The sequence below is a fragment of the Actinomycetota bacterium genome (genome assembly GCA_035759705.1).
Taxonomy (GTDB): Bacteria; Actinomycetota; CADDZG01; order JAHWKV01; family JAHWKV01; genus JAJCYE01.
On record DASTUJ010000014.1, the window covers coordinates 1 to 41,696 of the forward strand.

A 41,696-nucleotide genomic window follows, 5' to 3' on the forward strand; every position below is an offset into this window, starting at 1 on the left:
TCACCGACATCCCCGGTCCGGGATCCCGCAAACTTGGCTCCCAGGCTGCGCTGTCAGTCGCCGGGCCCGTTTCTCCCTTCGGGGAGGTTTTTATCGCCTCCGGCAGGGGAGCGGTGGTCGAAGACGTCGACGGCAACCACCTGCTCGATCTGGTCTGCGGTCTCGGATGCCTTGCGGTTGGGCATAGTCACCCGCACGTGGTCGATGCGGTAAAGGCCCAGGCCGAGCGGTTCCTTCACACCGACTACAACGTCGTTGCTTACGAGGTCTACCAGCAGCTGGCCGAGCGGGTGGCCGCGGCCTCCGGGGGCAACCGCCGGGTCGCGTTCTTCAACTCGGGCGCGGAGGCGGTGGAGAACTCGGTGAAGGTCGCCCGGGCGGTCACCGGCCGGCCCGGCATCATGTGTTTCGAGGGGGCCTTCCACGGCCGGACCCACATGGCGATGAGCCTGACCCACCGGGAACATCCCTACAAAGCGGGTTTCGGGCCGTTCTCGCCCGATGTCCACCGGGTTCCCTACCCGGGCCTGGACGCCTCCACCATGGACGAGTTCCGGGCCGAAGCCTCCGCTGGGATGGAGGGCGGGAGCATTGCGGCCGCGATCGTAGAGCCGATCCTCGGGGAGGGCGGGGTCATCGTCCCGCCCGATGGCTTCCTGGAGGCACTCGCAGAGCTTTGCCATCGCCATGGGGCACTGCTGATCGTCGACGAGATCCAGACCGGCTACGGCAGAACCGGCAGGTTCCTGGCGTCCCAGCACTCCGAAGCAGACCCGGATCTCATCCTGCTCGGCAAGTCGATAGCGTCGGGGCTTCCGCTTTCTGCGGTGGCCGGCAAGGCTCAAATCCTGGACAAGCTGGATCTGCACGCCCTCGGCGGGACCTACGTCGGCAACCCGGTGGCGTGTGCCGCGGGGTTGGCGGTGCTGGACGTGATGGAGGCGGAGAAGCTGATCGAAAGAGCGGAGCCGATCGGCAGCCGCCTTAAGGAAGCATGGCAGGAGATCGGGGATAACGACCGTCGGATCAAGGGCGTCCGGGGCAGGGGAGCGATGGTGGGAGTGTCCTTCCGGACCGCCGACGAGGCGAACAAGGTGGCGGCGGCCGCGGCGTCCCGAGGCGTGCTGGTGACCACCGCCGGCCTGCGAGGCAACGTGGTGCGGCACCTTCCGCCCCTGGTCCTGACCGACGACGAGCTGGAGGAGGCCATCGGAGCCCTGAAGCTTGCGGTCAGGGAGTGCTGACGCTCCGGTAGACCGCGACGGTCTTCTCCGCGGCGGCGGTCCAGCTGAAGTGCTCGATCGCCCGGACCCGTCCGGCGCGGCCCATGTTCAGTGCCAGCTCCGGGTCGTCGAGGAGGCGGTTGATCCTCTCGGCCAGCTCGGCTGCGAAGCCTGAAGGGTCGTCGGGCTCGCCGGTCACGGGGTCGGTCTCGCCCAGCGGCACGAGGTACCCGGTCTCGCCGTCGACCACGATCTCCGGAATCCCGCCGGTCCGGCTGGCCACCACCGCCGTCTCGCAAGCCATCGCCTCGACGTTCACCAGCCCGAACGGCTCGTAGACGGAGGGGCAAACGAACGCAGTCGCTGCACTGAATATCTCCATCAGCTCGGGGCGGGGCAACATCTGCTCGATCCAGAAGACGTTGCCCCGGCTGCTCTTCAGCTCCGAGGTCAGGTTCTGGAACTCCCGGGCGATCTCCACGGTGTCGGGGGCGGCAGCGCACAGCACGATCTGGGCTTGAGGCGGGATGTGATCGGCGGCTTTCAACAGGTGGATGATGCCCTTCTGCCGGGTGATCCTCCCCACGAACAGCACTATCGGGTACTCCGGGTCGATCCCGTGGTTCACCAGGGTGCCGGTGCCGCTGACCGGGCGGTAGGCGTCGGTGTCGATGCCGTTGTGGACCACCACCACCTTCTCCGGGTCGATCGACGGGTAACACCGCAGCACGTCCCGCCGCATCTGCTCGGAGACCCCGATCACCGCATCGGCCGCCTCGAGGGCGGTTTTTTCGCAGAAGCTCGAAACTGCGTACCCCCCGCCCAGCTGTTCGGCCTTCCACGCCCGGAGCGGCTCCAGGCTGTGGGCCGTGGCGACGTGGGGAACCCCGTACAGAAGTTTCGCCAGGTGGCCGGCCATGTTGGTGTACCAGGTGTTGCTGTGCACCAGGTCGGTTCCCTCCAGCGCCGCCGCCATCGACAAGTCGACCGACATGGACTGAAGAGCGCCCAGGTGCGGGGCGCTGCCGTCGAGTGCTTCCCAGGGCTGGTAGTTCGCGACCGGCACGTCGGCGGTCCGGAGGCCGCCGAAGCAGTGGACCTTCAGGTCGACCAGCCGGGCCAGCTCGCCGGTCAGGTGCTCGGCGTAGACGCCCGCCCCGCCGTACACCTCGGGCGGAAACTCCCGCGTCAGGAAAGAAATCTTCAAGGGGTGCGCCTAAACGAGCTTCTGACCCTTGCCGATGACCACCACACCGTTGCTGGAGACGGTGAAGCGTTCGGCATCGGCCACCGGGTCGCAGCCGATCCGGTAGCCGGGTGGGATGCAGACATTCTTGTCGATGATCGCGTTGCGGACCACGGCGCCCTGCCCCACGTCGACCCGATCCATCAGGACGCAGCCGTCCACCTCCGCTCCGGTGTGCACAAAGACCCGGGCGGAGAGGATCGACCTGCGCACCGTAGCGCCCGAAACAATGGCGCCCTCGCTGACCAGGGAGTCCAGCGCCATGCCCCGCCGGCCCTCCTCGTCGAACACGAACTTGGCCGGGGGGAGCGGCTGGTGCCAGGAGTAGATCGGCCAGTGCTCGTTGTACAGGTTGAAAACCGGGTGGACCGACACCAGGTCCATGTGCCCGTCGTAGTACGAGTCCAGGGTCCCGACGTCCCGCCAGTAGCCCCGCTCCCGGTCGGTGGTTCCGGGTACGTCGTTGGCGTCGAAGTCGTACACGGCCGCAACCCCGTCGTTGGCCAGCATCGGGATGATGTCCCCGCCGACGTCGTGCTTGCTGCGGGGGTCCTCGGCGTCTCGCACGAGGGCGTCGACCAGCGCCTCGGTCGAAAAGATGTAGTTGCCCATGGAGGCCAGAACCTTGCCCGGTGAGTACTCGAGACCGGTCGTGTCACTCGGCTTTTCGACAAACCGGCGAATGCGGTGGTCGGGCCCGGCGTCGATGATGCCGAGGGCGTGGGCTTCGGAGGAAGGGACCGGTATGCCGGCCACCGTGACGTCGGCGCCGGAGGAGATGTGCTCCGCCAGCATCTGGCTCGGGTCCATCCGGTAGATGTGGTCGGCGCCGAAGACGTAGATGTAATCGGGGTTCTCGTCGCGGATCAGGTTGAAGTTCTGGAAGATGGCGTCGGCGGATCCGGAGAACCAGTGGGGGCCCCGCCGCATCTGAGCTGGCACGCAGGTGACGTAGCCGCCCAGCAGGGACGACATGCGCCAGGTCTGGGCGATGTGCCGGTCCAGGCTGTGGCTCTTGTACTGGGTCAGCACTGCGATCCGACGGTTGCCGCCGTTGACCAGGTTGGACAGCGCGAAGTCGATCAGCCGGTAGTTGCCGGCAAACGGGACCGCCGGCTTGGCGCGGTCGGCGGTAAGGGGAGCGAGCCGCTTCCCCTCACCCCCGGCCAGGACGATGGCGAAGACGCGCTCGCGCGCCTGCGCCTCTCTAATTGCCAGGGGAGTCCTCGACCATTCTCATATCGTACGATCCGCCTTGTTTTCTGGGGATGAACATGAGGTGAACTCTAAGCCCTCGGACCGCGGGTGCGGGGTAACGGGTGCGCGAGGGCCTGCGTCACAGCGCCACGTCTCGCCCCGGCCTTGGCATTGAGCAGCCGGGCGCGATAATCAGCAGGGCGGCCGCGCACCGTAGCGCCGGTCGCCGAGTCTTCGACTCAGAAGGGAGATCCATGGCTGTTTCAGGCCGAACACTCACCGAGGTCTTTGAGAACCGCGTTGCTCGCAGCGCCGATCGGGTCGCTATGAGGGCCAAAGAGGCCGATGGTTGGAAGAAGATCACCTTCCGGGAGTACGACCTGCAGGCTCGAGAGATCGCCAGTGGTTTGATCAGCCTGGGGGTCGACAAAGGCGACGCGGTCGCGCTGCTTTCGACCAACCGCCCCGAGTGGCACATCGCCGACATCGGCATCCTTCTCACCGGGGCGGTCACGGTACCGGTCTACGTCACGAACTCCCCCAGCCAGGTCGCCCATGTCGTCGGCCACTCCGGCGCCCAGGTCATCTTCGTCGAGAACCAGCTGCAGCTGGACAAGGTCCAGGAAGCGGTCAAAGAGCTGCCGAACCTGCGCAAGGTGATCGTCATGGACGAAGGCTCCGGCTCCTCCGACCTGCTGATGAGCTTCAGCCAGCTGCGCCAGCGCGGGCGGGACTACGCCAAGACCGAGCCGGCCGCCGTCAAGGAGCGCACCGCCGCCATCAGCCCGGAGGACACCGCAACGATCATCTACACCTCCGGCACCACCGGACTGCCCAAGGGGTCGATCCTCTCGCACGGCGGTTTTGCCTGGACCTTGATGACGCTGGGGGACGTACTGCCGTTCACCGACATGGAGGAGCGGGTTATCTCCTACCTCCCCCTGTCGCACGTATTCGAGCGGCTGGCCTCCGAGTGGGGCGGCATCTACTACGGGTTCGAGGTGTGGTTCGCCGAGTCCACCGACAAGCTGAGGGAGAACCTCAAGGAGTGCAAGCCGACCTTCTTCATCGGCGTGCCCCGGGTCTACGAGAAGTTCGCATCCGCAATCCAGGCCCGGTACTCCGAGCACGAGAAGGCGGAAACCATTGCCAAGGCTCTGGCCGCTGCGATGGAGCGGGTGGAGCTGGAGCAGGCGGGCAAGTCCATCCCTCTGCCGCTCAAGGTCAAGGGGGCCCTGTTCGACAAGCTGATCTTCTCCAAGACCCGCGAGGAGCTGGGCATGGAGCACTGCCGGTTTGCCATCACCGGCTCGGCGCCGGTGGCGCCGGAGGTCATCAAGTTCATCCACGCCATCGGCATCGACCTGATCGAGGCTTATGGGCAGACCGAAACCAACGCTCCCACCACCGTGACCCCGCCCAAAAAGGCCCGGATCGGCACCGTCGGCCCTCCGATTCCAGGCATGGAGCTGAAGTTCGACGAGGACGGCGAGATCCTGGTCAAAGGCCCGAACGTCTTCAAGGGCTACCTCAACGACCCGGCTGCCACCGCCGAGGCGATGACCGAGGACGGGTGGCTGAGGACCGGGGACGTCGGCGTGCTGGACGCCGCGGGCTACCTGAACATCACCGACCGCAAGAAGGACATCATCATCACCGCCGGCGGCAAGAACATCTCCCCGCAGGAGATCGAGGGAAAGCTCACCCTCTCGCCGCTCATCTCGCAGGCGGTGGTCATCGGTGACCGCCGGCCTTTCCTCACAGCGCTGATCACACTCGACGCCGACGCCGCCGTGAGGTGGGGCAAGGCCCTGGGCGTCACGGTCGACCACCCGGCTGCCCTGGCCCGGGATCCCAAGGTCCTGGACGAGATCGGGGCGCTGGTCGACAAGGTGAACGAGGGCCTTTCGCAGGTGGAGAAGATCAAGAAGTGGACGCTCCTGGAGAACGACTTCACCCAGGAGGCCGAGGAGATCACTCCGACCTTCAAGGTCAAGCGCAAGACGATCAACAACAAGTACGCGCCCCAGATCGAGGCGATGTACGAAAAAAAGGCTAGCTGACCAGAGTCGCCACCCCGAAACCAACGCTGAATCGGGCGCACCAGACGACTGCGTTGCGGTACTTCGCCAGGTCGGTTCCGGCCGGGATCTCGTAGTTCTGGTTGCCCAGGTTCCCTTTGAGCCTGCCCAGCTCCACGAAGTCCTCGCCGTACTCCTTGCCGAAGCCGGCGTCGCTGCTGCCCGCCGACAGGTAGACCCGCAGGTCGGGCCCGTTGCTGGTCTCGAAGTCTTCGAACCTCAGGAATCGCCGGCCGTCGGGGAACTCGGTGACTATGGCCTGGCCGGTGGTGGTGTGCTCCAGCGACCGGAACGCCGCCCGGGCGGACTCCTTCGGAGGCTCCGGCGCTGCCGGGATGGCGCTCCCCGGGTCGACGAGACCGGCGCCGGCTCCACGGCTCGACTGGCCGGGCACAACAGGGTCGGTGGTGACGCCTTCACCGGATCCGGGCGCCGAGTCCGAAGGAGTGATGGTGGAGGCCGGCTTGTCGGCGGCCGGAGCGGGTTCGTCTACCCGGTCGTCCAGGAACAGCTTCTGCGGCTGGAAGAACAACAGCACGAAGATCGTCAGTGCCACCGCTATCGGGATGCCGGCCCAGAGGAGGCGCTTCTTGGTGATCATCCCGCGTGGAGGGGGTGTTCGGTCTCCGGGTCGAAGGTGTTGCCCTCGGCCGGGATGGGGTTGGCCTTCAGGATTCGGGCCATATGCACCACGTTGTGGGCCATCCACCGGGTGGTGCGCTGGGTGTAGGCGTGGTTCTCGCCGCCGGCCTCGATGTAGGAGGGGCCGGGACCGGCGTCGCCCACCCAGTAGGTGTCGGCGTTGGGGGGCACGGTGCATCCCAGGTGGGTCAAGTTGAACAGGGTGGTTTCGGCGGCGGAGTGGGCGCCGTCCTCGTTTCCGGTCACGACCACGCCGGCGACCTTGTTGTAGAGCGGGTACTGGCCTTTGTCGTTGGTCTCGTTGTAGGTGCCGTCGAGCCTTTCGATCAACAGCTGGCAGACGCTGCTCCGGACCCCGAACCAGATGGAGGTGCAGACGATGATGATGTCGGCGGCCTTGATCTTCTCGAGAATGACCGGCCACTCGTCGCCCTCTCCCTCGTAGGAGCTCACCCCGAAGGGGACGTTGTAGTCGACGATGCGGATCATCTCGCTCTCGACGTCCATCCGGTCGAACCACTCGATGACCTTGCGAGCCAGCGCCTCGGTGTTGGAGACCTCGGGCGACTTCTTGAGCGTGCAGTTCAGGAAAACAGCTTTGAGTTCGGCCATTACGGTCCTCCATTGGATCAGGGCTAACGGCGGTTAGTGTCGGGCGGGACCCCGGCGTTACGTCGACGGGACGGATTATTCGGCCGGGCCCCTCCAGCCGCGGAAGGCAACCAGCAGGTGGCCCGCCAGCTCTTCGGAGAGGTCGTCGGTGCGGAGGCGCCCCGACTCCCGGATCGTCGTGCGGAACTGCTCGAGGTAGCGGGAGCAGTGGGGGCATACCGCCAGATGGGCCTCGAACCGTGCGCGGTCGGCCGTGGAAAGGGTGCCTTCGAGGTAGTCGGTGATCACCTCCACCAACTCCTGGCACATCATCGCCTTGGGGCGGCGCGGGCCCAATCGAACCTTCATCGGCCTTCCTCGTTTCCCAGATAGCTCTCCAACTCGAGCCGTACCCTCGATCGGGCTCGGTGAAGCAGGACCCGTTGGTTGGTCTCGGTCAGGCCCAGGGCATTACAGACCTCGGCCGGCGTCCACCCCTCCACGTCCCGAAGTGAGATGACCTCACGCTGCACGGGGGGCAGGCGATCGATGGCGGCGCCGATGGCCCTCTGGGCTTCATGTGTGGTTAGCGCCTGTTCCGGGTTTTCGTCCCAGGGCGCCGGCGGCGTCAGCCAGCCGCCCGGGTTGGGGGCTCCCTCCTGCTGGAACCGGTCGGCGGGGACGCTGGGGCCTTCGAGCTCGCTGGACCAGGAGGAGAACGGGATGGTCCGGATCTCCTTGTTGAACTGGGCGGTGCCCACGTGCGACACGATGCTGAAGATCCAGGTTCTAAGCGAGGAGCGGCCCTCGAACCTGTCGATCCCCTGCAGGACGGCAAGCCACGCCTCCTGGACTATCTCCTCGGCGACGGCTTCCGAGGGCGCCCGGCGCCGGGCGAGACGGAGCATCCAGGGACCGTGCTCGGCGACCAGCGCCTTGAAGGCCGCCTCGTCCCGTGAGCGGAGCGCCTCGATGAGCGCCCGGTCCGTCGACCGTCCAGCCGGAGCTCCGACTGGAGCCGGTTGGCGGGATACGAAGCGTTCTCTGAGGAATGCCATGGGGCCAAGGAGGAGCCTATACCCGCCATGTGGCGGATTCGAGAGTGGATGTAACGCGCGGCTTCGCCGGCCCACTAAGGCTTGCGAACTGGAGCGAGGGGGAGTCATGAGAAGAGGGATCGTGCTGGCGGCGGCGATGGTGTTCTTGACCGGGGTGGCGGCGCCGGCCCAGGCGGTGCGGGTCGACCGGAGGGACCGGTCGGACGCCGCGCTGATCTATTCCGAGGACGTCTCGGTGATCGTCGGCAGCACGCTGCGGGAGCCGGACGAGAGCACCGACCCCTCCAAACCCCTGTTCAACGATGCCGGAGTCGGCCTCGACCTGAGCTGGGGACAGTGGCAAACGGCAACCGGGCTGGCGATCGCCCGCTACCGGAGCGATTCCCGATCCACCATGGTCGAGCTGAAGTTGTCGGGGCTGGTGCCGGGCGGCGTCTACTCGGTGTTCTGGGGCACTCTCGATCCCGACAGCGAACACCCCGACTGCCCGGGCGTGGAAAGAAGCCTTCCTTTGACCAGCTTGCAGCCAAACCGTCAGGTCCCGGACCCGTCCTCGTTCATAGCCGCTTCAACCGGCAAGTCGGTCTACGAGGGCAGGGCGCCCGGGAACATCCTCACCGCCCGCCAGACCTTCTTCTGGGTGATCTACCAGAGCGACGGCGAGGCAGACCACCCGTTCCCGAACCGCGGCGAGAAGCTGACCGCCGGAGGGGAGTCTGGCTGCCGGAGCAGCTTCGGCGAGGACGCGATGAGGCAGCTGATCATCGTCATGCGTTCCTAGGAGCAGCTGGCCTCAGCCGGGATGACTATCGACTTGCCCACCTGCAGCTTGCTCGGGTCCGTGATCACAGACGCGTTCGCATCCTGGATGCACTTGGTCAGGTTAGCGGTGCCGTAGAACCGGGTCGAGATCCTGCCCAGGGTGTCGCCGGACTTGATGACGTAGTTCGAAGCTTCCGTGTTGCCTCCGGCCGACGGGCTTGCGGTGGTGGTAGTGGTGGGAGTGGGCGAGGTGGTGGTGGTGGGCGTCGTTGTCGTGCCCGGGGTAGCTCCGGTCCCGGTGCCCGTTTCGGTCCCGGCGCCGGCGTCGGGACTGGGCGACGCTTCTGCCGCCTCACGGTTGGCCGCCTCCAGCTGGTCGATCTCGGCTTCACGATCCGAAAGCCGGTCCTGGAGGTCCTTTAGCTCTGCGCTGTTACCGCCCGTGGCGCGGCCCAGCAGGAAGACCAAAAGGAGGACGACGCCGAGGACGACGACCCTGCCCCACAAGACGTTCATAGGCTTTTCGCTTCCGAAGGATTGCTGTTCCGGCTCGTAGATGGCCTATCTCCCGTCTATCTCCGCCACACATGAGCGGGCGGCGCAGACTCCTGATCCTAGCGTCGAGCAGCGGGGCGCCACAACTTTTCCCGACCCGTCCAGTTTACCGTCGCACCGGAAGCGGGACGCGGCATTGCCGGACAGCCGCCCGATTCCCCTACACTGGCTACCCCCGCAGCCGGCGGGCGCCCCGGTGAGTCGGACATTAGGAGGCATGGATGCAGGATTGGTTGAGCGAATATTCAGCGGCACTAGCGGTTGAGCTGCCCGGGCTTGCGGTCGACCTCCCCCCTTCCCTGGAGCTCGCCGACGAGCTTTTGAACCTCGCCCGAATCATCGCCGAGGGCACCGGCGAGAAGACCAACGCCCCCCTCAGCACCTTCATGGTCGGCCGGTTTGTCGGCTTGACCGCCGAAAGCGGCATATCGACGGAGGACGCAGTCAAGCTGGCCACGGAGATCGCCGAACGCACTATCCAATCCCGGGGCTGAAGCGCCTGCCGTGAACACCGACCGCCCGTCCCGGAGCCAGTTCCGGGTTCAGGGCATAGTCCAGGGGGTCGGTTTCCGGCCGTTCGTCTTCAACCTCGCCAACCGCCTGGGACTGGTGGGGTTCGTCCTCAACGACTCGTCCGGCGTGCTCATCGAGGTCGAGGGCAACCGTGTAGCGGTGGGGGAGTTCGGGTCGACCCTCGCGTCCAGCCCGCCACCGCTTGCGGTGATCGACAAGCTGGAGGAGCTCGAGCTGGCGCCGACCGGAGCCGACGCCGTCTTTACGATCCTGCACAGCGAGCACACGGGCGCCGCCACCGCGCTGATCTCCCCGGACTTCGCCACCTGCGACGACTGCCTCCGTGAGATGGACGACCCGGACGACCGCCGCTACCGCTACGCCTTCACGAACTGCACGAACTGCGGCCCCCGGTTCACGATTTCCAAGGGCATCCCGTACGACCGGCCGAACACCACGATGGCCCCCTTCGAGATGTGCGGGCCGTGCCGGCAGGAGTACGAGAACCCGGCCGACCGCCGCTTCCACGCCCAGCCGATTGCCTGCCCCGCATGCGGACCGCACCTCACTCTGCTGGACCGCTCACTCAACCAGATCCCCGGCGACCCGGTGTCCGAGGCCGCCCGGCTGCTTCGCAGCGGGTCGATCCTGGCGGTCAAGGGCCTCGGCGGCTACCACCTGGCCTGCCTCGCCTCCGATCAGACTGCGGTGGCCAACCTGCGCACCCGCAAGGCCAGGGAGGAGAAGCCATTTGCCGTCATGGCGGCCGGGCTCGACGAGGTCGCCGCCCTTGCCTCCTGCGGACCGGAGCAGCGGGATCTGCTGCTCTCGCCCCGGCGCCCGATCGTCCTGCTGGACCGCCTGCCGGGAGCGCCGGTGGCCGAAGCGGTCGCTCCACACAACCGCTACCTCGGGGTGATGCTGCCCTACACGCCGCTTCACCACCTGCTCCTCAGGGAGGTGGGTGAGCCGATCGTCTGCACCTCGGGCAACATCTCCGACGAGCCGATCGCATACCGGGACGGCGACGCCCTTTCCGGCCTCGACCACATCGCCGACGCCTTCTTGACCCACAACCGTGAGATCCACATGAGGTGCGACGACTCGGTGATGCGGGTCGTCTCCGGCAGGGATGGCCCGCAGGTGCAGGCGATGCGCCGAGCCCGCGGGTACGCCCCCGAGCCGATCCCGGTCAGCCCGGTCTTCCGTGCGCCGATCCTGGCGGCCGGCCCGGAGCTGAAGCACACCTTCTGCATCGGATCCGGGGGCCGGGCGATCGTCTCCCACCACCTCGGGGACCTCGAGAACTTCGAGACCATGACCTCGTTCCTCGAGGGGGTCGAGCACTACCAGCGGGTCTTCGAGGTGCGGCCGAAGATAGTCGCCCACGACCTTCACCCCGAATATCTGGTCACCAAGTGGGCCAAGGCCCTGGAGGGAGTGCGCCTGGTGGGGGTCCAGCATCACCACGCCCACATAGCCTCCTGCCTGGCCGACAACCTGCGGTCGGACCGGGTGGTCGGCCTGGCGCTGGACGGCACCGGCTACGGCGAGGACGGCAACCTGTGGGGGTGCGAGGTGCTGGTCGGGGACCTCGCCGGGTACGAACGTTTCGCCCACCTCGCCTACCTGCCGCTGCCCGGCGGCGGAGCGGCCATCCGGGAGCCCTGGCGAATGGGGGCCGTGTACCTGAACGCAGCATTCGGCGATGCTGCGGCCGAGTTGGATATCGACTTCGTCCACCGGACCGGCGCAAAGTGGAAGCCGATCCTGAGGATGGCCGCGACCGGCCTGAACTCCCCGCTGACCTCGAGCGCCGGCCGGCTGTTCGACGCCGCCTCGGCCCTGGTCGGGCTCGCGGACCGGGTGCGTTACGAGGGCCAGGCGGCCATCGAGCTGGAGCAGATCGCCGACCCGGCCACCACTCGGAGCTACCCCTGCGGGTTAGATGGCGACCGGATCAACGGCGTCGACCTGATGGCGGCCCTCGCCGAGGATCTCGTGGCCGGCGTCCCGGTCCCCGAGATCGCAGCCGCTTTCCACAACGGGCTGGCCGCCGTCCTGATCGAGGTCGCCCGGATGGCGGCGGAAGCCAAAGGGCTGACCACGGTCGCCCTCTCGGGCGGAACATTCCAGAACCGTCTGCTGGCCGGCCGGGTCGAACGGGGGCTGCAGGAGGCGGGCCTGGAGGTGCTCACCCACCATCGCGTCCCCCCGAACGACGGCGGGATCTCACTCGGGCAGGCGGTTATCGCCAACGCGAGGCTGTTCTACTGAAGCGGCTTATGGCTTAGTTGAATGCCGAAACCTCTGTTTCCACGGTAAAAATCGGTGGTTTTGGCCGCAAACTGTTCGACTTTGTTTGACCACAACGCGGTGGTAAGCTAACCCACCTTGGTATTCGAACGGGCAGCGCGCCGGTGCTGCTCAATCACCTAAGACAGGGAGTCGGCCCATGTGTCTTGCAATCCCAGGTCAAATCCTTGAGTTCATCGACCCCGTAAACCAAATTGCGAAGGTCGATGTCGGAGGAGTTCGACGCAACGTGAATGTGGGCCTTCTGGCCAAAGAAGAGGGTGGAATCCATCTTGGCGACTGGGTTCTCATCCACGTCGGTTTTGCCCTATCCAAAGTCGACGAAGAGGAAGCTGCCGCCACTCTCAAGCTGTTGAGAGGCCTGGGCGAGGCTTTCGAGGACGAGATCGAACAGCTCAAGACCTCAGACATCACATGATCCAGAAGGGTCAACCCTTAGAGGTTCTTGACCCCGGGTCCTACGCCGTGGCCTGCTCGGTGGTCGACGGGTGCCTTACCTGTGGAGATGTCGCAGTCGAGGTCAAAGTTTTGGAGGTCGACGGCTTCGATGCCGTCTGTGAGGACCCCCACGGACAGGTGGGACGGGTCGGGATAGACCTGGTGCTGCCGGTCGAGGTGGGGAGCCGTCTATTGGTGCATGCCGGAGTGGCGATCACTCGCCTAAAGGAGTCCTGAATGAAGTACGTCGACGAATTTCGAGACGCGGAGCTGGCCCGGGCGCTGGGAGTGCAGATCGCAGCACTGACCGAGCCCGGCCGTCACTACAAGATCATGGAGGTCTGCGGGGGCCACACCCACACGATCTACAAGCACGGCATCGAGGCCCACCTGCCGGACAACGTCGAGCTCGTCCACGGCCCCGGCTGCCCGGTCTGTGTGATCCCGATGGGCCGCGTCGACGACGGCATCGCCATCGCCCGCAACCCCGAGGTGATCTTCACCTGCTTCGGCGACATGATGCGCGTGCCCGGCGGCAACGGCAGCTTCCTGGACGCCAAGGCCGACGGCGCGGACATCCGCTTTGTCTACTCGCCCCTCGACGCCCTGAAGATGGCGGTCGCGAACCCGGATCGTGAGGTCGTGTTCTACGCCATCGGCTTCGAGACCACCGCCCCCTCCACCGCCTTGACCCTCATGCGGGCCAAGGCCGAAGGGATCAAGAACTTCTCGGTTATGTGCAACCACGTCACGATCGTTCCGCCGCTCAAGGCGCTTCTGGACTCACCCGACCTTCGGCTGGACGCGTTCATCGGCCCGGGGCACGTCTCGACTGTCGTCGGCGCCCGCCCCTACGAGTTCATCTGCGAGGACTACAACACCCCGATCGTCGTCGCCGGCTTCGAGCCGCTGGACCTTCTGCAGTCGATCCTGATGATCATGCAGCAGCTTCACGACGGCAGGGCCGAGGTCGAGAACCAGTACGGCCGGGTCGTTCCGTTCGAAGGAAACCTTCGGGCGCTCGAGGTGCTGCAGGAGGTCTTCGAGCTGCGTCCGTACTTCGAGTGGAGGGGCCTGGGCTTCATCTCCCAGAGCGCTCTGAAGCTGTCCGATGCGTACGCCGAGTACGACGCCGAGCTCAAGTACTCCACCCCGGGCGTCCGGGTGGCCGACCCCAAGGCCTGCCAGTGCGGCGAGGTCCTGAAGGGCGTCATCAAGCCCTACGAGTGCAAAGTGTTCGGCACGGCGTGCACGCCTGAGACCCCCATCGGCACCTGCATGGTGTCCTCTGAGGGCGCCTGTGCGGCGTACTACAACTTCGGCCGGTTTGCGAAGTCCGCAGCCAGGGCCGACGCTTAACCACCCCCTAGGGAAGGACTAACAGCAGTGCCTGATCTCGAAGAAGAGGTACTCGCGCGCATCGAGCGCCAGCGAAAGCTGAAGGCCCGGTTCCGCGACACGCACATCACCATGGCTCACGGAGCCGGCGGCAAGACCACGCACACGCTGATCGAGGGCCTGTTTGCACCGGCTTTCGCCAACGACGCGCTGGGCGAGCTGGCGGACTCGGCGAAGCTCGATGTGAACGGCACGCTGTTGAACTTCACCACCGACGGTTACGTCGTCAAGCCGCTGAGCTTCCCGGGTGGGTGCATCGGGGAGCTGGCGGTGAACGGGACCATCAACGACCTCGCCGTCTCCGGCGCCCGGCCGCTGTGCCTGTCGACCGCGTTTGTGGTCGAGGAGGGGCTGGACGCAGACATCCTGCGGGAGCAGGTGGCGGCCATGGCCGAGGCGTCGAAGAAGGCCGGCGTCCCGATCGTCACCGGGGACACCAAGGTCGTCGAGCGGGGCAAGTGCGACGGGATGTACATCATCTCGTCGGGCGTGGGCGTAAGGGACCCCAGGGTCGAGCTGTCGTCGACCAGCGTCCGGCCGGGGGACCACATCCTGGTGTCCGGCACCATCGCCGACCACGGGACGGCGATCATGCTGGCCCGCGGCGAGCTGGAGCTGGACGCCGACGTCGAGTCGGACACGATGTCGGTGTGGCCGATCGTCGAGTCGCTGATCGACGCCTGCGGAGCGGATCTTCGCGTGATGAGGGACCCGACCCGCGGGGGAGTGGCGACCGTGCTGAACGAGATCGCCAAGGACTCCAGCGTCGGCGTGGTCCTGGACGAGGAGGCGGTCCCGGTGAATGGCCCGGTTCGGGGCGCGTGCGAGATCCTGGGCATCGACCCGATGTACGTGGCCAACGAAGGCAAGCTGATCGTCTTCGTTGCGCCGGAGAGCGGCCCCGCCGCCCTTGCCGCCATGCAGGCCACTCCCGGAGGTGAGCAGGCTGCGCTGATCGGCAAGGTCCAGGAGCAGCCGGAGGGCATGGTCCTGGTGAAGACGGCCTTCGGCGGCACCCGGATCATGGACATGCTGATAGGGGACCCGCTGCCCCGAATTTGCTGAGAGTTCCCGGCGTAAGAGCGCTAGTCTGGGTTAATGACTAATGACCTGGTGGCGCGCGTCGAGACTGCTTACGCCGACCGCGAACGGCTTTGCCGGGCCTTCTTCCAGGCCGAGAACACCCGGATCGCCGACCTCTGCCTGCTCATGGCCCGACGGTTCATCCGGGGCGGCCGGCTCATCGCCTTCGGTACCGGTCCGGCAGGCACCGACGCCCAGCACGTCTCGGTGGAGTTCGTCCACCCGGTAATCGTCGGGAAGCGGGCACTGCCCGCCATGGCGCTGTCGAACGACGCCGCCTCCTCTGTCGGCCTGGCCGTCACCGACCGGGTCGGGTTCATCTCCCAGCAGCTCACCACCATCGCCCTGCCGGAGGACATCGCCCTCGGCATGATCCACGGGCCCAACGACTTCGGATCCGACGCGGTCTCGGCCGCCCTCAAGCAGGCGCAGGCCCTCGGCATGCTTTCGATCTTCCTCGGCGGCCCGGGAGCGGCGGCCGACTGCGAGCACGTTTTCCAGGTCCCCTCGGACGACCCGTACATCGTCCAGGAGATCCACGAGACGCTCTACCACGTCCTCTGGGAGCTGGTTCACGTGTTTTTCGACCACAAAGGCCTTCTGGAGGACCGCCCGAAGGGCCCGTCGCACGACACCGGAAAGTCGAGCTTTCTCTACCCCTGGCTGGCGGAAGCCGAGACCGACTCCAAGTCGGTGCTGAAGGAGGTCTCCAACTCGGTCCTGCAGAAGTCGGAGGACGTCATCGCCATGCGCAACGGGTCGATGGACCCGGCGGGCATGGTTGAAACCGCCCAGCTGATCGCCGACCGTATCAAAGCGGGCGGCAAGATCCTGATCTTCGGCAACGGGGGGTCGGCCACCGACGCCCAGGACTTCTGCGTCGACCTGGTGGCGCCGAGCAGCGTGGGCATCCAGCGGAGGCCTGTGCCGGCGCTCTCTTTGACCAACGACGCCGCCGTGGTGACCGCAGTCGGCAACGACGTGGGCTTCGAGAACATCTTCGCCCGGCAGGTGATTGCCTACGGCAACCGGGGCGACGTCGCGGTTGCCATCTCCACCAGCGGCGGGTCCCGCAACGTCCTGGCGGCAATCGAGGAAGCCCGCAGGCGGGGGCTGATGACGGTCGGCCTCGCCGGCTACGGCGGGGGCAGGCTGGCCGAGCTCTGCGACCGTTCGCTGATCATCTCGGCGGACTACATCCCCCGCATCCAGGAGGCCCAGGCGCCGCAGTACCACGTGCTTTGCGACCTTTTGGGCGCTCTTCTGGAATAGATTCCGTACATGGAGTCTGCAAGAGACCTTTTCGAGCACGAGCTGTGCATCCTCTACGACGCCGAGACCAAAGCCATCCGGTCGCTGGGGCGCATGGCGATGCGGTGCTCCGACGCGGAGCTCGTTCAGGTCTACAAGGACTACCAGCTGGTGGCCGAGAAACGCCTGGACCGGTTGGACGAGATCTTCGGGATGATCGGCCTGAAACCGGAACGAATCCCGTGCGCGGGGATGAACGGGCTTATCGAAGAGTTCTCCGATTTCCTCGAAACAAAGCCTTCCGACGGTGTTTTGGATGCTTTTGCGGTCGAATCGGCCCGAAGGGTCGAAAGATACGAAGTTTGCGCCTACCAGGCTCTGATCACCCTGGCGGTCGCCCTGAGGCTGGACGACGTTACCGAGCTGCTCCTGCAAAGCCTCGGCGACCACAACCTTGCCGGCGGTGGGTTCAAGGCCCTGACGATCAACCTGACCGAAAAGCTGGTCCCGGAACCGGTGAGCGAATCCGTCCCCGAATAACAAAACCGGCTGCCCCCGAAGGGACAGCCGGTCCGGTTCTGGTGGAGGAAGCTACTTGCCGCCGGTAGCCAGCGTCTCCATGAACTTCTGCATCGAGGACTTGCCGATTCCGTCCAGGCCGTAGTTACCGGCTGCGCTCTTGGCAACCCGGATCACCGAGTCCCGCCGCTTGCCGCCCTCGTCCGGATCAAAGAAGTACTTGTAACCAGCAAAGGCGCCGCCCAGGGCCGCAAGGCCCGCAGCTCCTACTGCTCCTACTATCGCCAGCTTGGTCGCCATTCCCATCCGACTGCCTCCCTTTGTCCGAGAAACCTGCCCCCTACTCTGGCCCAAAAGAAACCCGAAATCAAAGGAAAATCCGCTTCAGGGCGCAGTTTTTTGCGACTTACGTCGCGAACACTAGTCTTTTTTCGATCATTTGGAAAAACCTTTGGGAATTAGGGGGTTTCCATTTGCCCAAATAAGTGAGACAGGCGTAGTGTGTTTCATTGCTGAAGGTCGTGAATCCCAGTCAGACCCTGAAAGCAGCATGAAGCTCCCAGAAAAAGGGCTCCTAACTGGCTTCACCGCCGAAGGTTTTGCTTTGTCGGTAGTTGGTCAAGGAGAGGAGCATTCATGGCGACGGTTGAGTTTGTCCCCGGACAGCGTGCGACCGAACAAGTTGTAGCTCATGCCTTGTGGATGACCACGGGTTTGAGTTGTGACGGTGACTCGGTGGGCATGACTTCGGCAACGAATCCAAGCCTCGAGGACATCGTTCGGGGAATCATTCCCGGCATGCCCAAGCTGATCATCCATCACCCCGTTATCGCTTACGAGAACGGGGACGATTTTATGCAGGCTTGGTTTGACGCCGATGAGGGCAAGCTGGCCCCCTTCGTCCTGCTCGTTGAGGGATCCATCCCCAACGAGAACCTGAGCGGCGAAGGTCACTTCGCAGCCATGGGCCAGGACCCGGTAACCGGACAGCCGATCACCACCAACGAGTGGGTCGACCGCCTGTCTCCCAAGGCAGCCGCAGTTGTCGCAGTCGGAACTTGCGCCACCTACGGCGGTATTCCTGCAATGAAGAACAACCCAACCGGCGCCATGGGCCTCCCGGACTACCTGGGCTGGAACTGGAAGTCGGCCGCCGGTATCCCGATCGTCTGCATCCCGGGTTGCCCGGCGCAGCCGGACAACATCACCGAGACCATCCTCTACCTGGCGCTGATGCTCGCCGGCCTCGCCCCGCTCATCGAGCTGGACGACTGCCTGCGTCCCAAGTGGCTGTTCAACCGCAGCGTCCACGAGAGCTGCAACCGTGCTGCCTTCTACGAGCATGGTGACTTCGCAACCGAGTACGGAAGCGACCACCGTTGCCTCGTCAAGCTCGGCTGCAAGGGCCCCGTTGTGAAGTGCAACGTTCCCGTTCGTGGATGGGTCAACGGAATCGGTGGATGCCCGAACGTCGGCGGCATCTGCATGGCCTGCACGATGCCTGGTTTCCCAGACAAGTACATGCCGTTCATGGACGAGGCAGCAAACGCAAAGCTGTCCTCGAACACAGCCAAGTACACCTACGGTCCGGTGCTGCGGTTCTTCCGCAAGCAGTCGATCGACCTGGTTTACGACAAAGAGCCGGAATGGCGCAAGCCTGGAAACGTCAACCTGTCGGGTTACCAGCAGCGCTGGTAGGACCAGTAGGAATCTCAACCCTTAGTCGGTAGTAGGAAAGTCGAGAGGAGAGTTCATGGCTGTTACAGAGAGGCCAACCACCCAGCAGAACGTGGTTGTCAAGGAGATGTCGTGGGACCCGATTACCCGCATCGTGGGAAGCCTCGGTATTCACGCTGAGATTGACTTCACCAACAAGGAAGTCCTCAAGTGCTACTCGAGCTCCATGATCTTCCGTGGTTTCGACATCTTCATGAAGGGCATCGACCCTCGTGACGCTCACTTCATCACTTCCCGCATCTGCGGAATCTGTGGTGACAACCACTGCACCTGTTCGTGCCTCAACCAGAACATGGCCTACGGCGTAAAGCCCCCGAAGTTGGGCGACTACGCCTTCAACCTGGCTGAGACAGCAGACTTCATCTTCGACCACGCAATCTTCAACGACTGCATGGCCAACGTTGACTTCTGTGAGCAGATGGTCAAGGAGACCAACCCCAAGGTTCTTGCCAAGGCCGAGCAGACGCTCGCCCCGGGCAGCAACTTCCACGGGTACCGCACCATTGCAGACATCATGCGGGCGCTGAACCCGTTCACCGGTGACTTCTACCTGGAGACCCTGCACGTCGCCCGGTACACCCGTGAGATGTACTGCCTGCTTGGTGGACGTCACTGCCACCCCTCGACGATCATGCCGGGCGGTTGCAGCGCAGACATCACCCACCAGACCCTGACGGACTACTACGTCCGCCTGATGAAGTACATGGACTACGTAAAGCGCTCGGTCCCCATGCACGACGACCTTTACGACTTCTTCTACGAGGCACTTCCCGGTTACGAGCGTGTCGGATACCGCGACACGAACCTCGTCTGCTGGGGATCGTTCGACGACCCTGAGGTCGTGGACTACTCGTACAAGAACATGACCGACTGGGGACGTCACCGCTTCATCACCCCGGGTGTTGCGATCAACGGCGAGCTGGTTTCGACCGACCTCGTTGAGATCAACCTCATGATCCGTATCCTGCTGGGCAGCTCGTACTTCGACGAGTGGGCCGACACCACGACCCCCTGGGTGACTCACGACCCATTGGGCAACGAGGTCAGCCGCGACCACCCGTGGAACAAGACCACGTTCCCGAAGCCGCAGAAGCGTGACTTCAACGACAAGTACAGCTGGGTCACCTCGCCTCGTATCTACGACAAGAGGACCGACACCCACGTTTGTTGTGACACCGGTGGAGGAGCATTTGCTCGCCAGTGGTGCACGGCAAAGGCCGGACTTGTAGACCTTGGTTACCTCAAGGCAACCGGCGACAGCACCCTGATCTCGCTGCCGAGAAGCGAAAACTTCCCGGAGGTCGAGTTCGAGTGGAAGGTCCCGCAGTGGTCCAACGCAATCGAGCGTGACCGTGCTCGTACCTACCACCAGGCGTACAACGCAGCGGTGGCTCTGTACAACCTCGAGAAGGCATTCGTAGAGGTTCGTGCCGGCCGCACCAAGTCCTGGAACAGCTTCACCGTTCCTGACGAGGCCGTCAGCGTTGGATTCCACGAGGCAGTTCGTGGAGTGCTTTCGCACCACATGGTCATCCGTGACGGCAAGGTAGCCAACTACCAGCCCTTCCCGCCGACCCCGTGGAACGCATCTGTCCGTGACAAGTTCGGGACCCCGGGTCCGTACGAGGACGCAGTCCAGAACACCCCGATTTTCGAGGAGAACGGCCCCGAAAACTTCAAGGGTATCGACATCATGCGGGCTGTACGTAGCTTCGACCCCTGCCTGCCCTGCGGTGTGCACATGTACACCGGCGGCGGACGGGTGAAGAAGGTTATGCACACGCCCACGAGCCTCTGCTAAGAGTGCTCAAAGAGGAAACGCGCTCGTGGTAATGAGTGCGACCGGGGGGGCGGCAGCTGCGGCTGCCGCCCCTTCTGGTCACATGGCACCATCGCCAGATCAGCTCATGGAACGTGTCCAGGAGCTGGCCGCCCAGATTGATGGCCTGTCCGACCCCACCGTTCGGAAGACGGCACAGGACTTCATGCGCTCCATCATGGAGCTCTACGGCTTGGGACTGGCAAAGGTAGTACAGGTTTTGACCGACTCCGGTGACGCCGGCGCCCCCATGAGGGCCGAGCTGATCCAAGACGGTGTTTTTGCGAGCCTTCTGTTGATCCACGACCTTTACCCCGTGCCGCTCGACGAGCGCGTGGAGGAGGGTCTGGACAGCGTTCGTCCCTACCTCGCGTCCCACGGGGGTTCGGTCGAGCTGGTCCGCATCAAAGACGGCGTTGCCTATCTCCAGTTGGAGGGCAGCTGCAAGGGGTGTCCTGCGTCGCAGGCAACTCTCGAGCTGGCCATCAAAAAAGCACTGGACGAGTCGGCGCCGGATCTGGTTGGTCTTCAGGTCGAGGGTGTCATCGAGCAGGAGAAGGGCCCCGGCAAGGGACCCCTGCTTCCCGTCGTCAACGCCCAGGGCAAGGCTCAGTCGGCGGCTCCGAAGCAGGAGTCGGCGTGGTTCGAGGTCGAAGGCACCATGCGGGTTCCGGTGGGCAAGGTAATCAGCGCGGACCTCTCCGGATTCAAGCTGGTGGTGGCCAACGTAGACGGCACCATGCTCGCCTACAAGGACACCTGTGCCGGCTGCGGCAGCCCGATATCGGGTGGTGAGTTGATCGAGGGCATCCTTCAGTGCCCGAGCTGTTCGCGGAAGTTCTTCCTGCCGCGGGCCGGTCGTTCACTGGACGAGGAGCGTCTGCACCTGGTGCCGATCCCACTGCTGTACGACGAAAACGTGGGAGTCCGGGTCGCATTAGCGGTATGAACGAGCCGACTTCGACCAACGGACAGGAGTACATCGGGAACGGAGCGTCCAACGGCGCGGCCTCCAACGGCACGCGGGATGTTGCTACCCAATGGGCTTCTATGCGGCGCAAACCGTCCGCTATTGCCGGTCTGAAGAGTCTGGTCAAGCCGCCCAAGCCCGTCTCCGACGAGCAGTGCGACCTGTGCGGCATGCCCATTCCGACCCGCCACCGTCACCTTTTGCACCTGGAGGAGCGGCGCATCTGTTGTGTGTGCGCCACCTGCTGGGCGCTGAGGTCCGGCGACGCGGTCTACCGGCCTACGGGCAACCGGGTTCTGTGGCTGGACGACTTCAACCTGCCGGACGAGCTGTGGGCAAGCTTCGGCGTGCCCATCGGCTTGTGCTTCTTCTTCAACAGCGGCACGGCGAACAAGATCATCGGCCTGTACCCGAGCCCCGCCGGGGCTACCGAGTGCGAGCTGTACCTTGACGCCTGGGAGGAGCTGAAGACGCTCAATCCCGTCCTCGACACACTGCAGACGGACATCGAAGCCCTCATCATCAACCGGCTGGCCGATCCGCCGCAGTACTCGGTGGCCCCGGTCGACCAGGCCTACGAGTTGGTGGGCCTGATCAAAGCCAAGTGGGAGGGAATTTCGGGCGGCCCGGAGCTGAAGGAAGCGGTGGCGCAGTACTTCGAAGGGCTAAAGCAGGAAAGCGCCGGTTGGGGTTAGCCAGTTGGGGGGCTGGGCTACCTCTTGTTCGAGGCTGACTTCGCCCCCCAACTTCCCCCGCCGGCCTCCCTCTGCCCTGGACTTGCCTGGCGGCACCGGGACCGCTTGCCTGCCTGGCGGCTTTGGACTGCCCGGCGGTTACTCTCTAATGAACAAAGTTTGGAGCGAAGAAATGGCTGACGAAGAGGTTCCAAGCTCGGACGACGACACGCTGTCGGTTCCCGGCACGCCCAGATCCAAGGCGGCTACTGGCCCCAGCGAAATTCCGGCGCAGCTGTCGCCCGACGGCGTGTATACCGGCAAACGCGGCTACGTCGACACCGGGCCGAGCAAACTTCCGCAGCCGATGTTCACCATCCTCGGCGCCGACGTAGTCAAGGTGGCGGCGGCCCCCACCATGAAGTTCAACCTGGCTATCACCGAGCCGCTCGGTTGGGAGGTCTTCACAATTGCGCTGACCATCCAGATCCAGATCGACCCGAACCAGCGCCAGTACGACGCGGAGACCCGGGAGAAGCTGTTCGAGCTGTTCGGCGACCCGAGCCGCTGGGCGGCCACGACCCGGAGCTTCCCGTGGGCAACGGTCTTCCTGCTCGTGCAGGGTTTCACCGGCGCCACCACCGAGGACGTGATCGTGGCCAACAACTTCGACCTCGAGCTGGCGGCCACCAAGTACTTCTACGCCCTTCCCGACGGCGAGGTCCCCATCACCTTCCACTTCTCGGGATCTATCTACTACCGGGGCGAGGACGGCCGCATCCAGATAGTCCAGGTGCCCTGGGACAGCGCAGCCAAGTTCCGGATGCCGGTGGACGTGTGGAAGACCATGGTCGACCACTACTACCCGAACACCGTCTGGCTGACCACGCGCCGGCGAACCATGGACGCCCTGCTCAAATACAAGACCGATCAAGGGCTTCCGACGTTCGACGCCTGCATCTCGAAGCTACTGGGCATCGAGGACTTCCACCAGTTCAACCCCTACGAGTTCAAGCCGGTCAGGCCGGCCAAAGAGGAACAAGAGTGAGCACCGACGTCGAGGAGCTCGCCAAGTCCCTGCTGTACGAGGGCTACGCGCTGTACCCCTACACCCAGAACAACGCCAAGAACTCCACTCCCACCCCCTTCGGGATTGTCTACCCTCCGAAGTACGCCGAGCGGCTCGCCACCACCTACGACCACCTGCAGATCCAGTGTGTCCTGGAGTACCAGCCGGACGCCACGCTGGAGGGCATCGTCATGTTCCTGGTGCCGTCCGGGCAGGACTACCGGGCGGGGGAGCAGCGGGTGACCATCGACTACACGCCGGTGGAGTTCTTCGTTAAGGAGCCGGCGGTCGTCCCGTTCGAGGTCGGGGACGCAACCGTGGGGATCATTCGGGGAACCGTCCGGATGAACGTCGACGTGCTGACTCCCGGCTCCGCCCGAATCACCCTGCGGGTCGACAACGAGACCGAAGTACCCTCCGACCTGGTCGGGGAGCTGGACCGGGGCCGGGCGCTGCTCTACAGCCTGATCTCCGTCCACCCGATGCTCCGGGTGCGGGGCGGCAAGTTCGTCTCGCCGCTGGAGAACTCCGACGATCGCATCGCCGGGTGCAAGAACATCAACTCCTGGCCGGTGCTCGCCACCGAGGAGGACGACGCGGTCCTGGGCGCGGCAATCATGCTGCCCGAACACCCGCAGATCGCCCCGGAGAGCAAGGTCAACTTCTTCGACAACACCGAGATCGAGGAGGCGCTGGTCCTCCACGCACAAACGCTCTCCGACGAGATGCTGGCCGAGATCGAGCAGCAGGAGCCGGCGATCCGGGACATGATCGCCCGGGCCCGGGAGGTCTCGTCCGAGGACCTGCTGAAGATGCACGGCCGCCTGCAGATGGCGGAGCCGGGCAGCGAGGTTCTGAGCTCAACCCCGGACGAACCCTTCGTCTCCATGCCCATCGACCCGTTTGCCGACCGGTTCAAGGGCCGGACCCAGGACGCCCCCCCGGTGGCGCCCGGCGGCTACGAGAATTTCCCCGAGTTCCAGGCGATCCCGCCGGAGTACCAGGGCCTGATGCCGGGCGAAGATCCGGTAGCCCAGACTGCGCCTAAGGGCAACACGGGCCTGGCGCCGATGTCCTACGGGACCTTCGACAGCGCCCACCAGGCCACCCCGATGTCTGCCCCCATGGGTTACGAGGACACCCCGGGCCTGATGGAGATCGAGGCCGAGGACGGGCGGGTGTTCCGGGTTGGCGACACGGTGCTGCTGAAGCTGCTGGTGAAAAAGCGGCAGGACGCCATCGACCACATGTTGGACGGCAAGACGGCAACCATCGAGAGGATCCTCACGGACTACGACGGGACCATCCACTTCGGGGTGACCATTGACGGCGACCCCGGCCAGGAGCTGCTCCGTGAGACCAATCGATTCATGTTCTTTTTCCTAGATGAAGTGGAGGTGGTCCCCCGATGAGCGAAATAACGCCATCACCGATGGACGACAAGATCCTGGTCGCCGGCATCGGCAACATTTGGATGAAGGACGACGGGTTCGGCGGCGAGGTCGCCAAACGGCTCAACAACCGGGACCTGCCAAAGGGCCTGACCGTGACCGACTTCGGCATCGGCGGCCTGGACCTGGCGTACGAGCTCCAGAACGGGTTTGCGGCGCTGGTCCTCGTGGACATTAGCCGCCAGGGCGGAGAGCCCGGCACGTTGTACGTCATGGAGGTCAACCCGAGCGACGTCGAGGGTGAGATCCAGGACGGCGTGATGATGGACCCGCACGGCATGGACCCCGAGACCGTTCTGCGCTTCATCAAGTCGACCGGAGCGTGGCCTGGCAAGGTGTTGATCATCGCCTGCGAGCCGAAGGAGGTCGGCGACTTCGGGCTGGGGTTGAGCCCGGAGATCGAGGCTGCCGTCGATCGTGCGGTGGACCTGGTGCTGGAGACGGTAATCGACCTCCAGACCGAGTTCGCCGGGCAGTCGGCTACCTAGGGTTGCATTAGATGCACGAGATGGCGCTCGGCAGCGCCGTGGTCAACACCGCAACCAAGCACGCCAACGGGCGGCCGGTGAAGGTCGTGGTGATGAGCATCGGCAAGCTGCGCCAGGTGGTCCCGGACTCGTTGTCGTTCTACTTCGACATCATCGCCAAGGACACCATCTGCGACGGGGCCAAGCTGGAGATCAACATCGTGCCGGCGCTTTTGCGCTGCGAGAGCTGCACCAAGGAGTGGGAACCGGACTTCCCGACCTTTCGCTGTCCGTTTTGCATGGATAGTAAGGTGACCGTGTTGAGCGGCGAGGAGTTCATGGTCGAATCACTGGAAGTCGAGGAGGACGAGCCATGCATCGCACCAAAGTAAAGGTTGTCGAGGACGCCCTCGACGCCAACACCACCCTGGCCAACGCCAACCGTTCCGACTTCGACCGCTCCGAGGTGACCGTCGTGAACCTGATGAGCGCACCCGGCGCCGGCAAGACCACGCTTTTGACCAAGGTCCTCGAGGACATGAAGGGCGTCCGCGTCGGGGTGCTGGAGGGAGACGTCCAGGGCAGCCTGGACGCCGACCGCCTGGCGCACCTGCACCTGCCGGTCGTGCAGATCCAGACCGACAACGGGTTCGGCGGCGAGTGCCACCTCGACGCCAACATGGTCCGCTCGGCTCTACCCGACCTGCCGCTGGACGACATCGACCTGCTTATCATCGAGAATGTCGGCAATCTGGTCTGCCCGGCCGAGTTCAAGGTGGGCGAGGACATCCGGATCATGGTGTCGTCGGTTACCGAGGGCGAGGACAAGCCGGCCAAGTACCCGCTGATGTTCCGGGCCTGCGAGCTGGTGATCGTCAACAAGATCGACCTGCTGCCCTACCTGGACTACGACCTCGACAAGTTCAACTACTACCTCGACGGGGTCCACCCGGGCGTCAAGCGCATGTTCGTCAGCGCCAAGACCGGTGAAGGCATGGAGGAGCTGCGGGACTACCTGGTGAGCCTGGGCACCCGCGAGACCGCACCCGCCGCCACCTAACAGCTAAACCTGAACATACCGCCTGCAGCCGACCAGGGGCTGCACGTCGTCCTGCTCCTGCTTGCCCTGTTCTGGGCGGGACTTCTGGTGATCCGCTTCATAGCTCCGATGGTGGCCGGAGGCAGTGAGGAGAAGAAGTCGTCGATGAGGCCCAAGATTCTTCTGCCGCTGGCCGTCCTGACCGTGGTCGGGTTCGTGGTCGACCAGTGGATCCACGGCCGTTTTCTCTAGTCGAGGCCGAGAATTCCCTGCAGCTCGGACCAGTGGTTCATGACCGCGTCGGCCTCTTCGCCGTGCGCCTCCTCCGGGGTCCAGGCGTCGTCGTGGATGCCGGTGTAGCGGATCGACCCCATGCCCGCCTGCCGTGCGCCGGCGATGTCGGTGCGCCGGAGGTCTCCGATGTGGACCGCCTCGCCCGGGGCGGCGCCGGTGGCTTCGAGGGCCGCCTCGAAGATCGGCGGGAACGGCTTGGGGGTGCCGACCTCGTCGGAGAAGAAGTAGTGGTCCAGCTTGATGCCGTGGTCGCCCAGGAAGCCGCGCACGAAACGGGCCGGGGTGAAACCCACGTCGCAGACCAGCGCGGTGGCGATGCCGGCATCCCGTACCGCATTGATGGCGTCGACCGCTCCGTCGAGGACGTAGGTGCCGACTCCGCTGGTGGCGCTTTCTATGGCGTGCGCCAGCTCGGCCGCCAGCTCGGCCTCAGCCGACTCACCGCCGGGCGACACGGGGGGGATGCCGAGTCTTCCCAGGATCCAGTCGGCAGCACCCTTGGCGCCGAAGACCCCGCCGTTTCGCCAGGAGATCACATGCTGCTCCCAGGCGTCCTTGATGAGCTGCTCGCTGCGCTCGGCCGAGATCTCCACGCCGCGTTTGGCCGCAATCTCGATTAGAGAATGCTGCCGGTGGAGCATGGTCTTTTCCCAGTTCGTGTCCGAGATCAATGTCGACCAGCAGTCGAAGGTCACGGCCCTGGGCGGTTGCGGAATCGCCATCTGGCCCCAGGTTAGCGCATATAGAGTCGGCTGATGGAACTGTCTCAGGCAGCCGCCGTCGGGGAGCGGCTCCGGCGAAACCGGCTGACCGGCCCGCGGCCCTCCACCGCCGCGCAGGTGGTCGAAGCCCTGTGCGGGGTCCAGGCGCAGGAGCTGCCGGCGGCCCGGCTCTCGCTCCGGCCGCGCGGCGCCGGGCTGACCGACGCCGGAGTCGAGGCCGCCCGGGTGGAGGAGAGGTCGTTCGTCCGGACCTGGGCGATGCGGGGAACCCTGCACCTGGTTGCCTCGGACGACCTGTTCTGGCTGCGCCGGCTGCTCTCGCCGGGAAGCATCCGCGCCAACGAGCGCCGCAGTATCCAGCTGGGTCTCGACGAGAGCACCTACCGGCGAGCCATGGGCCTGATCGACCGGGCGCTGGCCGGCGGGGAGGCCCTCGGCCGGGCGGCATTGAAGGAGGCGTTGGCCCGGGGAGGGGTCGACTCCGGTGGGCAGCGGATGGTTTACCTGCTGGCCAGGGCCACCGCCGAGGGACTGATCTGCGAGGGCCCCTTCGAGGGGCGTTACGCGACCTACGTGCGGGTTCAGGACTGGCTCGGGAGAACGCCGCCCCGGCATTACGACCGTGCGGAGGACCTGAACCGGCTGGTCGTTCGCTTTCTGGACGCCTACGGACCGGCGGCCCCGGAGGATCTGGCGACCTGGTCCGGCCTCCCGGTGTCCGAGTGCAGGACGGCGTTCCGGGACGCCGGACTGACGGCGGTTTCCATCGAAGGCCGCAACCTCTGGGTCACCGGTGAGCCCGGTGGTCCCGAGACGTCGGGCGTACGGCTGCTTCCCGCATTCGACACCTTCCTGCTGGGCTACCGGGACCGGAGCCTGCATCTCGACCCGGCTTACGCCCGGCGGGTCAACCGAGGAGGCGGAATCGTCAAGCCGGTTCTGCTGGTCGACGGCCGGGCGGCCGGGACCTGGCGTCTTGTCCGCAAACCGAAGGGTGCTGCGGTGTCGGTTCAACCGTTCTGGAAACCGGCGAAGAAAGCGGAGCCGCAGATAGAGCGAGAGGCGGAGGACCTGGCCCGGTTTCTCGGGGTGCCGGTGTCGCTTACCGTCGAGCCGGCGCGGGCCTGACCAGCCGGGCCGCCCGCACCATCGCCCAGCCGAAGAGGCCGCCCAGGGTGTTGAAGATCACGTCGTCCAGCTGGGCCACCCGGCCGGCGTTCATGAAGTACTGCGCGACCTCGATGGCGGCGGAGAGGCCGGCCGCAATCAGGGTGACGACCCCCGGCCGGTCCAGGCGCGGCCACCGAACGGGGAGCAGGATCCCGATCGGGACGAACAGCAGGATGTTGGCGCCGAAGGTGGCCACCACCCGGGTGGCGTCAATTTCACCGGTCAGGGCGCTCCACAGCGGGTGGAACGGGATTAGGTCGGTGCGGCCGTCGGAGCCGTAGGGGCGGGCGGTCAGGGTGATGAGAAGAACCCCCAGCAGCGAGCAGGCGAGGGCGACGTTCAGCAAAAGCAGCCTGGGGAGAAGCCTGTCAGATCTTCCTGAGCGCACCAGCAGGGCCCGGTACAACAGGAGGATAAGCAGGCTCGGCACCACCACCAGCAGGAACAGGCTCAGCTGGGGCGAGAAGCGCTGGAAGACCGCGATGCCGTCGAAGGTCAGCTGGTTTCCGACCACCCGAACCAGCCGCTCCAGCGAGTCCACTAAGAGGGGGAGCCCTCCACGGTGAAGCGAACCCGGTCGTTCACCCGTTTGCAGAACGGCGCGTGGTCGTTGGCGACGTACTCCACCTCGAGCTCGTGGTCTCCGGGCGGGACCTGCAGCACCTGTTCGGCGTCGCCGGTCATGGTGGCCAGCCTCCCATCGATCGAGATGTGGAGGTGCCCCTCGTCCTCCTTGTTCTCGGTTGAGGCAAGCGAGGCCACCTTCCCGCCCTCGAGATCCAGCTCCAAAGGCACGTCCTGCGACGTGAAGACCTCCTGGGGCGTGGGACTGGTGATTGCGATGCTGGCCTGCGTGGCCGGCCGGTCCTCGCACGGGATCTGGGCCGGCTCGAACAGGTCGGGCCCGAATATGAAGGCCAGAAACCCGACCATCGCCAGCGCCAGGCCGCCCCGGCGCAGCTTTCGAGTGTCGCCCTTGAACCTCTTGGAGTCGCCGGTGGCGACCATGGCCGCGCCCACACCGGCCAACGCCAGCAGGGTGGCGACCACGGTGATGGCGATCTGCAGCGGGCTCGCCGACCCGCCTGTGATGGGGTGAGCCGCCGCCGGCGAGGCCATGAGCACCACGTACATGGCGGACAGGACCGCCGCCGAAGCGATGCGCTTGACGATCACGAAGAGACCTCCATCTCGGCCGGGAACCGCATGGACTCGCCGGCTTCGGTGGTTGCGGTGACGTCGAATTGGTACCGGCCCTCCTCGAGCGTCACGTCGGACACGAAGTGTCCGGGGCCGAACCGCCGGGTCACCAGCGTGATGCTTTGCTCCTTCGGTGGGACCGAGATCGCCAGGATCTCCTTGACCGCCAGTTCGGTGCCGGAGGTGTCGAAGAAGGTGAGGTGGAGCTCGGACCGGCCCGGCCTGTCGGGCTCGGAGTAGACCTGCAGCTGGCGGCCCTGCGGGTCGGTAAACGAGTAGATGGTCGGCTGGCCTTCCACTCTTGAGGTGTCGGTTGTGATTCCGGTCGCCCGGGTGGAGAACTCCAGCGGGATGTCGAACGAGTTGCTGGAGGTGGTGACCGCCACGGTTGCCTTCCACCGCCCGTCGACCGAGACGTTGGACCCGGAGGCCTCGTACTCGCCGTCCCCCTTCTTCTCCATCTCCACCGACGACTCGCCGACCGCGGGGTTGGACAGCGACGAGAACCTCAGAGTCACCCCGGTCACCCCGTCGAGGGGGTCGCCGGAGCCGGGCTCGACCAGCGATAGCTTGAACCGGTTGGGTCCGGCTGTGCCCGGCTCCACGGTCAGGCCGGCCTCGGCAGTCCGGGCAAAGTCGGTGCCTTCGACCTCCACCAGAGCCGCCTCACCTTCAGCCGCCACAGAGACCGGGGGGACCGAGGTCGACAGCATGCCGGCGATCGCGAGAGTGATGACTGCGACGGCCACCTCCAGGCGGCCGGCCTTCTGAAGGCCGGCCGGCGCGCTGACGGCCTTGGGAATATTGCGGAACCGGTTGAGCGCACCGAGCCCGCCGAGCACGACAATCAAAACGGACTTCGCTATCACCAGCCGGCCGTAGGTGGTCTCGAACAGCGGCTCCCAGCCGTCGACCTCGTTTACCGCCCGGAGCACCCCGGTTGCGGTCACGACGAAGATCGCAAAGCCCGCAACGAACGAAAACCGTTTCGCCGCACGCCGCCGGTCCTCCTCGGGGGACTCGGAGAGGCCGAGGAGCAGGGCGGCCAGGCCGCCGATCCAGATGCCGACGGCGGCGAAGTGAAGCCACTGGATGCCGACCTTGATCGCCACATCCGGCGGTACCGCGGCGTGTCCGGCCGATGCATGCGCCAGCATCCCAGCCAGCGCCCCCGCCCCGGCGACCATCATCCGGGGCCGGTAGTTGTTCCGGTAGAGCAGGTATCCGAGGACGATGAGCAGCAGAGGGGCAGCCCGAAGTCCAAGGGCCCTGCCGGAGGAGCTCCCGAGAAAGACCCCCAGCCCGACGCCGGCCTCCCGGAACTGGAACAAGCCCAATCCCAACGTTCCCGCAGCGGCTGCCAGGAGCCCGAACAGGCTGAGCCTGCCCACCGACCGGTAGCTGTGCCCGAAGGCGAAGAGAGCCATCCAGGCCGCGCCGAGAAGTGAGGCGAGACCGAGGTAGAGGACCCAGCGTGCGGCGGCCGACGGGATCTTGGAGCTGGTCTGCTCCTCAGCATCGGCCGAGATCGCTTCCGGCGGCTCACCGACGCCGAAGGCAAACGCTCCGGCCGACGAATGGCCGTCGACCCGGGACACGGTGCGCCAGGAGACGGTGTACGACCCTTTGGGGAGCGCTTTCAGGTCGACCACCAGCGTGGATTCGTCGCCCTCGGCGAGGCGTGGGGCGCCCTGTTCATAGGAGCCGGAGCCTCCCAGGACCTTGACCGACGAGAGCTTGGTGTCGGGGGGTTCGGTAAAGGTGAGGGTGACCTGGGTTGGAGCTTCCTCCACGGCCGCTCCGCCGGCCGGCGTTGAGGCACTCAAGCTTGCGTGCCCCCACGCCGGGACGGCGGCGAACAGCAGGAGCCAGAACAGCGCTCCTGCAGTCAACGCGGTCCGCAGTAGGAGTTTCATTGGTCGTTAAGCCGCTTTGCTCTTTTTGGCGAAGGCGGCCACCGCGATGATCAAGGCGAGCGCGCCCAAGCCGATCCCGATCATCCCGGTGTTGTCGGAGGAGCCTTCGTCGCCGTTGTCACCGCCCAGCTGCTCGACGCGGGCCGCCAGTTCCCCGGCGGTCGGGTCCTTGGCCGGGAACGATACGTCGGCCGGGTTCTTGGGAGCGTCGAAGGTCTCTTCGCCGGACTTGAAGGTCTGGTCGTAGGGCTGGCCTTTGATCGTGCCGAAGAAGTGGAAGCTGTAGTCGCCGGGGCGGGTGGGCATCAGAGGCGCCCGGTACTCGCCGGGGCTGTTGAATGCCGGCTCGAGCGGCAGCGCAGCGGTCTTCTGGTCGCCGAACAGAACCTCGACCTTCAGTTCGTCGGCGCCGAGGTCGGCAATCGGAGTGTTCCCGTTCGAGAGGCGCAGCTGGACGGCGTTCGGGTACCCGACGTAGGCGGGCTCGGTTGCCCACCCGACTACTGCGCGCACCCCTCCTTCGGTGCGGGTCTCGTGGGCCATCGCCGGTGCGGCGAGGGCCAGGAGGCACAGAGCTGTGATGCATAGGGCAACGATTCGTAGAACCATTGGTTTCATTGGGTTTCCCTTCGAGTTGGATGTGATCGGCTGCCCTGCAGCCGAGACGGCTTCAGCTCGAGAGGGCGGGAGGTCCTCGTGATCGCAGGCCGCCGTTGGGGACGGCGCTGAGGAAGGTGATGCTGCGGACGAGAGGCCGCTCCGGCGAGGTCCGCCGTGCCTGGGGGCCGCCCAGAAGGGCGCCGAGCTTGCGTCCGGCCTTGTGAAGGGCGGTGACCAGCAGTGCACCGAGGGCGGCGACGATGAGCTGCAGGGGGATGCCCAGCAACAGGACGGAGCCGAGGTCGTGGAGGGGGGCGCCGCTCAGCAGGCGCTCGAGCACCTCCTGGCCGGCGAAGCCGAGGGTTTGGATCAGCGCCAGGGCCGCGGCAGTGCCGGCCAGGCTGGGAAGGCGGGACCGGCTCTTCATGGCGCCTGCGGCCAGCCAGTAGAGGGCGGACATAAGCGCCATGGCAGGCCCGAAAGCAAGGAGGTTGTCCAGGTAGCTGTGGCCGGTGATCCCGAGGAGGGCGGTGCGCACTCCATGCGAAGGCGCGAGCTTCAGGTACGTCAGCGAGTGGCCGGCCATGAGGCCGGTCGACGCGACTGCCAGCAGCGCAACGGCTCGAAGTCTTCCCATCGGGATCATTGTCATTCCAGTTTACCTAGGGTGAACAACCTTCTTTGCCGATGATTCGCACCGGCCGGTCAATCGGATGGGTGGCTGGCCTCACCGGTGGGGTCGAACGGCTCGGTCCGGCTCAGGAGGTCCTTCATGCTCGGAGGGTTCGGCTCGAGCATGTTGCCGAGGTCCCGGTGCGGCTTGACCTCCGGGTAGGGCCCGTCGAGGCTGATCTTGTCCGGCGCAGGCGGATCCCGGAGGACGCCCCGGCGCATCGGGTCCATGCAGGCCTCTGCCCAGGTCTCGCGGAGGGCCTGGAGGGTCCGCTTTCCTACGCCCTTACGACGCATGTCACGGTACAGGCGAGCCCCCTCGTCCTGAGCGGTCTCGATGTCCGGAAGCTCGTCGTCGGTCATGCCTTAGGTCTTACCCGTTTCTCCTGAGCTCGTATCGGCGCCCATGGCGTGGTAACCGCCGTCGACGTGGATGAGCTCACCCGTTATTGCGGACGACCAGTCGGAGAAAAGAAACCCGACGGTCTTCGCCACCGGCTCCGGGTCGTCGGGCGCCCAGCCGAGCGGCGCGCGGGTGCCCCAGGCGGTGACCAGCTGGTCGAAGCCGGGGATGCCCTTGGCGGCCGTAGTGGCCAGCGGGCCGGCGGAAACCGTGTTGACCCGGATCCCCTTGGGGCCGAGGTCGCGCGCCAGGTACCGGGTGATCGACTCGAGGCCCGCCTTGCAGACGCCCATCCAGTCGTAGATCGGCCACGCCACGCGGGCGTCGAAGTCGAGGCTGACGATGGATCCGCCCCCGCCCATCAAGGGCAGCAGCCCGGTGGCCATGGACTTCAGCGAGAAGGCGCTGGTCTTGAAGGCCATCTCTACGCTCTCCCAGGGGGTGTTGAGGAACTCTCCGCCCAGGGCGTTCTTAGGAGCAAAGGCCACTGCATGCAGGAACCCGTCGAGACCGCCCCATCTGGCGCCGATCTGCTCGGCCACGTTGGAGATGTCCTCCTCCTTGGTAACGTCGAGCTCCAGGATCTCGGGGGTCTCGGGGAGGCGCCGGGCGCTCATCTCGGTCAGAGCCATGCCCTTGCCGAACCCGGAGAGGACGATCTGGGCCCCCTGCTCCTGAGCCAGCTTCGCCGCGGCGAAGGCAATGCTCTTTTGGGTCAGAACCCCGGTTATCAGGAGGCGCTTGCCCTCGAGCAACATCTAGTTCGAGGAGTCGGAGGAGGGGCGCTCGCTGTAGAAGGCGATCTTCGTGCCGTCCGGCGACCATGCCGCGAAGCGGTCGATGCCGGGGCTGTTGGTGATGCGCCTCTGGTCCGAGCCGTCGGTCTTCATCGTGTAGAGCTCACGGTTGTCGTCCCGGACCGAGTCGAAAGCAATCAGCTGGCCGTCGGGCGAGAACGCAGGGAAGTTGTCGAAACCGTCGCTGGTGGTTAGCCGGATCTGCCGGGAGCCGTCGGCCTCCATGACGTAGACCTCGAAGTTGCCCTCGCCGTCACGCTGGCTGATGAACGCGATCTGGGAGCCGTCGGGTGACCAGGAGGGCGAGCCGTCCACGGCCTCGCTGTCGGTCAGGACCTTGGTGTTCTCGCCGTCGGCATCCATCACGAAGACCTCGTAGTTGCCGTTCCGGTTGCTCTCGAAGGCAATCTGGCTGCCGTCCGGGGAGAACGCAGCCAGCCCGTCGTTGTCCTGGTTGTTGGTCAGCCGGCGCTGGTTGGAGCCGTCGGCGTCCATCACGTAGATCTCGCGGTTGCCGTCCCGGTCGCTGTTGAACGCGATCTGGGAGCCGTCGGGGGACCAGTCGGGTGAGAAGTCCTCGGCGCTGTTGTCGGTCAGGCGCTTGGCGTTGGAGCCGTCGGCGTCCATGACGTAGATCTCGAAGTTGCCGTCCCGGTTGGTGTTGAAAGCGATCTTGTCGCCGTCGGGGGACCAGTCCGGCGAGGAGTCGACGCCGGAGGTGTTGGTGATCCTGGTGACGTTCGAGCCGTCGGCGTTCATGAAGAAGATGTCCTGGACCTGGCTGGTGGTGGCCTCGGTTTGGGGGTCTTCGTTGTCGCCGCCGCATGCGGACGAGACGAGCATCAGGGCGGCCGCCAGGCCCGCCGCCACTACCGATCCTCGACTTTTTCGCACAGGCCTACCTACCATCTGTCTACCAATGAAGGATCCGGGGCGGGGGCGGTGGAGGACCTTTAGGTCCTGTTCACCGGTGCTGATGCCTCCGCCACGGCCAGGGTGGACGTAACCGATTCCGATTCGGGCAGTGCACGCACCACCACTTCATCCAGAACACTATCGTAATCGGCCAGCCTTGAGGTGTAATCCCCGCTGTGGTCGGTTACCCCGACACCGGCCAGCGGGACCCCCATCGCAGTGAAATGCCGGGTGTAGGCGGGGTAGCCGTTGTACTTGGCGGCCTCGGCGGCCACCCGATCGACCGCGCCGTCGCCGATGGCGCAGCGCACGTAGCAGGCCAGCTCGGGCACGCCGTAGCGTCCCGAACGTTTTGCCCCCTGCGCCACCCGGGCCTTCGCCCACTCGATCCGTTCCGGGACCATCCAGTTGAGAAGGACGGTGTCGGCTACCTCGCCGGCCAGCCGGCACATCTGCGGGCCCATCGCGGCGACCCCGATCCGAAGATCCGGGCCCAGAAGGTCCCTCAGAGCCGCGACCGCCTCCCGGACGGCGCGGATCGGGGTGGGGGAGGACCCGGAACCGACGCCGAGGACCAGGCGATCCAGCGGGATCTCGAGCTCCCGCACGACCTCGGCGATCTCTTGCGGAGGACGGCGGTGCACTGCAACGACCCCGACTCCGACCCGCAGCCGGTCGCTCGCATCCGCCATGGCCGCGGCGGTCACTATCCCGTCGGCTCCGGGTGTGTCGTTGCTCCAGATGGATGAGTAGCCGAGCCGCTCGACCCGGGCGGCGATCTCCTGGGCTCTTTCGAGATCCTCTGTCGCCGGGATGGCGAATCCGCGGCGCACTTAGGGGAGGAGGTGCCCGGCTACCTCTGAGATAACCGGCCAGATGCGTTCGTCGTCCCGGGCCAGCTTGCCGAAGTCGTGCTCGATGCCGTGACGGTCCCAGGCAGTCCCGTTGGTCTCGACGCAGATCTTGGGGTCGTCATTCAGCAGGATGAACCAGAAGCGGTAGGCGGTGACGCCGAACGGGTCGGACTCTTTGACCGTGCGGAGGCGGTCGGCCGCTTCGGGGAAAAGCTCGAACCGGCTCTCCCAGACACCTCCGAAGCCGTCGGACGTGTCCAGGTAACCGTTCTGGCAGTCCCAGAAGAACTTTCCGAAGGAGGCGTTGAATGCGATGTGGGTCAAAAAGCCCGCGATGAAGCGGTAGACCGTGACCTCGTTGGTCGATGGCTTCAGCTTGGCCACCGGCGGGAGGTTGCAAAAGGCGCTCAGTTTGCGCATCGGCTCACGGGGGTCTTCGGCGTTGAAGAACTCGGACCAGAAGTCCGGCCAGTTCTTGAAGGTCTGGGAGCCGTTGGGGCGGCGGAAGTGGTACTGCACGCCGCCGAGACGGTTGAGCTCCAGGCGCTGGTAGGGCTGGAAGCCGGGGTCGAGGAGCAGCGACAGGCTGTCGTTCTGGCCGCCGCCCGGGTGGGTCTGGATGATCCGGGTCTTGGGGTAGCGCCGGACCATCTCGGCTGCGACCCGCCAGGAGGCGATCTCCAGAAGCTGGCGGCTGGGATGACGCGCAGAATATGAGGCCGGAATCGTCCGCCTCATGCCGTCATCCCTTCATTCCGAAGGGCAAACATCTCACTGGAACCATGCTGCGAACGGTTATCCGAGATGTCACTGTGTGACCCTTTCCGCTCTGTGCTCCTATCTATTAACTCACGCTGACGTTCTTTACACGTAACGTACTATTGGTTTCATCCCATGCGGTGTCCATTTTGCTCTCATCCCGAAGACCACGTTGTCGACTCGCGCATGGCCGAGGAAGGCCGAGCCATCCGCCGTCGACGCCAGTGCGAGAGCTGCGGTCAGCGGTACACCACCTACGAGCGTATCGAGGAGATCCCCCTCCTTGTCCAAAAGCGCTCCGGACAGCGTGAAGCATTCGACAAGGAAAAGCTAATTTCCGGCGTCCGCAAAGCGTGCAAAAACCGGCCGGTTTCCAACGACGATCTTGACAAGCTGGCCGAGGACGTCGTCGAGACCGTCAAGGAGGAGGGGAGCAGCGTGGTCATGAGCGCCGACCTCGGACTCCAGATCCTGGAGCGCCTGAGGGTACTGGACGACGTCGCCTACCTGCGCTTCGCCTCGGTCTACAAGGACTTTCAGGAGCTGAACGACTTCGAGAAGGAGCTGGGCCTGCTTCAAAAGAAGCTGCCGCCCAAGGAACGACCGGCCACACCTAAGACTTGAGCGAGCCGGTTCGGGTCCAGGTACTAAGGATGGACCCCGATATGCCGATGGTTCGCCCGGCCAAGCCGGGCGACGCAGGAGTCGACCTCAGGTCGACCGAAGCAATGACCATCGAGCCGGGGGCGCGCTGCCTGATTCCGACCGGCCTCGCCGTCGCCATACCCGAAGGCTACGCCGGGTTCGTCCAGCCCCGGTCGGGGATGGCAATCAACAAGGGACTCGGCCTTTTGAACTCTCCTGGACTGATCGACTCCGGCTACCGCGGCGAGCTAAAGGTCATCGCCATAAACCTGGGTTCCGGTGTGCTCACGATCGAGCGTGGGGACCGGATTGCGCAGTTGGTTATCCTCCCGGTGCCAGCCTTTTTGTACGAAGAGGTGACGGAACTTCCCGGTTCCGAACGGGGCGCCGGGGGCTTCGGCTCGACGGGGACCTAGACCCGAACTCTGGTGGCCTCCGTACCTCAAGGCTGCTAGGATGGAACTTCCCGCGGACGTGGCTCAGTTGGTAGAGCATCACCTTGCCAAGGTGAGGGTCGCCAGTTCGAATCTGGTCGTCCGCTCCAAAGCTTCAGGCGCAGGCGAGGAATTCTCCTCGGATTCCTCGCTTTAAACGCTCTAGTATCAATCTGAACCGCACCAGCGGTTTGCGCCGGCAGTCGTTGTCAAGGCTGTTGGTCACGCGGGAGTTCAGATGTCCGAGCCCAAGCCCAATCCGTGGCTTCCCCCTCGCTGGTTCATCCGGCTTGCCTGGTTCACCCATCGCCGCCTCTACCGCCTGACACGCGGGCGCCTGGGTCTATGGCGGCCGAAGCCCGACGCCTGGGGCGTCATGCGCCTAAACACCGTGGGGCGGCGGACCGGCCTTGAACGCAGCGTAATGGTCGGCTATTTCGAGGATGGGCCGAACCTCGTCACCCTGGCGATGAACGGCTGGGGAGAGGGCGAGCCGGCGTGGTGGCTGAACCTGCAGGCCCAGCCGGACATTCGCGTCGACCTGCCCGACGGGCCGCGCATGGTCACCGCCCGATCGGCCGCCGGCGAGGAGCGGGAACGGCTGTGGTCGCGGTGGAGAGAGATCGACAAAAACCTCGACGCCTACGCGACGCTCCGCCCCACCGAGACCGCGGTCGTCATCCTGGAACCGCGGCCGTGAGGTGAGGTGGAAGTTGCTCGTTATGCCCGGCTGGGGTCCCGGTTGTACAGGCGCACCGCCCACAGGTAACCGGCCAGCGAAAGAGCAACGCTCCAGGCGGCCATGATGGCTGCGCTGTCGCCGATCGGCGTCCCGGTGAGCAGGCCCCGGACCGTCTCGATCACCGGCGTGAACGGCTGGTGCTCGGCAAACAGGCGAAGGGCGGTCGGCATCGACTCAGTCGGCACGAAACCGCTTCCGAAGAAGGGGAGCAGCACCAGCGGCATGGGCAGGTTGCTCGCGGCCTCGACGGTCTTGCTGGCCAGCCCGAGGGCTACGCACAGCCAGGTGAGCGCCAGAATGATCAGGCAGAGCACACCGTAGGTGGCCAGCCACTCGGCCGGGGTGGCGTTGGGCCGGAAGCCGAGGGCAAGAGCGACCCCCAGCACCAGGGTCACTCCGATCAGCGACTGGATCATGCTGCCGACGACGTGCCCGGTAAGCACCGACGGTCGGTAGATCGCCATCGTCCGGAAGCGGGCGATGATGCCCTCGGTCATGTCCATCGCCACGGTGATCGCCGTCCCCTGAGCCGCCGACGCAACCGAGATCATCAGGATCCCGGGCACGACGTACTCGAGGTACTCGGCCCGTCCCCCAGTCACGCCTCCCAGGCCGGCCCCCAGTGTGCCGCCGAAGACGTAGACGAACAGCAGCAGGAAGACCACCGGCATTCCCACGAGGATCACTGTCATCGACGGGTAGCGAACCATGCGCTTGAGGTTCCGGCGGAGCATGGTTGCGGAGTCGCTTACTGCGTAGGAAAGGGCGGTCATAGTGCAGGCTCCTTTTCGGCTTTGCCGGTGAGGGCGAAGAAGACGTCGTCCAGGTCGGGCGAGTGGATGGTGAGGCCCTCGACCTCTATGGATTCGTCGTCGAGACGGCTGAGGAGCGCCTTCAACGACTTGAGGCTGCCGTCGCTCGGAACCTGGAGGGCGAGATCCTCGCCGCCGGAGGTTCGAAGGGCCCGGCCGGCGTGCTGCATGCTCTCGGCGTCGGCGAACTGAAGGCGGACGTGCCCCCCGGGCACCAGGCGCTTGAGCTGGTCCGGGGTGCCTTCGGCGACCACTCTGCCGCCGTCGAGGACCGCAATGCGGTCGGCAAGCTCGTCGGCCTCCTCGAGTTGCTGCGTCGTCAGGAAGACGGTCACTCCGCCCGACACGAGGTCCCGGATGATCTGCCACATCGTGTGCCGGCTCCTGGGGTCGAGGCCCGTGGTCGGCTCGTCCAGGAACAGGATGCGCGGCCGGCCGACCAGCCCCATGGCGAGGTCGAGCCGCCGCTTCATCCCTCCCGAGTAGGCGGCCAGAGTCTGCTTGCCCGCCTCGACCAGGTCGAACTGCTCCAGCAGCTCTGCAGCCCGGCGGCGGCCCTCGCCCCGGCGCAGGTGCTGCAGGTCGGCCATGAGCATCAGGTTCTCCTCCCCGGTCAGCAGGTTGTCGACCGCCGAGAACTGGCCCGTCACCCCGATGACCGCCCTGACTGCCTCCGGTTCCCGGGCCACGTCGTGCCCGGCCACCAGCGCCTCCCCGCCGCCGGCGCCGATGAGCGTCGACAGGATGTTCACCACCGTCGTCTTGCCCGCCCCGTTTGGCCCCAGGAGCGAAAAGATCGTTCCCTCGGCGACGTCCAGGTCGATGCCGTCCAGGACTACCTTGTCCCCGTAGGACTTGCGCAGCCCGGTTACCGAAATTGCCGGCACTTCAACCCTCCTTCCTGTCTGATGTTCTGCTGATGACGATGTCGCCGTGGGAGGTACGAGCCCGGACCTCCACCGTCGAATCGGATTGCGCGGGGCCCTCGGCGGGCTCCAGGACGTTGTGGACCGTTCCGTACTTGGTGCTCACGTCGAGCCAGGCGGCGGTGCCCTTCCGAATTCCGACAGAGATCTCACCGGACGCGGTCTCCAGTTCCACCTCGCCGCTCGTCGCCTCACCCACCCGGATGTGGCCGTTGGCGGTTTTGACCGTCACGGAGGCCTGCGGCCGGTCGACAAAGACGCTTCCGTTTGCCGCCCGGACGACCAGATCGCCGGCAACCTCGCCGATCGTGTTCGCGCCGTTGGAGTTCTTCACCTGCCCGGAACCGCCGATCCGGCCGATCCGGACCTCGCCCGATCCGGTGTCGATGCTGGCGTCACCGGCAACCCGGCCGACCGTGACGTCGCCCATCGCCGTAACGGCGTGCAGGGAGCCGACATCGCCGAGGCGGATGTGTCCCATCGCGGACTTGAACGTGCAGTCACCGAGCCGTCCTTCGGACGAGAAGTCGCCCATGTCGGAGTCCCCGGAGACCGTGGAGCCGGATGGGAGCTCGACGGTCACGTTGATCGAGGGGACCCGGCCGATGATGGTGTGCAGCTTGGGCCCCCTGACGACGAGCCGTCCGCCCACGTACTCAACCTGGGCGTTCTCCGCAGCTTTGGCGTCGGCCTGCTTTGACTTGTTCCGGGGACGGACCTCGACCGTGGTGTCGGTGCGGTCGGTTGCCACGATCCAGACGTCGCCGACGATCCGGTCGATCGTGACTGAGATGGGTTCGGGCGTGTCGAAAGTTGGCATAGCTGTCTCCTTGAGCCCCGATGGGACGATGGTGAAACGTGAGGATTTTTGCGGGTGCTAGCGCACCCAGCCGGTGTATCGCTGCCCGCCCGGGGGGCTTCGACGCCGGGTGCGGCGCTCGTCACCCGGTTCGAGGGAGGCCGACAGAGCCCTGACGAGCCAGGCGTTGACCGAAAGCCGGTCCCGCGCGGCCGCCTCCTCGATACGCAGCTTGAGCTGCTCGGGGAGTCGAAGCGTCATGCGGGAGGTTCCTCCGTCGCCCGTATCGCCCACCGGCGACGGGGTTTCGGTCGTCGGGACCTCGCCCGAGCCCTCGAAGGAGTCCGGCGGGGCCGGCTGGGTCACGACGAACTCGGGGTCCCGTCCCCGAAGGCGGAGGTCGACCGAGCCGGGTGCGATCTCCCTGGTGATTTCGTTTGCCGCGTCCGACAGGACCTCCAGAAGGACAAGCCGGCTTGCGGATTCAAGCGGCGCGATGAGGCGCTGGGCGATGGCCCGGGCCTCGTCGCCGCCCATCTCAGCGGCGGTCATCAACTCCCGGTGGAGGCTCTCGATGTATGACGTAAGGTTCATGGCACCATAGTGACGTCACAATGACGTCGTGTCAAGTCAAACCGACGTCAGAAGGTGTTAGGAGGAGTTCGAGAAATCTTTTGATGTCGAATTGCTTGAAACCCCGGTCTTGGGTGTATCCTGGATGTCCGCCCCGGCGTCTTTTTAGCGTCTTTCCTTGGCTGATGCTAAATCCAAGAGTCGCCTCGAACGTGCCCCCGCACCGTTCGAGGCGGCCGGGGCGGACTAAACCCCTTTACTCCTCCCTCATGGCCCAAATGTTCGAAGTCGGCGCGTAGAGGGAAGGTCTCTCATAGGACTTATCGAGCCGGGACCACGGCCGAGTTAACAGCAGTGGGCTGTT

General features: G+C 65.5%; 48 protein-coding genes and 1 tRNA gene. 26 read left to right on the forward strand and 23 right to left on the reverse strand.

Annotated elements, in window-relative coordinates:
* Positions 1 to 1,244 (forward strand): aspartate aminotransferase family protein (locus VFV09_00670; protein HEU4866214.1); only part of this gene is annotated, 1,244 nt, incomplete at its 5' end.
* Here VFV09_00670 and glgA read toward each other — a convergent pair.
* Both glgA and glgC read right to left on the reverse strand, forming a co-directional pair.
* Positions 1,231 to 2,430, reverse strand: coding sequence for a glycogen synthase (gene glgA / locus VFV09_00675; protein HEU4866215.1), 1,200 nt, complete (start codon positions 2,428 to 2,430; stop codon positions 1,231 to 1,233). The genes VFV09_00670 and glgA overlap by 14 nt on opposite strands.
* A gap of 9 nt (positions 2,431 to 2,439) precedes the next feature.
* Positions 2,440 to 3,681 carry a glucose-1-phosphate adenylyltransferase gene (gene glgC / locus VFV09_00680; GenBank protein ID HEU4866216.1) on the reverse strand — a complete coding sequence of 414 codons (1,242 nt, stop codon included), beginning with the start codon at positions 3,679 to 3,681 and terminating at the stop codon, positions 2,440 to 2,442.
* A 239-nt stretch (positions 3,682 to 3,920) separates the two neighbouring features.
* Between glgC and VFV09_00685 the strand changes: the two genes are divergently transcribed.
* Complete coding sequence (locus VFV09_00685; protein ID HEU4866217.1) at positions 3,921 to 5,729, forward strand: long-chain fatty acid--CoA ligase; 1,809 nt, start codon at positions 3,921 to 3,923, stop codon at positions 5,727 to 5,729.
* On the opposite strand, the gene VFV09_00690 is transcribed toward VFV09_00685, so the two are convergent.
* From VFV09_00690 to VFV09_00705, 4 genes are all read right to left on the reverse strand, one after another.
* A complete protein-coding gene (locus VFV09_00690) occupies positions 5,722 to 6,348 on the reverse strand; it encodes a DM13 domain-containing protein (GenBank protein ID HEU4866218.1) in 627 nt (208 codons plus the stop codon). The two genes, VFV09_00685 and VFV09_00690, sit on opposite strands and share 8 nt — an antisense overlap.
* The gene (locus VFV09_00695) at positions 6,345 to 7,001 is read right to left on the reverse strand and encodes a flavodoxin family protein (protein HEU4866219.1); all 657 of its coding nucleotides are present in this window, start codon (positions 6,999 to 7,001) and stop codon (positions 6,345 to 6,347) included. The genes VFV09_00690 and VFV09_00695 overlap by 4 nt, the downstream gene beginning before the upstream one ends.
* Positions 7,002 to 7,076: 75 nt before the next feature.
* Entirely contained in the window at positions 7,077 to 7,349 is a 273-nt protein-coding gene (locus tag VFV09_00700; GenBank protein ID HEU4866220.1) for an anti-sigma factor, read from the reverse strand.
* Positions 7,346 to 8,038, reverse strand: a complete 693-nt coding sequence (locus VFV09_00705) for an RNA polymerase sigma factor (GenBank protein HEU4866221.1) — start codon at positions 8,036 to 8,038, stop codon at positions 7,346 to 7,348. Before VFV09_00705 ends, VFV09_00700 begins: the two co-directional genes overlap by 4 nt.
* Positions 8,039 to 8,144: 106 nt before the next feature.
* Between VFV09_00705 and VFV09_00710 the strand changes: the two genes are divergently transcribed.
* A complete protein-coding gene (locus VFV09_00710) occupies positions 8,145 to 8,819 on the forward strand; it encodes a hypothetical protein (protein HEU4866222.1) in 675 nt (224 codons plus the stop codon).
* Here VFV09_00710 and VFV09_00715 read toward each other — a convergent pair.
* Positions 8,816 to 9,316, reverse strand: coding sequence for a LysM peptidoglycan-binding domain-containing protein (locus VFV09_00715; GenBank protein HEU4866223.1), 501 nt, complete (start codon positions 9,314 to 9,316; stop codon positions 8,816 to 8,818). The genes VFV09_00710 and VFV09_00715 overlap by 4 nt on opposite strands.
* Before the next feature lie 260 nt (positions 9,317 to 9,576).
* Between VFV09_00715 and VFV09_00720 the strand changes: the two genes are divergently transcribed.
* From VFV09_00720 to VFV09_00755, 8 genes are all read left to right on the forward strand, one after another.
* A complete protein-coding gene (locus tag VFV09_00720; GenBank protein ID HEU4866224.1) occupies positions 9,577 to 9,849 on the forward strand; it encodes a DUF6457 domain-containing protein in 273 nt (90 codons plus the stop codon).
* 10 nt (positions 9,850 to 9,859) lie between these two features.
* On the forward strand, positions 9,860 to 12,145 hold the full coding sequence (gene hypF / locus VFV09_00725; protein HEU4866225.1) for a carbamoyltransferase HypF: 2,286 nt from the start codon (positions 9,860 to 9,862) through the stop codon (positions 12,143 to 12,145).
* Positions 12,146 to 12,323: 178 nt separating this feature from the next.
* Positions 12,324 to 12,602, forward strand: a complete 279-nt coding sequence (locus VFV09_00730; protein HEU4866226.1) for a HypC/HybG/HupF family hydrogenase formation chaperone — start codon at positions 12,324 to 12,326, stop codon at positions 12,600 to 12,602.
* Positions 12,599 to 12,859: a HypC/HybG/HupF family hydrogenase formation chaperone gene (locus VFV09_00735; protein HEU4866227.1), complete on the forward strand. Its 261-nt coding sequence runs from the start codon at positions 12,599 to 12,601 to the stop codon at positions 12,857 to 12,859. Before VFV09_00730 ends, VFV09_00735 begins: the two co-directional genes overlap by 4 nt.
* Positions 12,860 to 13,981: a hydrogenase formation protein HypD gene (gene hypD, locus VFV09_00740; protein HEU4866228.1), complete on the forward strand. Its 1,122-nt coding sequence runs from the start codon at positions 12,860 to 12,862 to the stop codon at positions 13,979 to 13,981.
* A gap of 27 nt (positions 13,982 to 14,008) precedes the next feature.
* Positions 14,009 to 15,085: a hydrogenase expression/formation protein HypE gene (gene hypE, locus VFV09_00745; GenBank protein HEU4866229.1), complete on the forward strand. Its 1,077-nt coding sequence runs from the start codon at positions 14,009 to 14,011 to the stop codon at positions 15,083 to 15,085.
* Positions 15,086 to 15,118: 33 nt separating this feature from the next.
* Complete coding sequence (locus VFV09_00750) at positions 15,119 to 16,375, forward strand: SIS domain-containing protein (GenBank protein ID HEU4866230.1); 1,257 nt, start codon at positions 15,119 to 15,121, stop codon at positions 16,373 to 16,375.
* A 9-nt stretch (positions 16,376 to 16,384) separates the two neighbouring features.
* Positions 16,385 to 16,894: a DUF892 family protein gene (locus tag VFV09_00755; protein ID HEU4866231.1), complete on the forward strand. Its 510-nt coding sequence runs from the start codon at positions 16,385 to 16,387 to the stop codon at positions 16,892 to 16,894.
* Positions 16,895 to 16,945: 51 nt separating this feature from the next.
* On the opposite strand, the gene VFV09_00760 is transcribed toward VFV09_00755, so the two are convergent.
* The gene (locus VFV09_00760; protein ID HEU4866232.1) at positions 16,946 to 17,179 is read right to left on the reverse strand and encodes a hypothetical protein; all 234 of its coding nucleotides are present in this window, start codon (positions 17,177 to 17,179) and stop codon (positions 16,946 to 16,948) included.
* Between the two features lie 330 nt (positions 17,180 to 17,509).
* On the opposite strand from VFV09_00760, the gene VFV09_00765 reads away from it, so the two are divergent.
* The 10 genes from VFV09_00765 to VFV09_00810 all read left to right on the forward strand — a co-directional run bounded on the left by VFV09_00765 (position 17,510) and on the right by VFV09_00810 (position 26,351).
* Positions 17,510 to 18,571 carry a hydrogenase expression protein HypE gene (locus tag VFV09_00765; GenBank protein HEU4866233.1) on the forward strand — a complete coding sequence of 354 codons (1,062 nt, stop codon included), beginning with the start codon at positions 17,510 to 17,512 and terminating at the stop codon, positions 18,569 to 18,571.
* A gap of 55 nt (positions 18,572 to 18,626) precedes the next feature.
* Positions 18,627 to 20,411 (forward strand): nickel-dependent hydrogenase large subunit, encoded by a 1,785-nt coding sequence (locus VFV09_00770; protein ID HEU4866234.1) that lies wholly within the window; start codon positions 18,627 to 18,629, stop codon positions 20,409 to 20,411.
* 106 nt (positions 20,412 to 20,517) lie between these two features.
* The gene (locus tag VFV09_00775; protein HEU4866235.1) at positions 20,518 to 21,378 is read left to right on the forward strand and encodes a NifU family protein; all 861 of its coding nucleotides are present in this window, start codon (positions 20,518 to 20,520) and stop codon (positions 21,376 to 21,378) included.
* Complete coding sequence (locus tag VFV09_00780; protein ID HEU4866236.1) at positions 21,375 to 22,094, forward strand: DUF5947 family protein; 720 nt, start codon at positions 21,375 to 21,377, stop codon at positions 22,092 to 22,094. Before VFV09_00775 ends, VFV09_00780 begins: the two co-directional genes overlap by 4 nt.
* Positions 22,095 to 22,266: 172 nt before the next feature.
* A complete protein-coding gene (locus VFV09_00785) occupies positions 22,267 to 23,121 on the forward strand; it encodes a DUF6084 family protein (protein ID HEU4866237.1) in 855 nt (284 codons plus the stop codon).
* Entirely contained in the window at positions 23,118 to 24,554 is a 1,437-nt protein-coding gene (locus tag VFV09_00790) for a hypothetical protein (GenBank protein ID HEU4866238.1), read from the forward strand. Before VFV09_00785 ends, VFV09_00790 begins: the two co-directional genes overlap by 4 nt.
* Complete coding sequence (locus VFV09_00795) at positions 24,551 to 25,081, forward strand: hydrogenase maturation protease (protein HEU4866239.1); 531 nt, start codon at positions 24,551 to 24,553, stop codon at positions 25,079 to 25,081. The genes VFV09_00790 and VFV09_00795 overlap by 4 nt, the downstream gene beginning before the upstream one ends.
* An 11-nt stretch (positions 25,082 to 25,092) precedes the next feature.
* Complete coding sequence (locus VFV09_00800) at positions 25,093 to 25,452, forward strand: hydrogenase maturation nickel metallochaperone HypA (protein ID HEU4866240.1); 360 nt, start codon at positions 25,093 to 25,095, stop codon at positions 25,450 to 25,452.
* Positions 25,434 to 26,120, forward strand: coding sequence for a hydrogenase nickel incorporation protein HypB (gene hypB, locus VFV09_00805; GenBank protein HEU4866241.1), 687 nt, complete (start codon positions 25,434 to 25,436; stop codon positions 26,118 to 26,120). Before VFV09_00800 ends, hypB begins: the two co-directional genes overlap by 19 nt.
* Before the next feature lie 87 nt (positions 26,121 to 26,207).
* Positions 26,208 to 26,351 carry a hypothetical protein gene (locus tag VFV09_00810; GenBank protein ID HEU4866242.1) on the forward strand — a complete coding sequence of 48 codons (144 nt, stop codon included), beginning with the start codon at positions 26,208 to 26,210 and terminating at the stop codon, positions 26,349 to 26,351.
* Here VFV09_00810 and VFV09_00815 read toward each other — a convergent pair.
* Positions 26,348 to 27,115, reverse strand: a complete 768-nt coding sequence (locus VFV09_00815) for an HAD family hydrolase (GenBank protein ID HEU4866243.1) — start codon at positions 27,113 to 27,115, stop codon at positions 26,348 to 26,350. The genes VFV09_00810 and VFV09_00815 overlap by 4 nt on opposite strands.
* 33 nt (positions 27,116 to 27,148) lie before the next feature.
* Here VFV09_00815 and VFV09_00820 point away from each other — a divergent pair, with 33 nt between their 5' ends.
* Positions 27,149 to 28,243, forward strand: a complete 1,095-nt coding sequence (locus tag VFV09_00820) for a winged helix DNA-binding domain-containing protein (protein ID HEU4866244.1) — start codon at positions 27,149 to 27,151, stop codon at positions 28,241 to 28,243.
* Here the strand turns inward: VFV09_00820 and VFV09_00825 are convergent.
* The 10 genes from VFV09_00825 to VFV09_00870 form a co-directional block, all read right to left on the reverse strand.
* Positions 28,218 to 28,826 (reverse strand): VanZ family protein, encoded by a 609-nt coding sequence (locus VFV09_00825; protein ID HEU4866245.1) that lies wholly within the window; start codon positions 28,824 to 28,826, stop codon positions 28,218 to 28,220. The two genes, VFV09_00820 and VFV09_00825, sit on opposite strands and share 26 nt — an antisense overlap.
* On the reverse strand, positions 28,826 to 29,461 hold the full coding sequence (locus tag VFV09_00830) for a hypothetical protein (protein HEU4866246.1): 636 nt from the start codon (positions 29,459 to 29,461) through the stop codon (positions 28,826 to 28,828). The genes VFV09_00825 and VFV09_00830 overlap by 1 nt, the downstream gene beginning before the upstream one ends.
* Positions 29,458 to 31,401: a copper resistance protein CopC gene (locus VFV09_00835; protein HEU4866247.1), complete on the reverse strand. Its 1,944-nt coding sequence runs from the start codon at positions 31,399 to 31,401 to the stop codon at positions 29,458 to 29,460. Before VFV09_00835 ends, VFV09_00830 begins: the two co-directional genes overlap by 4 nt.
* A gap of 6 nt (positions 31,402 to 31,407) precedes the next feature.
* The gene (locus VFV09_00840) at positions 31,408 to 32,019 is read right to left on the reverse strand and encodes a hypothetical protein (GenBank protein HEU4866248.1); all 612 of its coding nucleotides are present in this window, start codon (positions 32,017 to 32,019) and stop codon (positions 31,408 to 31,410) included.
* Between the two features lie 52 nt (positions 32,020 to 32,071).
* Complete coding sequence (locus VFV09_00845) at positions 32,072 to 32,638, reverse strand: hypothetical protein (protein ID HEU4866249.1); 567 nt, start codon at positions 32,636 to 32,638, stop codon at positions 32,072 to 32,074.
* 68 nt (positions 32,639 to 32,706) lie between these two features.
* On the reverse strand, positions 32,707 to 33,036 hold the full coding sequence (locus VFV09_00850) for a hypothetical protein (protein ID HEU4866250.1): 330 nt from the start codon (positions 33,034 to 33,036) through the stop codon (positions 32,707 to 32,709).
* A 3-nt stretch (positions 33,037 to 33,039) separates the two neighbouring features.
* Positions 33,040 to 33,834 (reverse strand): enoyl-ACP reductase FabI, encoded by a 795-nt coding sequence (fabI, locus tag VFV09_00855; GenBank protein ID HEU4866251.1) that lies wholly within the window; start codon positions 33,832 to 33,834, stop codon positions 33,040 to 33,042.
* Complete coding sequence (locus VFV09_00860; GenBank protein HEU4866252.1) at positions 33,835 to 34,743, reverse strand: DUF5050 domain-containing protein; 909 nt, start codon at positions 34,741 to 34,743, stop codon at positions 33,835 to 33,837. It lies immediately after the preceding gene.
* An 83-nt stretch (positions 34,744 to 34,826) separates the two neighbouring features.
* Positions 34,827 to 35,621, reverse strand: coding sequence for an LLM class flavin-dependent oxidoreductase (locus VFV09_00865; protein HEU4866253.1), 795 nt, complete (start codon positions 35,619 to 35,621; stop codon positions 34,827 to 34,829).
* On the reverse strand, positions 35,622 to 36,380 hold the full coding sequence (locus tag VFV09_00870) for a hypothetical protein (protein HEU4866254.1): 759 nt from the start codon (positions 36,378 to 36,380) through the stop codon (positions 35,622 to 35,624). It abuts the gene before it with no gap.
* A 156-nt stretch (positions 36,381 to 36,536) separates the two neighbouring features.
* Between VFV09_00870 and nrdR the strand changes: the two genes are divergently transcribed.
* The 4 genes from nrdR (at position 36,537) to VFV09_00890 (ending at position 38,180) form a co-directional block, all read left to right on the forward strand.
* On the forward strand, positions 36,537 to 37,025 hold the full coding sequence (nrdR, locus tag VFV09_00875; protein ID HEU4866255.1) for a transcriptional regulator NrdR: 489 nt from the start codon (positions 36,537 to 36,539) through the stop codon (positions 37,023 to 37,025).
* A complete protein-coding gene (gene dut, locus VFV09_00880; GenBank protein HEU4866256.1) occupies positions 37,022 to 37,462 on the forward strand; it encodes a dUTP diphosphatase in 441 nt (146 codons plus the stop codon). Before nrdR ends, dut begins: the two co-directional genes overlap by 4 nt.
* Before the next feature lie 52 nt (positions 37,463 to 37,514).
* Positions 37,515 to 37,590 (forward strand) — tRNA-Gly (locus tag VFV09_00885).
* Positions 37,591 to 37,718: 128 nt separating this feature from the next.
* Complete coding sequence (locus tag VFV09_00890; GenBank protein ID HEU4866257.1) at positions 37,719 to 38,180, forward strand: nitroreductase/quinone reductase family protein; 462 nt, start codon at positions 37,719 to 37,721, stop codon at positions 38,178 to 38,180.
* Between the two features lie 20 nt (positions 38,181 to 38,200).
* Here the strand turns inward: VFV09_00890 and VFV09_00895 are convergent, their stop codons facing one another.
* From VFV09_00895 to VFV09_00910, 4 genes are read right to left on the reverse strand one after another with little or no spacing between them, the layout of a single operon-like run.
* Complete coding sequence (locus VFV09_00895; protein ID HEU4866258.1) at positions 38,201 to 38,995, reverse strand: ABC transporter permease; 795 nt, start codon at positions 38,993 to 38,995, stop codon at positions 38,201 to 38,203.
* A complete protein-coding gene (locus VFV09_00900; GenBank protein HEU4866259.1) occupies positions 38,992 to 39,921 on the reverse strand; it encodes an ATP-binding cassette domain-containing protein in 930 nt (309 codons plus the stop codon). The genes VFV09_00895 and VFV09_00900 overlap by 4 nt, the downstream gene beginning before the upstream one ends.
* A gap of 1 nt (position 39,922) precedes the next feature.
* Positions 39,923 to 40,780, reverse strand: coding sequence for a DUF4097 family beta strand repeat-containing protein (locus VFV09_00905; protein HEU4866260.1), 858 nt, complete (start codon positions 40,778 to 40,780; stop codon positions 39,923 to 39,925).
* 57 nt (positions 40,781 to 40,837) lie between these two features.
* Complete coding sequence (locus tag VFV09_00910) at positions 40,838 to 41,353, reverse strand: toxin-antitoxin system HicB family antitoxin (protein HEU4866261.1); 516 nt, start codon at positions 41,351 to 41,353, stop codon at positions 40,838 to 40,840.
* Between the last annotated feature and the right edge of the window lie 343 nt (positions 41,354 to 41,696).

Coding starts and splice junctions, on each gene's coding strand:
- VFV09_00685 (HEU4866217.1), top strand. CDS start 3,921: ATGGCTGTTTCAGGCCGAACACTCACCGAGGTCTTTGAGAACCGCGTT.
- VFV09_00690 (HEU4866218.1), bottom strand. CDS start 6,348: ATGATCACCAAGAAGCGCCTCCTCTGGGCCGGCATCCCGATAGCGGTG.
- VFV09_00695 (HEU4866219.1), bottom strand. CDS start 7,001: ATGGCCGAACTCAAAGCTGTTTTCCTGAACTGCACGCTCAAGAAGTCG.
- VFV09_00700 (HEU4866220.1), bottom strand. CDS start 7,349: ATGAAGGTTCGATTGGGCCCGCGCCGCCCCAAGGCGATGATGTGCCAG.
- VFV09_00705 (HEU4866221.1), bottom strand. CDS start 8,038: ATGGCATTCCTCAGAGAACGCTTCGTATCCCGCCAACCGGCTCCAGTC.
- VFV09_00710 (HEU4866222.1), top strand. CDS start 8,145: ATGAGAAGAGGGATCGTGCTGGCGGCGGCGATGGTGTTCTTGACCGGG.
- VFV09_00715 (HEU4866223.1), bottom strand. CDS start 9,316: ATGAACGTCTTGTGGGGCAGGGTCGTCGTCCTCGGCGTCGTCCTCCTT.
- VFV09_00720 (HEU4866224.1), top strand. CDS start 9,577: ATGCAGGATTGGTTGAGCGAATATTCAGCGGCACTAGCGGTTGAGCTG.
- VFV09_00730 (HEU4866226.1), top strand. CDS start 12,324: ATGTGTCTTGCAATCCCAGGTCAAATCCTTGAGTTCATCGACCCCGTA.
- VFV09_00735 (HEU4866227.1), top strand. CDS start 12,599: ATGATCCAGAAGGGTCAACCCTTAGAGGTTCTTGACCCCGGGTCCTAC.
- hypD (HEU4866228.1), top strand. CDS start 12,860: ATGAAGTACGTCGACGAATTTCGAGACGCGGAGCTGGCCCGGGCGCTG.
- VFV09_00750 (HEU4866230.1), top strand. CDS start 15,119: ATGACTAATGACCTGGTGGCGCGCGTCGAGACTGCTTACGCCGACCGC.
- VFV09_00755 (HEU4866231.1), top strand. CDS start 16,385: ATGGAGTCTGCAAGAGACCTTTTCGAGCACGAGCTGTGCATCCTCTAC.
- VFV09_00760 (HEU4866232.1), bottom strand. CDS start 17,179: ATGGGAATGGCGACCAAGCTGGCGATAGTAGGAGCAGTAGGAGCTGCG.
- VFV09_00765 (HEU4866233.1), top strand. CDS start 17,510: ATGGCGACGGTTGAGTTTGTCCCCGGACAGCGTGCGACCGAACAAGTT.
- VFV09_00770 (HEU4866234.1), top strand. CDS start 18,627: ATGGCTGTTACAGAGAGGCCAACCACCCAGCAGAACGTGGTTGTCAAG.
- VFV09_00775 (HEU4866235.1), top strand. CDS start 20,518: ATGGAACGTGTCCAGGAGCTGGCCGCCCAGATTGATGGCCTGTCCGAC.
- VFV09_00780 (HEU4866236.1), top strand. CDS start 21,375: ATGAACGAGCCGACTTCGACCAACGGACAGGAGTACATCGGGAACGGA.
- VFV09_00785 (HEU4866237.1), top strand. CDS start 22,267: ATGGCTGACGAAGAGGTTCCAAGCTCGGACGACGACACGCTGTCGGTT.
- VFV09_00795 (HEU4866239.1), top strand. CDS start 24,551: ATGAGCGAAATAACGCCATCACCGATGGACGACAAGATCCTGGTCGCC.
- VFV09_00800 (HEU4866240.1), top strand. CDS start 25,093: ATGCACGAGATGGCGCTCGGCAGCGCCGTGGTCAACACCGCAACCAAG.
- hypB (HEU4866241.1), top strand. CDS start 25,434: ATGCATCGCACCAAAGTAAAGGTTGTCGAGGACGCCCTCGACGCCAAC.
- VFV09_00815 (HEU4866243.1), bottom strand. CDS start 27,115: ATGGCGATTCCGCAACCGCCCAGGGCCGTGACCTTCGACTGCTGGTCG.
- VFV09_00820 (HEU4866244.1), top strand. CDS start 27,149: ATGGAACTGTCTCAGGCAGCCGCCGTCGGGGAGCGGCTCCGGCGAAAC.
- VFV09_00835 (HEU4866247.1), bottom strand. CDS start 31,401: ATGAAACTCCTACTGCGGACCGCGTTGACTGCAGGAGCGCTGTTCTGG.
- VFV09_00840 (HEU4866248.1), bottom strand. CDS start 32,019: ATGAAACCAATGGTTCTACGAATCGTTGCCCTATGCATCACAGCTCTG.
- VFV09_00845 (HEU4866249.1), bottom strand. CDS start 32,638: ATGGGAAGACTTCGAGCCGTTGCGCTGCTGGCAGTCGCGTCGACCGGC.
- VFV09_00850 (HEU4866250.1), bottom strand. CDS start 33,036: ATGACCGACGACGAGCTTCCGGACATCGAGACCGCTCAGGACGAGGGG.
- fabI (HEU4866251.1), bottom strand. CDS start 33,834: ATGTTGCTCGAGGGCAAGCGCCTCCTGATAACCGGGGTTCTGACCCAA.
- VFV09_00870 (HEU4866254.1), bottom strand. CDS start 36,380: ATGAGGCGGACGATTCCGGCCTCATATTCTGCGCGTCATCCCAGCCGC.
- nrdR (HEU4866255.1), top strand. CDS start 36,537: ATGCGGTGTCCATTTTGCTCTCATCCCGAAGACCACGTTGTCGACTCG.
- VFV09_00890 (HEU4866257.1), top strand. CDS start 37,719: ATGTCCGAGCCCAAGCCCAATCCGTGGCTTCCCCCTCGCTGGTTCATC.
- VFV09_00895 (HEU4866258.1), bottom strand. CDS start 38,995: ATGACCGCCCTTTCCTACGCAGTAAGCGACTCCGCAACCATGCTCCGC.
- VFV09_00905 (HEU4866260.1), bottom strand. CDS start 40,780: ATGCCAACTTTCGACACGCCCGAACCCATCTCAGTCACGATCGACCGG.
- VFV09_00910 (HEU4866261.1), bottom strand. CDS start 41,353: ATGAACCTTACGTCATACATCGAGAGCCTCCACCGGGAGTTGATGACC.